This is a genomic window from Pseudomonas moorei, from assembly GCF_042846945.1.
Taxonomy (GTDB): Bacteria; Pseudomonadota; Gammaproteobacteria; order Pseudomonadales; family Pseudomonadaceae; genus Aquipseudomonas; species Aquipseudomonas moorei.
This window is the reverse complement of record NZ_AP035776.1, coordinates 2,688,579-2,744,295: the sequence shown is the minus strand read 5'-3', so window position 1 is coordinate 2,744,295 and position 55,717 is coordinate 2,688,579. Positions and strand designations below refer to the sequence as shown.

Below are 55,717 nucleotides of genomic sequence, written 5' to 3'. Positions count from 1 at the left end.
TGTTGTTGCTGGCCGTGATTGCCGGGGCGGTGGTGCCTTTTCAGAGTGCGATCAACGCTAACCTTGGACGAGGCCTGGGGCATCCGTTGTGGGCCACATTGGCCTCGTTGCTGGTGAGTATCCTGGTGCTGTTGCCGATCATGCTGGCGCTGCGCGTGCCGTTGCCTTCAATGGCGTTCATCAGCAGAGCGCCACTCTGGATGTGGGCGGGTGGCGCGTTCGGAGTCTGCTTCATTTCCCTGGCCCTGGTACTGCTGCCCAAGCTCGGGGCCTCTGGGTTCATGGCCTTGGCACTGGCCGGGCAAGTGGTCGCGTCATTGGTGCTGGATCACTTTGGGTGGTTCGGCTTGGTGCAGCGGCAGGTGAGCTTGCCACGGGTGTTGGGCGTTGTGATGCTGATTGCGGGTGTGGTGTTGATTCAGTTCAGTGGGGCTCATGACAAGGCACTGGCGACCGTGGGCTAAAGGGAGGCCACCCGGTCATACTGGCCTTGGGCGCGATGCTCGCGCCCGGCCGTCAAAACGTCTAGAACGCGCTGCGGAAGATCTCCTCGATCTGCCGCTGATCCGCTGCCCGGGGGTTGGTCACGCCGCATGCATCTTTCAGGGCGTTGCTGGCCAGGGTCGGGATATCGTTGAGGCGCACGCCAAGTTCACGCAAACCGGCGGGGATGTCCACATCGCGGGCAAGGCGGCGGATGGCGTCGATGGCTGCCTGGGCGCCCTCTTCCGGGCTGAATCCGCGAATGTCGGCGCCCATGGCATGGGCCACGTCGGTCAGGCGCACCGCGCAGACCTGGGCATTGAAGCTTTGCACGTGGGGCAACAGCACCGCGTTGCACACACCATGGGGCAAATCGTAGAAGCCACCCAACTGGTGGGCCATGGCATGCACGAAGCCCAGGGACGCATTGTTGAACGCCATGCCCGCCAGAAACTGCGCGTATGCCATATTCTCCCGCGCCCCGAGGTCTTCCCCGTCCTGGACCACCCAGCGCAGGTTATCGCTGATCAGGGTGATGGCCTTGAGGGCGCAGGCATCGGTGATCGGGGTGGCCGCGGTGGACACGTAGGCTTCGATGGCGTGGGTCAGGGCATCCATGCCGGTGGCGGCCGTCAGGCCCTTGGGCATGGCGGTCATCAGCTCCGGATCGTTGACCGACAGCAGCGGCGTGACGTTGCGATCGACAATGGCCATTTTCACGTGCCGCGACTCGTCAGTGATGATGCAGAACCGGGTCATCTCGCTGGCCGTGCCGGCCGTGGTGTTGATGGCAATCAACGGCAGTTGCGGTTTAGTGGATCGATCGACGCCTTCGTAGTCGCGAATTTGCCCGCCATTGGTCGCGCACAAGGCAATCCCCTTGGCGCAGTCGTGGGGCGAGCCACCGCCCAGGGACACCACGAAGTCACAGCGGGTCTCCTTGAGCAGACCCAGGCCATGCTCGACGTTGGCGACGCTGGGGTTGGGCTTGGCACCGTCGAAAATCACCGAGTCGATGTCCTGCAGCGCCAGCTTCCAGGCAACCATGCTTGCCACGCCGGCCTTGGCCAGCCCGGCGTCGGTGACGATGAACGCCTTGCGAAAACCGTATTGGCGGATGGCGTCCATGGCTTCGTCCAGGCAACCGATGCCCATGATGTTTACAGCGGGGATAAAAAACGTACTACTCATGCACGAGTCTCCTGGCGAAGTTCAGACCGGCAGCGCCGATCCACTGAATGCTCAGGATCGACCCGTCGCCAACGCCGCATGTTGATCTGGCTCAACGTCTGGTCGTGATAAAGTCGCCGCCCATCAGACCTTTTGCTTCGAGACGACAAACGCAATGACCGATTTACAGGATGTCGACGCCCAACTTGAAGACTGGAACGCCTTGCGCTCAAGCGCTGCGTTCGCCGGCTTGCTGGTGGGCAACGGCGCCAGCCGCGCCGTGTGGGACGATTTCGGCTACGACTCGCTGTTCGAGAACGCCCGCACCGTCGAAGAAAAGCCCCTGAGCCAATCGGAATTGAGTGTGTTCGATGCGCTACAAACGCGCAGTTTCGAACAAGTGCTCAGCGCGCTGAAAACCACCAGCCGGGTCAACAAGGCCCTGGCCGTCAGCTCCGCCGCCCCGCGCAATCGTTACTACGCGATCAAGGAAGCCTTGATCAACACGGTGCACGCGGTGCATATCCCGTGGCGTCTGGTCCAGGCTTCGACCCTGGCGTCGATCAATCAGGAACTGACCAGCTACCGCACGGTATTCACCACCAACTACGACCTGCTCAATTACTGGGCGATCCAGCACTCGCCACAGGCGATCACCGATCTGTTCCAGGGTGACGAGCCCGGCTTCGACCTCAGCGCCACCGCTACTGACAAAACCCGCTTGCTGTACCTGCACGGCGGTTTGCATCTGGTGCGCAATCAGGACGGCACGGCGCGCAAGCTGATGTCGACCGAGGGCACATTGCTGGGTAATTTCGCGATCAACAACACGATCAAGACCCTCGACGACGTGCCGCTGTTCGTCAACGAAGGCCCGAGCGCGGACAAGCTCAAGACCATTCGCAGCTCGGACTATTTGTCGTTCTGCTACGACCAGCTGCTGGAGCATGGCGAAGGCTTGTGCATTTTTGGTCATGCACTGGGCGAACAGGACAGTCATATCGTGCACGCCTTGCGTCAGGCGAAACCGCAGGTGGTGGCGATCTCGATCTATCCGCGCAGCAAGGCGTTTATCCAGCATCAGAAGCGCTATTACGCGAAGGTGTTCGAGGGGACGGGTGTTGAGTTGCGTTTTTTTGATTCCAAGACCCATGCACTGGGTAGCCCGAAACTGGCGGTGCCAGTCGAGGTTTAGTGCTGCTGGATCTGGCGTCTTCCCGAAACCGATGTGGGAGCAAGCTTGCTCCCACAAGTGCCTCATAGCACCGGCAATGTCTTGTCCTTGATCACTTTGGTCGGCCCGTTGGCCTTGACGCTGGCGATGCCTTTTTCCAGCGCAGTAGCGGAGGAAAAGGCCTCGCTGCTGCCGATAATTTCGTGATTAGCGGCCTTGAGGTTGAAATAAGGGTGGCCATCCCTGGTGGTTTTCTTCTCATAGCGCTCATCCAACGGGCTGTTGGCCTGCACTGCCGCGATGCCTTTATCGGCTGCGGCGCGCGTGGTGTAGTGCTCGCTGGTCAGAATGGTCTCGGCATTGGCCGCCTTCAGCACAAACCTGAATTGGCCGCTGATGCTTTTGCTCACTTCGTACCATCCGGACATGCTCTTTCTCCTGGGCGATTGAGAGGTTGCGCGCTTCAGAGTAAAGATCAGGCCAGGTCGTTTGTCGCCTGTACCGGCCCGCGAGGGGCCGGCAGGATCGATACACGCCTATCTATTTCACCGCCGTTCGCACCACCGACAACTCCGGAGCAGCCACCCGCCGCTGACTCAAATACCGCGTGCAACTCACCCGCAGGAACGAGGCGAAATTCACCACCTCGCCGCGGTAGTCCATCACCTCTTCATACAGCTTGGCGATCAACTGATTGGTGGTCATGCCGTCGACCTCGGCGATTTCGCTGAGGATGTCCCAGAACTGATTCTCCAGTCGCAGCGTGGTGACCACCCCGCAGATGCGCAGCGAGCGGGAGCGCGATTCGTAGAGGATCGGGTCAGCTTTGACGTAGAGCTCGCACATGGAGACGTTCCTCGTTACAGCGTGATTTTGGTGCCCAGCAAGCCGAGGAAACCCGCCAGCCACTTCGGATGGGCAGGCCAGGCCGGCGCAGTGGCCAGATTGCCTTGAACGTGGCCGTCCGTCACCGAGATATCGATATAGGTACCGCCAGCCAGGCGCACTTCTGGCGCGCAGGCCGGGTAAGCGCTGCACTCGCGGCCTTCGAGAATTCCTGCCGCCGCCAGCAACTGCGCACCGTGGCACACAGCGGCAATCGGTTTGCCGGCCTTGTCGAAATCCCGTACCAGCTCCAGGACTTTTTCGTTCAGCCGCAGGTACTCCGGCGCACGACCACCGGGCACCAGCAGTGCGTCGTAGTCCGCTGCCGCGACCTTGGCGAAGTCAAAGTTCAGGGCAAACAGGTGACCGGGTTTTTCGCTGTAGGTCTGGTCGCCTTCGAAGTCATGGATCGCGGTGCGCACGGTCTGGCCGGCGGTTTTGTCCGGGCACACCGCGTGTACCGTGTGACCCACCATCAGCAGCGCCTGGAACGGCACCATCACTTCATAGTCTTCGACGTAATCGCCGACCAGCATCAGAATTTTTTTAGCGGCCATGGGGAGGACTCCTCTGGAAAACGTAGGCAGGCAGGAGTATTCAAGGTAGTCCTTATCCGGCGGGTCGGGTAATAACCTGCTACTACCTGATGGACTGCGAAGGCGTCCTCAAACTGTACGGATAACTCTGCACCCAGCTGTAACAGCGCCAAACCCGGCATTTATGGCTAGATGAAGGCATCTCTCATCACCCTCGATTCTGGTTGCCATCATGTCCTCCCGCGAAAACACCGGCATGGCCCTGGGCCTGCTCGGCGTTGTGATCTTCAGCCTCACCCTGCCCTTCACGCGAATCGTCGTGCAGGAACTCCATCCACTGCTCAACGGCTTGGGCCGGGCCCTGTTCGCGGCGATTCCCGCGGCATTGCTGTTGCTCTGGCGTCGTGAAAAATGGCCGACTTGGAAGCAGGTCAAGGGCCTGACCCTGGTGATTGCCGGGGTGATCCTGGGTTTCCCGGTGCTGTCGGCCTGGGCCATGCAAACCTTGCCGGCGTCCCATGGCGCTTTGGTCAATGGCCTGCAGCCCCTGTGCGTGGCGCTGTACGCCGCATGGTTGTCCCATGAACGTCCGTCGAAAGCATTCTGGGCCTGCGCCGCACTGGGCAGTGCGCTGGTGCTCGGGTATGCGCTGATCAGCGGTGCCGGCAGCATTCAGGCCGGCGATTTGCTGATGCTCGGAGCAATTGCGGTGGGCGGCCTGGGTTATGCCGAAGGCGGTCGCCTGGCAAAGGAAATGGGCGGCTGGCAGGTGATCTGCTGGGCGCTGGTGCTGTCGACGCCCGTGCTGATCGGGCCGGTGGTGTATCTGGCGCTGCAACATCAAGGCGAGATTTCAGCGAAAACCTGGTGGGCCTTCGGCTATGTCTCACTGTTTTCGCAGTTCATCGGGTTCTTTGCCTGGTACGCCGGGCTGGCCATGGGCGGTATTGCGCGGGTCAGCCAGATCCAGTTGCTGCAGATCTTCTTCACCATCGCCTTCTCGGCGTTGTTCTTCGGCGAACACGTCGAGCCGATCACCTGGTTGTTTGCCGCCGGGGTGATCGTGACGGTGATGCTGGGACGCAAGACCGCCATCAAACCCGCGCGAATTGCCACCGCATAAATCCTGTGGGATCACAGGTAGCCGTCAGCCCGCAGCAGCGTTTCCAGGCAATGTTCGCTGATGTGATAGAAATCCTTCAGCTCCTGGATCTTCACCAACAACCGGGCCGGGTCCACCGGCTCGGCGCGTTTGACCGCCAGGATCATCTTGTTCTTGTTGGTATGGTCCAGTGAGATGAACTCGAACACCTTGGTCTCGTAACCACAGGCTTCGAGGAACAGTGCACGCAGACTGTCGGTCACCATCTCTGCCTGCTGGCCCAGGTGCAAGCCGTATTGCAGCATCGGCTTGAGCAATGCCGGGCTCTGGATTTGCAGGCGAATCTGTTTGTGGCAGCACGGCGAGCACATGATGATCGACGCGCCGGAACGGATGCCGGTGTGAATCGCGTAGTCGGTGGCGATGTCGCAGGCATGCAGCGCGATCATCACCTCCAGTTCGCTCGGCGCCACGCTACGCACGTCACCACATTTGAAGACCAGCCCCGGATGCTCAAGCCTGGCCGCTGCGGCATTGCAGAGGGTGACCATGTCCTCGCGCAACTCGACGCCCGTCACTTCGCCTTCGGCGTTCAAGGTATTGCGCAGGTAATCGTGAATGGCAAAGGTCAGGTAACCCTTGCCCGAACCGAAGTCCGCCACACGCACCGGCTTGTCCAGCGCCAAGGGAGACGAGGTCAGGGCATGGCTGAACACTTCGATGAACTTGTTGATCTGCTTCCACTTGCGCGACATCGCAGGGATCAGCTCATGCTGCTTGTTGGTCACGCCCAGGTCGGCGAGAAACGGCCGGCTCAAGTCAAGGAAGCGGTTTTTCTCACGGTTGTGCTCGGCGGACGGCACTTCACGCAATTGCTGGGGTTTGCTCCTGAACAGCGAAGACTTGCCCTTTTTGCTGTATTCGAGCTGGGCTTCATCGGTCAGCGACAGTAAATGTGCATTTTTGAACGACGCGGGGAGCATCTCGGCAATGCTCGCTACACCTTCGGCCAGCGGCAGGTTCTTGGTGATGTCGCGGGTTTTGTAGCGATAGACGAAGGACAGGCACGGCTGCGACTTGACGGTCACCGGCTTGATGATGACCCGCTGCAGCTCCGCTTCTTCGCCGACGTATTTGGCCAGCACCAGTTTGATGAAGGCATTGTGTTCGAGGCTCGATTGCAGCAGCTCGATGAACTGCGCGTGATGATCCGGCGCGAGGCTGGCGGGAGTGGCGGTGACAGACATGGAAAAACGGCCTCGGGCAATACGAATCGGGAGAATGCCGGGTATTTTAGGGGGGCCGAGGGTTTTGGGCACGGGGTTATTTTGTGGCAGGTCTTGGTCACGCCACCCAAGACCTGAATAAATGCCTTCGACGTATCACGGCTCAACCAGTCGCAACCTGCGGTTACTCGGCGAGTTGATCACGTATTTGACGATCAACCCGACCGGTACCGCCCAGGTAAGACCGTTGAGCGGGTCAGTCACCACCGCGACGGTTTCAGAGCTCGCGGCGATGTCCAGACGCCGACGATCATGGCTCGACTTGAGCTCCCCATAGGCATGGCTGACCAGTCTTTCCGCCACGTGCATGGGCACATCGACACTTTGCAAATGCTTGACGGCACGACAGAACAACACCTGGTCATCAAGCAATCCGTCGCTTTCATGACGAACCAGAAAAGCCTGGGCCATCGCCAGCAGATCCTCATTCAATTCCGGGTTTTCATCGACTTCGTTCATGTTCACGACTCCTGTTGCATGTCCGTCGAAGCATCGCTGACCGCAACAGGGCGGGCGGCACGGCGCAAGTCCGGCCCGGCGCAAGGTAAACGAACCGCCGGGTTGGGCATTCCACTGGGGGAAAGTTCATGGGTCATTTCGAACTCGGCGCGAACCGACCAGCCGCAAGCTTCCGACGTAAATTGCAAATAGGCGACCCGCAGAAAAATATGACGGCCCTCGCTGGTTCGAATGCGCATCCGGTTCAAGCAGTGCGGACACACCATTTTGTAAGTGCTCATGCCTGCTTCCCGATGGTCGTCTGGTGGTAATCGACATTGTCAAACGCAATACTGCTGGAAGCATTGCTCGCCAAGATCCGCCCTTGCGAATGGCGCCTGCCGGACAAAAGGAAGTGCAATGGGCAGAAGCGTCTTGGGTAAGAACCAAACCCGTAGGAAATCACCTTGCTACCATTAGGAAGTTTCGACATCGTATTCTGCTGATTCATAGTTGACGATTGATTACTCACAAGAAAAAACGTACTCATTACGCATAAGTTAGGCACTCAAAAAGCATATGTCAAAAGGAAGAGGCTCAAATTGCGTAGCAAAAAATCACAAGCTGTTCTGACGCGCTTAAAACAAATTACCGGTACAACAAGCGATGCTTCGCTATCCTCCGCGCTACAGATCAGCCCGCAAACCCTCAGTAGCTGGAAAGGTCGCGACAGCACACCATACTCATTATGCGTAGATATCGCACGAACGCGTGGCATCTCACTTGACTGGTTACTGCTCGGTGAAGGGCCGGTATTACGGCCTGCTCCTGCACCGTCAGCCGAGGAAAATCAGGACAATGCGACGCGAGAAAATACAATTCTCGCGTTGTGGCGTTTACTCAATGAAGAGGATCGCCGCGCCATTCAACATGCTCTGGAGGAGAAGCGACGCCTGCGCGATATGGAACTTCAACTTTCGGAAATGGCCGCCATCCTTGCGACACTTCAACAGCCCAAAGAAACATAAAGTCATATATAACCCGAAGTGCGGTTACTTCAAGGCGCGCCATAGCACAATGATATTTCCTTCATTTCGTACGATCAGTACGCATAACAGCACGCTCACGATTGAATGCCATGGGCTCACCGGTACAGAAGTTATAAGAACATCCATCCCGGCTACGCAAAACAGTCCACCACACAGGCTGGTCAACAGTCCGTCACGCCAACGGTGTCGCACTTCATCACGCTGATAACAGGCCAGCCTGAATGCACTCAACAAATGAGCAATACCGGTAATGAAGACAAGTACAACGGCGTCATCACTCATCATCCTCGCCCTCTCAAATGCCGAACGATTTCACCCAGGGCAGCACCGTCAATCCACTGCATGAACTTGATACTGATGGGAATGACGACCAGCGCACACAGAAATGCCGTCACGCCCGCCGTCAGGAAAGGGATCAACGGCAGCGCCACGGGCGTGAAGAGATAACCGACACCCGCAGACAGCATCCAGGAGCCGATGCGTTGCCAGGCCTTGAAGTTGGCACGCGTCGTGGTTACCAGCCACGCCCCGAGCGATGCGCCGAACAACACCTCGCCGTCGATCACGGGCAATGTCGCGATGCCCAAGCCCAACAAGAGTCCACCCACACTGTTGTAGGCCGAGTCAGTCAGGCTCATGGGCGCCTCGCGATTCAACCTCACTCACGCGGATCGCGCCGGACTCAATGGCTTTGAGCAGGGCGGCACTGCGAGACCTGACCGCAAACTTGCGGCGAATATTGGAGAAGTGGAAGTTGACCGTGGATTCCGAACAGTTCTGAATCCTGGCGATTTCCCACGAAGTTTTACCTTTGAAGCACCACATTAGGGTTTGCGTCTCTTTGGCCGTCAGCTGCACCGGCAGGGAATGTGCGCCGCCGCAGGCACCAGGCAAAGAGTCGAGTGTTTGATGCATAGACATAAGAACTCTCTCTCATCAGAACGCCTGTCGCAGGGCGTTCGCTATTGGAGAGAGATGTTGAAGACAAGCCGGAACCCGGACAATCAACGGGCATTGTCCCTGGGAGCGCTACAAAAGTTTCCGATCAAAAGGCCTAGCCCAGTATCACCAGGCGATTCGGCAACTCATTGCGCACATGGGTGACCGGTACATGCACCTTGAGCAGCTCGCCGCATGCTTCGATGCAGCTGACGAACCCCTGCAACGTCTGCCCCTGGCGTACCTGCCGGGTGAACGTCGCGACAATCGCGTCCCAGTTTTTGTTGTCCAGCCGACTGGAAATGCCTTCATCCACCAGGATTTCCACATAACGCTCGGCTTCACAGACGAAAATCAGCATGCCGGTGCGGCCCACCGTGTGATGCAGGTTTTGCTCCAGGAACTGCCGCCGCGCCAGGTTGGAAGCACGCCAGTGCCGCATCGCGCGCGGAATGAGATGGGTGGTGATTTTCGGCAGACGGAACACCAGGCACAGGACGATGAAACTGATCCATTGCACCAGCAGCAGGCTGTGCAGGGTCAACCACCCTGTCAGGTAATGCACGATACCCGGCACCACCAGCGCCAGCAGACTGGCCCAGAGCAGCGGGATGTACGCATAGTCGTCGGCGCGGGCCGCGAGCACGGTCACCAGCTCCGCGTCGGTGTCGCGTTCGACCCGGGCAATGGCTTCGGCCACTTTGCGTTGTTCGTGTTCAGTGAGTAATGCCATGTCTTGAAGATGCCTGTTCGCTATTGTTTTTATCACCAGCCGCCCGACGAACCACCGCCCCCGAAACTGCCCCCGCCGCCGCTGAAGCCACCGCCTCCACCGCCGCCAAAACCTCCACCGCCGAAACCGCCTCCCGAGCCGCCCGAACCACCGCGGCCGGCGGGCAGGATACCGAGCATCTGGCAGACAAAAACAGTCAGGATGAACAGCAGCACCAAAAACACGAAGACACCCGGATGCCGCGAGACGAAATCGTCACCCGGATCGCCTCTGGAGTCATAAACGGTCGATGGCTCGTCCAGGGCGTTGCCACCCAACACCACCAACATGGCGGCCACCCCGTCGCTGATGCCTTTGCTGAAGTTACCGGCCTTGAATGCCGGGGTGATGACCTGATTGATGATCACCGAACTCTGCGCATCGGTCAGGCGATCTTCCAGGCCGTAACCGACTTCAATGCGCAGTTTGCGCTCGTCACGGGCGACGATCAGCAGCGCGCCGTTGTTCTTGTCCTTCTGCCCGATGCCCCAATAACGCCCCAGTTGATAACCGAAGTCGGCGATGTCGGTGCCTTGCAAGTTCGCCAGAGTGACCACCACCAACTGCTCGCCAGTGGCCTTTTCGTGGGCCTGGAGTTGCTGGGTCAGTTGCTCGCGCACGGCCGGCTCGATCATCTGGGCGTTATCCACCACCCGCCCGGTCAGCTCGGGAAACTTCAATTGCGCCTGGGCCGCCAGGGTCAACGCCCAGAGCAACAGCACCAGGCCCATTTTCAAGATGCGCATGGGCAACCTCTTGGGCGATGACGCACCCGCCTTGTGATGCTGGCGGGTCCTTCAGTGTTCAGAACTTGACCTCGGGCGCCTTCTCCGAACCTGGCGTGGCCTCGAAGGTCTCGCGAATCGGCAGATTGCTGTACAGCACGCTGTGCCACAGGCGACCGGGGAACGTGCGGATTTCGGTGTTGTACTTCTGCACCGCGAGAATGAAGTCGCGCCGGGCGACGGCGATGCGGTTCTCGGTGCCTTCGAGTTGCGATTGCAGGGCCAGGAAGTTCTGGTTGGCCTTGAGGTCCGGATAGCGCTCGGACACCACCATCAACCGGCTCAGGGCGCCACTGAGTTGATCCTGGGCCTGTTGGTACTGCTTGAGCTTTTCCGGGTTGTCCAGGGTGGAGGCGTCGACCTGGATCGACGTGGCCTTGGCCCGGGCTTCGATCACGGCGGTCAGGGTCGCTTCCTCATGCTTGGCGTAGCCCTTGACGGTTTCCACCAGATTGGGGATCAGGTCGGCGCGGCGCTGATACTGGTTCTGCACCTGACCCCAGGCGGCCTTGGCCTGTTCATCCAGGGTCGGGATGTTGTTGATGCCGCAAGCGGTCAGCAATGTGGCCAGCACCAGCAGGGTGGTGACCTGCAGGCGAGAACGGTAGGTAGGACTGACATTCATCAGGATGATGCTCCCTTTGTACACTTCATGAAATAAACCACCGTGAAACCTCCTGAGCCGGCTCTTGGGGCATAATCGCCCGCGCCTCTGGATTGCAACGGGCCGATGGGCTAAAAAGACGCCCTGCGCAAAAACGCTTTCGGCATTCGATCGTCGTCTTCCGGCTGCCCGTTTTGAGTCTGCACCCGAACAACAATAGTCGCTCCCTAAATTTTGGCTGGCCGGCGTGTACATCGCCGTTTGGGCCCTTGAGAAAAACATTCATGAAGAAGCTGTGTTTGCTGGGCCTGCTCGTCAGCCTGGCCAGTCATAACGTATTGGCCGCCACGACGCCCGCACCTCTGGAGAACAAGGACGCCTTCATCAGCAAACTGATGAAGCAAATGACCCTCGATGAGAAAATCGGCCAGTTACGCCTGATCAGCATCGGCCCGGAAATGCCCCGGGAGCTGATCCGCAAGGAAATTGCAGCCGGTAACATCGGTGGTACGTTCAACTCGATCACCCGCCCGGAAAACCGTCCGATGCAGGACGCGGCGATGCGCAGCCGGCTGAAGATCCCGATGTTCTTCGCCTATGACGTGATCCACGGCCACCGCACCATTTTCCCGATCCCGCTGGCCCTGGCCTCGAGCTGGGACATGGACGCCATCGGCCTGTCCGGGCGCATCGCCGCCAAGGAAGCCGCAGCTGACAGCCTCGATATCACCTTCGCCCCGATGGTCGACATCTCCCGCGACCCGCGCTGGGGTCGTACGTCCGAAGGTTTCGGCGAAGACACTTATCTGGTTTCGCGAATTGCCGGCGTGATGGTCAAGGCGTTCCAGGGCACCGGCGCGAACGCCGCCGACAGCATCATGGCCAGCGTCAAGCACTTCGCCTTGTACGGCGCCGTCGAGGGCGGTCGCGACTACAACGTGGTCGACATGAGTCCGGTCAAGATGTACCAGGACTACCTGCCACCCTACCGCGCGGCGATCGATGCCGGCGCCGGCGGGGTGATGGTCGCGCTGAACTCGATCAACGGCGTACCGGCCACCGCCAACACCTGGCTGATGAACGACCTGCTGCGCAAGGACTGGGGCTTCAAGGGCCTGGCGGTCAGCGACCACGGCGCGATTTTCGAACTGATCAAGCACGGCGTGGCCGCTGACGGTCGCGAAGCGGCGAAGCTGGCGATCAAGGCCGGCATCCACATGAGCATGAACGACACCCTCTACGGCAAAGAGCTGCCGGGGCTGTTGAAGTCTGGCGAGATCAAGCAAAGCGATATCGACAACGCCGTGCGTGCCGTATTGGGCGCCAAGTACGACATGGGCCTGTTCAAGGACCCGTACCTGCGTATCGGCAAGGCCGAGGATGACCCGGCCGACACCTATGCCGACAGCCGCCTGCACCGCGCTGAAGCCCGCGATGTGGCACGCCGTAGCCTGGTGTTGTTGAAGAACCAGAATGAAACTCTGCCGCTGAAGAAAACCGCGAAAATCGCGCTGGTCGGTCCGCTGGTCAAGGCGCCGATCGACATGATGGGCAGCTGGGCCGCCGCCGGCAAACCTGCGCAATCGGTGACCCTGTTCGACGGCATGAACGCCGCCGTCGCCGACAAGGCAACGCTGATCTACGCCCGTGGCGCCAACATCACCGAGGACAAGAAAATCCTCGATTACCTGAACTTCCTCAACTTCGATGCACCGGAAGTGGTCAATGACCCGCGCCCGGCCAATGTGCTGATCGACGAAGCGGTCAAGGCCGCCAAGGATGCCGACGTGGTGGTGGCCGCCGTGGGTGAATCCCGTGGCATGTCCCATGAATCCTCCAGCCGCACCGACATCAATATCCCGGAAAACCAGCGCGAGCTGATCCGTGCCTTGAAAGCCACCGGCAAACCGCTGGTGCTGGTGTTGATGAACGGCCGTCCGCTGTCGATTCTCGAAGAGAAGGAACAGGCTGACGCGATCCTGGAAACCTGGTTCAGCGGCACCGAAGGCGGCAACGCCATCGCCGATGTACTGTTCGGCGACTACAACCCGTCGGGCAAACTGCCGATCACCTTCCCGCGTTCGGTGGGGCAGATCCCGACCTACTACAACCACCTGACCATTGGCCGGCCGTTCACGCCGGGCAAACCGGGCAACTACACCTCACAGTACTTCGATGACACCACAGGTCCCCTGTTCCCGTTCGGCTACGGTCTGAGCTACACCGACTTCAGCCTGAGCGACATGGCCCTGTCGTCGACCACGCTGAACAAGACCGGCAAGCTCGACGCCAGCGTCACGGTCAAGAACACCGGCAAGCGTGACGGCGAAACCGTGGTGCAGTTGTACATCCAGGACGTGGCCGGTTCGATGATCCGCCCGATCAAGGAACTGAAGAACTTCCAGAAAGTGATGCTCAAGGCCGGCGAACAGAAAGTCGTGCACTTCACCATCACCGAGGACGACCTGAAGTTCTTCAACACCCGGCTCAAGTACGCGGCGGAACCGGGCAAATTCAACGTGCAGATCGGCCTGGACTCCCAGGACGTGACGCAGCAGAGTTTTGAACTGCTGTAATTCTTAAAGCTGCATGAAGTACCTGTGGGAGCGAGCTTGCTTGCGATGAGGTCATAACATTCAACATCACTGTTGACTGTCGGGCCGCCATCGCGAGCAGGCTCGCTCCCACAGTGTTTTAGGGTGTAGCGCCTATCCCCGCCGATCCAGCAGATTCACCACCAGCCGATCCACCCATCCCCATACCCTCTGCTTGACTCGCCGCCACAGCGGTCGGCGTTTCCATGACTCCAGGCTGACTTCCTGGCTCAGGGCGAAGTCGTTTTCGAAGCTCGCCGTCACCGCCCGGGTCAATCCCGGGTCGAGCGCTTCCAGATTGGCCTCCAGATTGAAGCGCAAATTCCAGTGATCGAAATTGCACGAGCCGATGCTCACCCAGTCATCGATCAGGACCATTTTCAAATGCAGGAAGCACGGCTGGTACTCGAAAACCCTTACCCCGGACTTGAGCAGGCGCGGGTAGTAGCGATGCCCGGCATAGCGCACGGAAGGGTGATCGGTGCGCGGTCCGGTCAGCAGCAGTCGCACATCGACACCGCGGCCGGCCGCCCGACGCAATGACCGCCGGACCCTCCAGGTCGGCAGAAAGTAGGGGGTGGCGAGCCAGATTTGCTTTTGTCCGCTGTTCAAGGCACGAACCAGCGAATGCAGGATGTCCCGATGCTGTCGGGCGTCGGCATAGGCGACCCGGCCCATGCCCTCGCCCACGGGTGGCACACGGGGCAGGCGCGGCAGGCCGAAATGCGAGGCGGGTTTCCAGGCGCGGCGATGGCGGTTGGCGATCCATTGCCGATCGAACAGCAACTGCCAGTCCAGGACCAGCGGCCCGGTGATTTCCACCATCACCTCGTGCCAGTCGCTGACGTCCTTGCCCGGTGTCCAGAACTCATCGGTGACACCGGTGCCGCCGACCACCGCCAGGCTCTGGTCCACCAGCAACAGCTTGCGGTGATCGCGGTAGAAGTTACCGACCCAGCGCCGCCAGCTCAGGCGATTGTAGAAACGCAGCTCGACCCCGGCGGCCATCAAGCGCTGACGCAGGTGCAAGGTGAACGCCAGGCTGCCGTAATCATCGAACAGGCAACGCACCCGCACGCCGCGCTCGGCAGCCTGGACCAGCGCCTGAACCATGGCCTCGGCGCAGGCACCCGCCTCCACCAGGTACAACTCCAGTTCGACTTGCTCTTCGGCACGGGCAATCGCCACCAGCATGCGCGGGAAAAACTGCGGGCCATCGATCAGCAGTTCGAAGCGATTGCCTTCACGCCAGGGAAAGACGGGGCCGGCCATGTCAGCGCGCCGCGAAAATCAGCACGGCACCCACGGGCACCGACAGGCTGATCGCCGAAAGCCCGGCGAGCTTGCGCAACGCTTCCAGGCCGGGTGCCAGGTCGAAGTCTTCGGCATTGATCACCACCGGTTCGAGCGTCACCACCTGAAAGCGCCGGTCATCGAGACGTGTCGCCAGCAGCTCGGTGGTGTAGGTGTGTTGCTTGCCATGCAGATTGACGGTCAGCGGCAAGCGCAGCTCGAGTTGCGCACCGGGGGCCAGATCGTTGATCGGACGCAGATCGATCCGGGTGGTGATCAGCGCTTCGGGAAACCTGTCGATTTCGAACAGTTCCTTGCGCATGCGCTCGTCGCGCAACGGAATGCCGCTGTTGATCGATTCAAGCTCGACCTCCACCTCCGCCACCCCTTCGGGATCGACCTTGCCGTGCAACACCAGAAAGCGCTGCACTTCGGAAACATTGGCGTTTTTGGTGCTGACAAACGACAGCCGCGACGATTCGCCGTCCAGGTACCAATTGGCCCGGGCCGACAGCGAAGCGCCGGCCAATAGCAGGACGGTGAGCGTTTTGATGATGGAGCGCTTGAACATAGTGACTCGTGGGGCAAATAAACCTGTGCTGAACCTTAACCGGCCTGACACAGGTTGCAAACTTTGTGTTGCCTTGAGTCGTTAAACAGCCAAAGGTTCCACTCAGGCCATCGCCTGCTGCACATCGCCGATGGTCGCCGCCAGGCTGTTGAGGTGCAGGCTCAGCACCCGCTCCACCGGCGCCTGATCCATCGGCCAGTGCAACGCCATGCTGCCGACCAGGCGGCCGTCGCTATGGATCGGCAAGGCCACCGCGCGAATCAGGAACGGCAGGCGTACCGGGTATTCCCAATAACCTTCGGTGCGCTGGCCGAAGCCTTGATGCAAGGCCTGCTGCGTGGCGCTGAACAGGTTTTCATCGGTCAGCCGTTCACGATGGGCCAGACGCTCCACTTCAGCGCTGTGCAACTCGGCGAGGCAAGCCCGGCCCATGGCCGAATGAAACAGGCTGGCATGCTGGCCGACGATCTGGCAGTTGTTCGGATAGCGCTTGCGCAGCACCGTGGGAACCGCACTTTCCATGACTTCCACGCGTTCGCCGTCGAAACACGACAGGTCCGCCACCAGCCCGGTACGTTCGCTCAACTCCAGCAACAGCGGCGCGGCGTTTTCCACCAGGCGCCGCTTGAAGCGCTGCTGACTGTCGCCAAACAGGCGCTTGGCGCACAGGCGATAACGCCGGTCGCTCAGCCCGCGATAGACCCAGCCCTGCTCCTGCAGCGTCAGCAACATGCGCGAGACCGTGGCCTTGGGCAGGCGGGTCAGGTAGTGCAACTCCTCCAGACCCAGCGCCTGATGCTCGCCCAGCAACTCGACAATGGCCAGGGCGCGCTCGACGGAACGCACGCTGCCGGTTTCTGCCTTGCTGTCCATGTGTTCGACCTCCCTTTGCCCGGAATGGATGATCGTGTGCTCTTGTTACAAAGTACAGCAAGATGCGCGCCCGTCCGGCGCGCTCAGGCGTTTGACAGACAACCGGGCGGGCGACGCTTGACCCACTGGGTCAACTGCTCATGGGCATAAGCCAGTTGCAGCACCGCGCGGTCGGCCTGGGCCGGGCCAATGATTTGCAGGCCCATGGGCAAGCCTGCCGGGTTGAAGCCCACCGGTACGTTCATGCTCGGCAAGCCGGCCAGGGTCGGGCCGATGACCACTTCCATCCAGCGGTGATAGGTGTCCATGCTCTGCCCGCCAACGACCCGGGGCCAGTGGGTGTGTGCATCAAAAGGGAACACTTGGGCGGTGGGCAGCAACAGAAAATCGTAACGCTCGAACAATTCGTTCAAGGCGCGGTACCAGTCACTGCGGCCGACCGATGCCTGATACACATCCGCCGCCGTCAAACGCAGCCCACCCTCGATTTCCCATTGCGCTTCAGGCTTGAGTTGCTCGCGTTTCTTCGGGTCGGCATACAGCGCGCCGAGACTGCCCTGCACCAGCCAGTGCCGATGTACCAGCCAGGTCTGCCACAGGCGCTCCATGGAAAAATCCGGCTGGCAGGCTTCGACCTTGCAACCCAGCACCGCGAAATCCTGCAGCGCCGATTCGCACAGGCTCATCACGCCGGGGTCCATCGGCAAGTAGCCGTTGTAGTCACCCAGCCATCCCACACGAACTTCGCTGAAATCCTGCGCCAGGGACTGATGGAAAATCTCCGGGTCCTGCGTCAGCGACAACGGCACGCGCGGGTCGTACCCGGCCTGGGTGCCGAGCAAACGGGCGACATCGGTGACGGTACGGCCCATCGGCCCTTCGGTGGCCAGTTGCTGGACAAACACCTCCGGCTGCGGACCGTGGGGCACGCGCCCCTGGGACGGGCGAAAACCGAATACGTTGTTGAACGCCGCCGGGTTGCGCAGCGAGCCCATCATGTCGCTGCCATCGGCCACCGGCAGCATGCGCAACGCCAGTGCCACCGCCGCCCCGCCGCTGCTGCCACCGGCCACCCGGCTCGGGTCGTAAGCGTTGGTGGTGGTGCCGTACACCGTGTTGTATGTCTGCGAACCAAGGCCGAACTCCGGCACGTTGGTCTTGCCAATAATGATGGCGCCACTGTCGCGAACCCGCGCCACGCTGATGGCATCGTGTTGCAGGATTTGCTCGGCGAACAGCGGCGAGCCCATGGTGGTGCGTAACCCGGCGGTGGCCGCCAGGTCCTTGATCGCTTGCGGCATGCCGTGCATCCAGCCACGGGATTGCCCCTGCTCCAGTTGCCGATCGCAGGTGTCGGCCTCGGCCAGCAACTCTTCGGCCGGACGCAGCGACACCAGCGCATTGACCTGCGGATTGAAGCGCTCGATCTGCGCCAGATACGCCTGCATCACTTCACGGCAGGACACCTGTCGCCCGTGAATGGCGCGGGACAACGAATCGGCGTCCATTTCAACAATCGGATGGATGCTCAAGATTTCACCTCAAGGTTAAGTGCGACGGATCGCTTTGCACGCGGCGCCTCCTGCATGCAGTAAGTACCCAGCAGCGTCAGCAGGCAAGCGAACAATACGTAGAAGGATGGCGCCACCGGCGTGGCCAGAACCTTGCTCAGCCAGGTGACGATCAGTGGCGCGAAACCACCGAAGACCATGACCGCGACGTTGTACGCCACCGACACGCCGGTGGAACGCACTTCGATTGGAAACTGCTCGGCCAGTGCCGTCGGTGCCGGGCCGAAAAATCCGCCGATCGCGCTGCACAGCAACAGCTGCATCACCAGCAGCCGCTCCACCGACGGCGCCGCCGCCACCCACACATACAGCGGATACACCATCAGAAAAAACGCGAGGGTGAAGGCCATCAGCACCGGGCGGCGGCCAAGTCGATCCGACAATGCGCCGGACAGCGGAATCACCACGGTCATCACGGCGACTGCAATCATCTGCACCAGCAGCACCTGATCCAGCGGCAGGCCGAGGTTTTTGTGGGCAAAGGTCGGCATGTTCACCAGCACCACGTAGAACGACACCGTTGCGCCGCACGCCAGGCCCATCGACACCAGAATGGCGCGACGGTGTTCGCGGATCACGTGCAGCAACCCCGGGCTCTCGCCTTTGGCCTGCTTGCGCGCTTCGAGAAACTCTTCCGGTTCCTCCATGTGCTTGCGAATCCACAGGCCCACCGGGCCGATCAACAGGCCGATCATGAACGGAATCCGCCAGCCCCAGCTGTCCAGTGCTTCAGGGCTCAGCAGATGGGTGAACAAGGCCACCATGCCCGCGCCGGCAAACACCGCCAGGCATTGCCCGACCAACTGCCACGAGCCATACAAGCCCTTGCGATGTGCCGGTGCGCTTTCCACCAGGAACGCGGTGGCACTGGCGTACTCGCCGCCGGTGGCGAAACCCTGGAGCATCCGCGCGACCACGATCAACAACGGCGCGCCCATGCCGATGGCGGCGTAATCGGGCGCGAAAGCGATCAGCGCGATGGAGACCGTCATCAGCCGGATGATCATCTGCATCGCCGCCTTGCGGCCTTTGCGATCCGAATACATGCCCAACAAAATGCCGCCCACCGGGCGCATGAAAAAGCCGACGCCAAAGGTCGCCAGAGCCATCAGCAACGACGCGTACTCGTCCTCGGATGGGAAAAACTGCCGGGCGATGATGCTCGCCAGAAAGCCGTAAACGATGAAGTCATACCATTCCAGGGCATTGCCGATAACGGCGGCGATCACCTGCCGGGTCCGCGATACACCTGTGCTCGAAGTCTGCATGGGGCACTCTCCAAAAACCTGTTGGGTGATGGCGGGCACGACGGCGCGCGCCCGGTCCAGCGGCAGTAGAAAGAGAGGAAATCAGGCCGGCTTGAGCCAGCGCTCCGTCAGCGCGCCCCAATACGCCGCGCCGGTCAGCAGGATGTCGTCGTTAAAGTCATAGGCCGGGTTGTGCACCATCGGCCGCGATACGCCATTGCCGATGAACAGGTAGGCGCCGGGGCAGCGTTGCAGCATCCAGGCAAAGTCTTCACTGCCCATGAGCTTGGGCGTGTTGCCATCCACCGCATCAGCACCGACCAGCTCGACGCCCACTTGCCGGGCGAACTCGGTTTCGGCGGCATGGTTGACCAGTACCGGATACGCCGGACGGTGTTCGACCTTCGAATTGCAACCGAAACTCCTGGCCTGGGATTCAATGATCGCTTGCACCCGCTCCAGGGTTTGCTCGCGCACCTGGGCGTTCAGCGCGCGCAGGCTCAGGCGCAGGATTGCTTGCTGCGGAATGACGTTGGCCGCCTCCCCGGCCTGCAATGCCCCGACCGTGACCACCGCCGCCTGTTGCGCATCGATGTTGCGTGCCACCACGGTCTGCAACGCCATGACTACGCTGGCCGCCGCCACCAGCGGATCGACCGCCAGATGCGGCATCGAGCCGTGGCCGCCGACGCCTTCGATCGTCACTGTCAGTAAATCTTGCGAGGCCATCATCGGCCCTTCGCGAAAGCCCAGGTGCCCAGCCGGCAAGCCCGGCATGTTGTGCATGCCGAACAGCGCGTCGCAGGGAAAACGCTCGAGCAAGCCATCGGCGAGCATGGCTTCGGCGCCGCCCTGACCTTCTTCGGCGGGCTGGAAAATCAGGGTCAGGGTGCCGTCGAACTGACGGGTTGCCGCCAGGTATCGCGCCGCGCCCAACAACATCGTGGTGTGGCCGTCATGCCCGCAGGCGTGCATGCAGCCCTGATGCTGGCTGGAATAAGTCGCACCGGTGTTCTCGATGATCGGCAGCGCATCCATGTCCGCCCGAATGCCGAGTTTGCGCGGGCTGCTGCCGTTGCGCAGGACGCCGACCACGCCGGTCTTGCCGATCCCGGTGTGCACCTCGTACCCCCACTCCTTCAGGGATCGGGCCACCAGCGCCGACGTGCGGTTTTCCTCGAAGCCGAGTTCCGGGTGGGCGTGGATGTCCTGGCGGGTGGCGTGCAGATCGCTGGCCACGTCGCTGAGCCAGGCAAGAATGTGCTGATGTCGGGTCATGACGATTGTCCTCGGGCCGGGTGTATTCCCGTTCTTTTTGTTCGCTGTGATTTCGCGACACATCAAGGCAGGTCGCGCTCACCGCCAGATAACCGCGAGTCGCGCGCGAGGACAATCGAATGTGGTTCCACCAGATGGAACCTGTTGGTCAGGGGTTCAAGCGGCAACCCTGGCGCTCGCCGATCCACACGGCGCTGTTGCTGCGCCCCAAACCGCTGACGGTGACGCTTTTGCTGGCGGCGTCATCGGTAAAGCCGCTGATGGGCACCCACTGTTTCACGTAGCCACGGCAGTACTCGGCGCCATTGTTCATCACGTAGCGGCACGAGCAATATTCCTTGGCGGTGTAGGCGCTGATGATGTCCGGGAACGCCTCCAGTGCCACCCGCTCACGCCAGCCCCAGCCGCACAGGACGATCAGCAGAATCAACAGCAAGGTGCTGAACGGTCGGCGACGCACGAAGCTGCGACGGTTCATGGCTGCACCTTCCCGCCAAAGGCCTTGAGCGCGAGCTTGAGTAACTGGTTGTGTTGGTAACTGTCGTCGCGGTCATCGCCGTAGCGCACGATCACCAGGTTTTCGCTGGGGATCACATACAGCGCCTGCCCCCAGTGTCCGAGCGCGGCATAGGTGTCCGCGGGTGCGTCGGGCCAGGGCCGGGGCGCGCCCTCCACGGCGCGGTTGAGCCACCAGTGGCCGCCGGGCACGGCGTCATCCTGGTTGGCGTGATAACGGGCAAAGGGTTCGAGGTTGAAAGTGACCCAATCCTTGGGCAGCAATTGACGCTCGCCCCAGCGGCCGTCACGGGCCATCAACAGACCGATCCGCGCCAGATCCCGCGCGGTGAGGTAGGCGTAAGACGAGGCGACGAAGGTGCCCGCGGCATCGGTTTCCCAGGTGGCATGGTGAATGCCCAGGGGTTCAAACAGCGCGGTCCACGGATAGTCCGCATAGCGGGCCGGGCCGACGATGCCCTTCAACGCAGCGGATAACAGACCGCTATCACCGCTGGAGTAACGAAACACCTGACCCGGTGCGGCGTACGCATCCTGATCGACAGTAAACGCCGCCATGTCGCGGTGCCCCCGGGTGTAGAGCATCGCCACCACCGAGGATTTCAATGGTGCGTATTCGTAGTTTTCCTGCCAGTCAAGGCCCGAGGCCCAGTGCAGCAGGTCGGCCATGGTCATGCCTGGGTATTTTTTCAGTGGCGGATAGAACTTCGCCACCGGGTCCTGCAGATTGAACCGGCCTTCGCCGTAGGCCACGCCCAGCACCGTGGCCAGCAGGCTCTTGCTGATGGACCAGGTCAGGTGTGGCGTTGTGGCGGTGGTCGGGCCAGCGTAGCGCTCGAAGATCAACTGACCGTCGCGGATCACCAGCAAGGCATCGGTGCGGATGCCTCGGCGAGTGGTGTCGTTGCGCGGTGGGAAGGCGTACCCCTCAAACGCCCGAAGTGCCGGCCCGGTGATGCTCGGACCCGATGACCATTGCTCGCCAGGCCAGTTTTCAGCGTGGGCCGCGAGACTGAACAGCAGCACAACAAACAACGGCAGGCCTTTGGGCATGGCGGGTGCTCGTGGGGATTAACCTTCTGAGCCTAGTTGAGGTTGATGACAGTTTTGAAAATTGTATTGCCGGAAAGATAGCTATCGCGAGCCAGCTCGATCCCATAGGGCAATGCGCTTGAAAAAGTGGGAGCCAGCCTGCTCGCAAAGGGGCCAGTCAAATCGCCGCCAACGCCTTGGCCAATCGCTTGCCCCGTGCCCCCGCCGCCAGATCCATCACCGCTTGATCACGCTGCCACATCGCCGCCCACTGCGGCGGCCCTTCGGCCAGCGCTTGATTGATTTCGCCCTTGAGCCCTTCGAACTGCGCAAACAGCCCACCGAGCAATACATGCCCGCACGGGTTGTTCGGTGCCTGGCGGCTGACTTCCGCGCACCCGGCCAGCAGCGCCAGCAGGCGTAGTTGCAGGGCTTGCGGCCAATCGCTGTCCTGGCCGACGCCATACAGCCACGCCGTCATGGCGCTCAACACATAAATGTCTTCCAGGGTACGGAACGGTTTGACGTAGGCGACCCAACCGTCCCCGGCCAGCAACTCGCACAAAGCGTTGTCCAGAAACACCCGGCCATGGCTGATGTCCGGCATCAACGGGATCGGAGCCAGCTTTTCCACGCGCACGCCCGGCTCATCGGGATAGACCACCCCCAGGCTCAGGCACGGATCGTCGCCCGGCGCCTCGCTGCGCGCAGCGATCAACAGCCAGTCGGCGGCATCGCCAGCGGTGACAAAATCCTTGCGCCCGCTCAAGCGCAAGTCGTGCAGGCGGGTCTGCATGTCCGCCACCCGCAGGCTGCGTTGCTCAGTGGCGCACAACGCACCGAGGCTCAAAGGCGCGCTCGGCCACAACATGCGCAACGCCGCTTGATACCCCACCAGAAATGCCAGCCCCGGCGTCGCCATCATCCGCCCCCCCGCCACCGCCAAATCAAAGGGCGTGACCGTGCCCAAGTGGTGCAACAAGGTCGCGTAGCCCTCACCCAGATCCGAATTGGCGGGCAGGCGTTCTCGGCGAATCAACAGGTGTTGCCAGGGCATAAGGGGCTCCTTGTGGGCTGTCATATAAGCATCACCAAAGCTTAACGGCGATGACACCGGCGCTACATAGCCTGACTTTGCACAACACGGCTGCATAAAGAAAGTCGATCGGCTGCACCCAAAGACGAGTGAACAGCCCGCACGGAGATTCGCCATGACTCAGATCGCCCGCATCAGCGACACCGGCAACGAACGCCGCCTGCAAGCCGAACGCCTGGTGGGCGCCGAGGCCTTGCAGGAAGCCCAAGCCTTGCGCTTCAACGTGTTCAGCGGCGAATTCAACGCCAAACTCAAGGGCGCGGAACGGGGTCTGGACATGGACGACTACGATGTTCACTGCGCCCACATCGGCGTGCGTGACCTCAACACCGGGCGCCTGGTGGCCACCACTCGATTGCTCGATCACACCGCCGCCAGCAGCCTGGGCAGGTTTTACAGCGAAGAAGAATTCAGCCTGCACGGCCTGATCCATCTGCAAGGCCCGATCCTGGAAATCGGCCGCACCTGCGTCGACCCGGCCTACCGCAACGGCGGCACCATCGCCGTGCTCTGGGGCGAGCTGGCCGAAGTGCTGAACCAGGGTGGCTACAGCTACTTGATGGGTTGCGCGAGCATTCCGATGCAGGACGGCGGGGTCCAGGCCCACGCGATCATGCAGCGCCTGCGCGAACGCTACCTGTGCACCGAACACCTGCGGGCCGAGCCGAAGAAGCCGCTGCCGACCCTGGATATTCCATCGAACGTGATCGCCGAAATGCCGCCGCTGCTCAAGGCCTACATGCGTCTGGGCGCGAAAATCTGCGGCGAGCCGTGCTGGGACGAAGACTTCCAGGTCGCCGACGTGTTCATCCTGCTCAAGCGCGATGAGCTTTGCCCGCGTTACGCCAAACACTTCAAGGCGGCTGTGTGATGCGTCGGTTGCGCGTGTACGCGCGAATCGCGCGGGTGCTGCTGGTGGTCGCGCTTGGCCTGGGCATGGCCACCGTGTTCGGCGTATTCGAACGCCTGGGCATGGCCCATTCGATGGAGCGTCGCCAACGCTGGTCGCGCTTTTTCATGGCGCGCCTGAGCAACGCCCTGCCCTTCGACGTGACGGTCAAGGGTGAACTGCCGAAGACCTCGATGCTCTGGGTCAGCAACCATGTGTCCTGGACTGACATTCCGTTGCTGGGGATGCTCACGCCGATGTCGTTCCTGTCCAAGGCCGAAGTGCGCACCTGGCCGGTGGCGGGCTGGCTCGCGGCCAAGGCCGGCAGCCTGTTTATCCGTCGCGGCTCGGGCGACAGCCAGTTGATCCGCAAACAAATGACTCGCCACCTGGAGCAGGCGCACCCGCTGCTGATGTTCCCGGAAGGCACCACCACCGATGGCCGATCGCTGCGTACCTTTCATGGCCGTTTGTTGTCGGCGGCCATCGATTCTGAAGTCGCGCTGCAACCGGTGGCGATTCGTTATGTGCGCGACGGCGAGCCTTGCCTGCTGGCCCCGTTCATTGGCGACGATGATTTGCTCTCGCACCTGATGCGCCTGTTTGCCAATGACCGGGGCCAGGTGGAAATTCATCTGCTCAAGCCGATCGCTTGCGAAGGTCGCGAACGCGCCGCACTGGCGTTCGAGGCACAGCAGGCGGTGCAGAAGGTGTTGTTTGGGGCGATTCCGGAGAAACAACCGGCCCCGATGCGCCCCGCTATCGCGGCTTGAACAAAGATTCCCTGTGGGAGCGAGCCTGCTCGCGATTGCGGTGTATCAGACGACATCCACGTTGGATGACGAACCGCAATCGCGAGCAGGCTCGCTCCCACAATGGATTTATGGTGATGGATGGTTCTGCGCAAAATCCTGAAGCAGCGGATAGAACAACCGGAAGTCCTCGCTCAACGGCTCGTACAACACCCGCAATTCCTGCATCGCGGCAGCCAGTTCCTCGGGCCGGGTCAAGCGCCGGGCAATCCCGCGCAGCACCTGCTCCAACACCTCAAACTCCCGGTAAGACCCTAACCAGTCATTGGCCACCATGTGCGGTGCGATTTTCGCCAGCCGTTCGGGCAACTGCCGTTCACTGGACAACACCCGGTACACGTCGGAAGTGAAATGCGCCAACGGCTGATCGGCGTACTGCGCCCAGTCCCGCGCCAGGCAGTGGTCGAAAAAAACGTCGAGAACGATGCCGGCATAGCGCCTGCGTGTCAGGGAAAAGCGCGACAACGAAGCGTCCACCAACGGGTGACGATCGGTGAACACGTCGATGCTGCGATGCAGCTGGATGGCCGCTTCGATCTCCGGATCGAACTGCCCTTGCAGCCGTCCCTTGACGAAATCGCCATACAGACTGCCGAGCAGTTGACCGGGACGCTGGCCACCGAGGTGAAGATGTGCGAGATAGTTCATGGGCGCAGCTTAGCACTGCCCCTTGTATCTACACATCAACGTATCGTTATAACTCGATATACCGAAATGTGAGCTGGTCAGAGCCAAATCATATTTGTATATCGCGAAATACCGATTTAAAGTTCGCCCCATCGCGATATAGCGTTTTAATCATCACGAGCCCACACCCATGACCCTCAATCTCGACGAAATAATAAAAGCCCTGGCGCACCCGGTACGGCGAGAAATCCTGCACTGGCTCAAAGACCCGGACGTCGAATTTCCAGACCAGTCCCACAGCAACGAGCACGGCGTTTGCGCCGGGCAAATCGATCAACGTTGCGGCTTGTCGCAGTCCACGGTGTCCGCGCACCTGGCGACGCTGCAACGCGCCGGCCTGATCAGCAGCCGCAAAGTCGGCCAGTGGCATTTTTTCAAGCGCAACGAGGAAACCATCCAGGAGTTCCTCAAAACCTTCAGCAAAGAGCTCTGACCCTTAACGTCAGCCAGCCGAAAAGGAATTAAACCAATGCCCCTCTCGCTACTCATCCTGGCCTTGAGCGCCTTCGCCATCGGCACCACGGAGTTCGTCATCATGGGCTTGCTGCCCAACGTGGCGGCCGACCTTGGTGTATCGATTCCCGGCGCCGGCTGGCTGGTGACCGGTTACGCCCTGGGCGTGGCCATCGGTGCGCCGTTCATGGCGCTGGCCACTGCGAAACTGCCACGCAAAGCTGCGCTGGTAGCGTTGATGGGCATCTTCATTATCGGCAACCTGCTGTGTGCGGTGGCCAGTGACTACAACGTGCTGATGCTCGCCCGTGTGGTGACAGCCCTGTGCCACGGTGCCTTCTTCGGGATTGGCTCGGTGGTCGCGGCGGGCCTGGTGCCGGCGAACAAACGTGCATCGGCCGTGGCCTTGATGTTCACCGGCCTGACCCTGGCCAACGTCCTCGGCGTGCCACTGGGCACCGCGCTCGGCCAGGAAGCCGGCTGGCGCTCGACCTTCTGGGCAGTGACGGTGATCGGTGTGATCGCGCTGATCGGCCTGATCCGTTTCCTGCCGGCCAAGCGCGATGAAGAAAAACTCGACATGCGTGCCGAACTGCGCGCCCTCAAAGGCGCCGGCATCTGGTTGTCCCTGAGCATGACCGTACTGTTCGCCGCCTCGGTGTTCACCTTGTTTACCTACGTCGCACCGTTGCTGGGCGAAGTCACCGGCGTCTCGCCCCGTGGCGTGACCTGGAGCCTGATGCTCATCGGCCTGGGCCTGACCGTCGGCAACATCATCGGCGGCAAGCTGGCAGACAAAGGCCTGGCCGCGACGCTGATCGGCGTCTTCATCGCCATGGCCGTGGTCTCCACCGTGCTGACCTGGACCAGCGTGGCGCTGATCCCCACCGAAATCACCCTGTTCCTCTGGGCCACCGCCTGTTTCGCCGCCGTGCCGGCCCTGCAAGTCAACGTGGTGACCTACGGCCAGGCCGCGCCGAACCTGGTGTCCACCCTGAACATCGGCGCGTTCAACGTCGGCAACGCCCTCGGCGCCTGGGTGGGCGGCAGCGTGATTGCCCATGGTTTCGGCCTGACCAGCGTGCCACTCGCCGCCGCGGCACTGGCGGTACTCGCCCTGCTGGCAACCCTGATCACTTTCCGCCAGAGCGGCAATCCCGAACTGGCTCCTGCGACTAACTGATTGACCATTACCTCACGAGGGTTTTAACGAATGACGACTATTTTCGATCCGATCAAACTGGGCGACCTCGAGCTGTCCAACCGCATCATCATGGCCCCGTTGACCCGCTGCCGCGCCGACGAAGGCCGTGTGCCGAACGCGCTGATGGCCGAGTACTACGTACAACGCGCCTCCGCCGGTCTGATCCTCAGCGAAGCTACTTCGGTCACGCCGATGGGCGTCGGTTACCCGGACACCCCGGGCATCTGGTCCAACGACCAGGTACGCGGCTGGACCAACGTCACCAAGGCCATCCACGGCGCGGGCGGCAAGATCTTCCTGCAACTGTGGCACGTCGGCCGGGTCTCCCATGAGTCGTACCTGAACGGCGAAAAACCGGTCGCACCGAGCGCCATCCAGCCTAAGGGCCACGTCAGCCTGGTTCGCCCGTTGTCCGACTACCCGACCCCGCGCGCCCTGGAAACCGCTGAAATCGCCGACATCGTCGACGCCTACCGCGTCGGTGCCGAGAACGCCAAGGCCGCCGGTTTCGACGGCGTGGAAATCCACGGCGCCAACGGCTACCTGCTCGACCAGTTCCTGCAAAGCAGCACCAACCAGCGCACCGACATCTACGGCGGCTCCCTGGAAAACCGTGCACGCCTGTTGCTGGAAGTGACCGACGCCGCCATCGAAGTCTGGGGCGCAGGCCGTGTGGGTGTACACCTGTCGCCACGTGCCGACTCCCATGACATGGGCGACGACAACCTGGCCGAGACCTTCACCTACGTGGCCCGTGAACTGGGCAAGCGCGGCATCGCCTTTATCTGCTCGCGCGAGAAAGAAGGTGCCGACAGCTTGGGCCCACAAATCAAGGAAGCCTTCGGCGGCCCGTACATCATCAACGAACGCTTCACCAAGGACAGCGCCAACGCCTGGCTGGCCGCCGGCAAGGCGGACGCCGTCGCTTTCGGCGTACCGTTCATTGCCAACCCGGACCTGCCAGCACGCCTGAAGGCCGATGCGCCGCTGAACGAGGCTCATCCGGAAACCTTCTACGGCAAAGGCCCGGTGGGATACATCGACTACCCGACGCTGTAAGCCTCAGCGCCTGAAACGCAAAAGCCCCGACTTGTAAGAGTTGGGGCTTTTTGTTGCCCTTGACAGCGACCCGACCCGGATGCTCAAGGTGTCCTCAGTCCCAGGACAGCGGACACCTTGCCGCTGCCCCCCTCTTGCGCCAGTGCGCTTTTTGTTTGGTTTCGTTTAATTACAAAGACGCATTACCGGATGACGCCGTAGGACCTTGTAGGCAAACTCCGAATCTCGCGTTTGGGCACTTTGATGCCTTGTTGCGTTTTTCTTTGACGGGATAGTCTCCGGACGTCGCTGACCCATTCAGCGATCGGGCTTGGAAACCCGTCGAAATTGAACGCTACAGTTTGCCCGTCACGATCTTGAGTCATGGCGGCTGTGCGCGGGACGCCTTCGGGCGTGCCGGTTTCCTAATTTCCCGGTTTTCCAACCTGCGCACAGCTGCCACCCATTCGCTTGGAAACGAATGCGGCAGCCCTTCAAATTAGGAGCTTCACCATGGCTAAAACCAATCCAATCGATCCCAAAGAACTCAAAACCATCGGCTTCACCCCTTTCATCTACTGCTCAAACCAGGCGCTGTTTCATGTCAGCCGCGGCGTGCCCCTCGCCGACGCGTTAGCCCAGGCCTCCAATCTGCTTTTCCTGGTCAAGGAGCTCGCCGTCGACGCCGCCTACGCCAAAGACACCGACCGCCACGCCTGGGCCGCCCATTACCTGACAGCGATGAGCAAAGCGGTGATCGATGATGTGGCGAAAGTGCTGGATCGAGAGGCTGATCGTGAGCGCACGGTAACGCCATAGGAACGGCTCATGGGCGTAAAAAAGCCGCGTACGAACGCGGCTTCTTTCACTGCGAAATTGCGCTCCATTTGACTATCCGTTTGCATCCGACCTGACCAGTCACTTGCATTGGTTCTGACCCGCGATTGCATCGGATTTGACCAGCACGCGCTATAACCATGATCGGCAGAGAACGGCCAGAAGCGGTCGATCTTTGTATCAAGCAGGACCACTTCAGGAACCGATCCTTGCCTCAGCACAGGCCTGACCTCCACCCTTTCACGACCAGCGCCACTCTGGTTCCGATAGGTGCTCGGCAAAGAAATCCGACAGCGCCTTGATCTTTACCGACCTGGTGCGTGCCGATGGTGTAACGAAGTAAAGCCCACCCCGCGCCATGCTCCACTCAGGCAAAAGCACGACCAATCGACCATCGGCAAGGTATTCACTCGCGATGAATTCAGGGAGTTCGGCGATAGCCAACCCTTCAAGCAAGGCGGGCAGCAAAGCGTCCGAATTGGTTACTCTCAGTTGGCCGCTGGGTACCACATCTTCCTCGACCCCATTCTCATGGGTAAAGCGCCACACCTGGCTGCGAGCCCGATATGCATAACTGAGGCATGACCGGGCGGCCAACTCACGCGGATGCTTGGGCCAACCGTGCGCTTCCAGATAGCCCGGAGACGCGACCAGGTATTGTGTGACTGCACACAGTCGGCGAGCCACCAGAGACGAGTCGGGCAAAACCGCAATGCGCAGCGCCGCATCAAAGCCGTCGGCGATAAGGTCTACGGACGCATCTGAAAGGTGCAGATCGATAGACAGTTCAGGGTAGCGTCGCATCAATTCTGGCATCAGGGGCGCGACCCAGCGCAAACCGAACGACATCGGTATGGCCAGTCGAACCTGGCCACGGGGTTGAATCGCTAATTCCTGGGCCTCGCTCTCGACCTCTTCGGCCTGCCGATAGATCTCCCCTGCTTTCGCCGCCATGCTCGCACCAAACTCGGTAAGCGCCAGCTGCCGTGAGGTGCGATTGAACAATCGCCCGCCCAATCGCTCCTCCAGCCGGGCCACGGCCCGCGATACGGTGGGCACCGAAACACTCATGACACGCGCTGCGGCGGCGAACGAACCCTCTTCGGCCACTTTGGCAAACATGGCCAACCCTTCAAAATCCGGAAGTTTGCTCATTTCATTTCTGCAACGATAGGTTTCAGACAATTCTATTTTGAAATGAAACCGCCGTCGATATGCTTCTCCCACACCGCAACTTACTCAACCGAACAACGGGAGAAACACCATGACTGGCAAACTCAAAGGCAAAATTGCACTGGTTACCGGCGGCACCACCGGTATCGGCCTGGCTACTGCGAAACGCTTCGCTGAAGAAGGTGCCCACGTGTACATCACCGGTCGCCGCCAGGTTGAACTGGACGCCGCGGTAGCCGCAGTCGGCAACGCCACCGGCGTGCAGGTCGACTCCACCCGGCTTGACCAACTCGACGCGCTTTACAGCCAGATCGGCGCTGCCCACGGTCGTATCGACGTGCTCTTCGCCAACGCCGGTGGCGGTTCGATGCTGGCGCTCGGAGAAATCACCGAACAGCACTACGACGACACCTTCGACCGCAACGTCAAAGGGGTGCTGTTCACAGTACAAAAAGCCTTGCCGCTGCTAGCCAAAAACGCTTCGGTGATTCTCACCGGTTCAACCGCTGGCAGCTCCGGTACCGCCGCGTTCAGCGTTTACGCCGCCTCCAAGGCTGCCGTACGGTCGTTTGCTCGCAACTGGATACTCGACCTGAAAGATCGCCACGTGCGGGTCAACACCATCAGCCCCGGTGCGACGCGCACCCCTGGCCTGGTCAATCTGGCTGGCCCGGATGCCGCTCAGCAGCAGGGGTTGCTGGACTATCTGGCCTCGCAGATCCCCATGGGTCGTGTGGGTGAAGCGCAAGAAATTGCCAGCGCCGCTCTATTCCTGGCGTCGGATGATGCCAGTTTCGTCAACGGCATTGAGTTGTTCGTCGACGGCGGCCAGGCACAAGTCTGATGACTCTATCGGGCGGCTGCAAAAGCCGCCCCGTTAACCGACTTGAGGAAGGCCATTCAATGAACACGCTGAAACGGCTAGGGCTCGCAGTCGGCGTGTCACCCTCGGCGTCGCGGCACAGGCAGCGACCACCACGGCCGAGAGCGCTCCGACCATGAACTCATCCGCCCCGCTTCACGTTTCGGCCATCGACCATGTGAGCACGAAACGACATTTATCCATAGGATGGACCTATATAAAGGATTGCATATCGGTCTTGGACGCTATCAAACAAGCGGCGGAAGATTGCTTCACACCCAAGCACCGCCAAGTGAGCAATACCAACGAAGCAAACTTGATAGAAGAAACCTCCTCAACATCTAGGAGCCAGCATGTCCAGACAAACAACAATGGATGCAGAGACCGCCACTTCTCAGCCCGATGGGTTGCCCGAAAACGCCCGTCGCCTCGCGATATTTTCGTTGGCGATCGGTGTCGCCATGGCATCACTCGACACCGCAATAGCCAATGTTGCTTTACCTGCAATAGCGACTCAATTGCACACAACACCTGCATCATCGGTTTGGATCATCAACGTCTATCAGTTAGCGATGGTCGCAACGCTCCTCCCGTTCGCTGCATTGGGTGAAATCATCTCTTACCGGCGGGTTCTGATTTTCGGACTGTTCTTATTCACATTGGCATCACTTGCCTGTGCGCTGGCGTGGTCATTGCCTTCACTGGTCATAGCTCGGCTGTTACAAGGAATTGGCGCTAGCGCCGTTATGGGTGTGAATACAGCCATGCTTAAAGCCATTTACCCGACGCGTATGCTAGGACGTGGTTATGGGACCAACGCCTTGGTGGTTGCAGTCGCTTTTGCGATCGGACCGACCATGTCATCCCTTATTTTGTCAGTCGCCAGTTGGTCGTGGTTATTCGCAATCAACGTTCCACTCGGCCTGGTCGCACTTTTCCTGGGGCGCAAAGCATTGCCTGATACCCGCCGGGCGACCCACAAGTTTGATGGTCTGACTGCCCTCTACAACATAGTCGCGTTCAGCTTTTTGATTTTGTTGTTCGGCGATGCAGCCCACCAGGAAAAATTCACTACCCTTGCAATGGAATTGGCGGGCACGGCCTTGTTCTTCGCGCTGCTCATACATCGGCAGGCAGGTCATAAGGCGCCCATGCTGCCGATTGATCTGCTCCGTCGACCCATGTTTGCGCTTTCTGTCGTGACGTCCGTATGTACCTTCGCAGCACAAGGGCTGGCGTTCGTAGCCTTGCCGTTTTATTTCTTTGTGACGCTTGGCAAATCGCCGGTAGAGGCGGGTTTCTTATTGACGCCCTGGGCTGTCATGGTAGCGATAATGGCCCCAATTGCCGGTCGTTTGAGTGATCACTATTCTCCCGGCGCACTAGGTGGAGTCGGTCTTTCGATACTGGCCCTTGGGTTGGTAGCTCTAGTACTTATGCCTGATGATCCGTCGACTTTGAATATAGGCTGGCGCATGGGCATGTCAGGCATTGGGTTTGGTTTTTTCCAAGCACCTAACCTCAAAGGTTTTATGGGTAGCGCGCCACCGACACGTGCCGGCAGTGCAAGCGGCATGGTTGCTACGTCAAGGTTGGTTGGACAGGCAACTGGTGCAGCGCTGGTTGCTTATTGCTTCATGTTATCGAGCGAGCATGGAGCAACGTTCGCGCTATGGGGGGCAGTTGCATTCGCAACCATTGCAAGCATTGCAAGCTTTGCCCGAGTCGTTGCTGTCCGAACTTGAGCTGGCAAACGCCATGAACTGAATCGCACCACGTTTTGTAAATACTCTTAATGACCGCTCAGCCGATTGTCGGCCTTGACCATAGGCAATAATCGGCCAATACCAGTCATTCACAACTGGCCGGTACCGGCCAAAAAGTAAAAAATCCAGATATGTGAAAGCCACCCTCTAAGCCTTGAATCGCCCTCTCCACCCCAAAAATCCAGACGGCCCTCTTCTGCGTTGAGCAGCAGCTCCAGACCAAACATTTTCGTGACATCCCTCTTTGTTGCATTTAGTATCAAAATAGATGATGCCCTTTAGCCATCATGCAGGACTCAGCAGTGCACTTCGTGGAAAAGGACTTCGCTTGAACAAGATAACCAATTTTGCCTCGGCCATTCTTCGACCGGGCCCGCCAAAAGCTGCGCGCGAATTAAAAATATTGCGCCGGGACTTGTTCATTTACGTCCTTCCCTACTGCGCTATACCACCGACAAACGCTGGCGGCCTTTAACCGCGGTCGGCGCTTGACCTCGCCCCCAATACGCACTTCCCGAGCGCATTTTGTTTTGCCTGGATACTGAGTTTTTATCAGCATTTCGGTGTAACGGCGTTTTGTAGAACAGCATTGAAATGGACTTGAGATGACCAACGCATTTCGTTTCACGACGCTTGCCAGTGCATTGCTGCTGGCTTCCGGGTGCTCTACTGCCCAATTCGATCAACTGGGCAAAGACTACGGCACGGCGATCTTGTGCGGTGCCGGGCTGGTTGCCGGTGGTGCGGCGGGTTACGCCCTCAATGGCAAGAAAGGCGCACTGATTGGTGCTGCGGCGGGCACAGCAGTTGGCTGCTACGCAGGATCGGTCTGGCAAAGCCGGATGCAAGAGCTGGATCGAATTGCCAAAGAAGAAAACCTGAAGATCCATTCAGAACAACTTCAGACTGCGTCGGCCACACCCAATGCGGCGCCGGTGGATGCCGGTCTCGTGACGCAAATCGAAGACTCTGGAATGTTCGACACCGGCTCCGACCAACTCACTGTCAGCGGCCAGCGAAGCGTCGCCAAAGTGGCAGCCGCCTACGCCAATGTCGATCCTAAAATCGCGAACACCCGACGTTTACTGGTGGTAGGTCACACTGACGCCACCGGCAGTAGCGCAACCAATCAGAAACTGTCCGAACGTCGTGCGCGCACCGTCGGCAAAGTATTGATGGCCGCAGGCATTCCTTCGACTTCGATTTTCTACCAGGGCGCCGGCGCTTCGCGGCCATTGGCCGACAACAGTACCTTCGAAGGCCGTACTGAAAACCGCCGGGTAGAAATCGCAGAACTGACCTCCCAGGAAGTATTGGTGAGGCGTGCCAAAGCCGAGCAGTCCAACGCCAAATACCTGGCCCACGGCGCATCCACTGCCAAACCGGTGAGCAAGCCTGCAGCCCCTTCGGTCGCGGCAAGCTCGACATTACCATCGCCTTCCACCGTCACCCCAGTGGAAACCATCAGCACTAAAAACAGCAATGGTGCGAAACCGGCCGTGGACTTTGGCGGTGTGCCAACCGCCAGCATGCATTGGAATCTGGGCCAAAACATCACGCCAAAAACCGGCGGATTCAGCTTCGTTAGCGCGGCTAATGCCAGCGACATTCCCGTTGGCAGTTGCCAGGACGACATGCCGCGAGAAAGCGGTGACGTCATCAGCCTGGCTACCGATAAACCGCTCGATGGCGTGAAAACCCGCGACTACCTACCGGGCTACAACAACCGAGTCTGGGCCAACACCGTCAATGGCAACCTGGTCACCATCTCCCCGGTTTCCATCCTCCGCGAAGGCGCCGAAGTCGGTAAACAACCCTTCATTCAAGTGGTGAAAGGGTATGGCGATGGCAACCGTAAGCCGCTGCCGAAAATGAACGCCGTCGCCAACACCTACGAAGGCGAGAAAGAAGTGCTGTACCGCGTATTCATCAGCGAACCCAAAGCACCGGTAGCCTGCATGGACGTTGTATTCAGCAAAGGCAATGCAACCGCCGAACGCGGTGCGTTGTTCTACCCCGTCGGCGAGCAGAGCTACACCGTCGCATACGCCCCTGTCAGCACCCAATAGTAGATAAACGGAGATATCGAACGTGCAAGAATCCGCGATGGCAGCTTTCAAGGCTTTTATTGCCGCAAACGAGATGGCGATCATCAGCATCACCGCTCTTTTCGTCCTGCTGTGCCTGCTGAAATTTTACTGGGAGAAGGTCGGCTACTTCACCATGCGTATCTGGCACGGTGTACCGCTGATTGGCACGGTATCGCGCTCAGCCAGTAAAGAACCCACCATTCGCCCAGATGGCTGGACCAACTCCGAGTACGATCTGTGCAATGACTACTACGAAGCATACGGGCAGGTTGACAAGAGCCCGGAGTTCTTTCGCCAGTGTCAGGATTATCTGAAAAAAATAGGCGAGGCCGGTCGCAAACCGCGTCCAGCCTGGGTGTTTATCCTGGCCGCCGTCCTGTTGGTCGTTGAAGCCATCGGCTTTGGTTACGTACTGTCGGGCTGGTTGAGCCTCGACGCGTCGGCCAGTGACAAACGCTATCAGGCTATTGGCGTGGCAATCCTCCTGGCGGTCATTTCCTGCGGTTTTGCCGAGGCGGCCGGTCACGCTATCCACCACAACAGCCTAATCAAGAAGGCCCGAGCCTGGTGGCGTGGCGACGCATCCGATTCGCGCTCGAACCACCTTAAGCAAATCGATTCGATCAACATCGAAGACAGCTTCAGCGACAGCAACGACAAGGACTACAACCGCATCCTGTCGCGCATCGCCACCTCAGTCGACGTTACGCCCAAGTACCTGCTAATCGGCGCCTTCGTCGGCATTATCATGATTATGTCGGTCGCCGCATTCGTGGTTCGCGCCAAGACGCTCGACAGCATTCAGGATGAGATGGTCAACTCGCTGCGCGCTGAAAGCCTACATAGTGCCGGCTCTACCAAAGCCAGCCCATTTGAACTGCCGGATGAATCCAAAGCGGTCAACGACTCGGCTGACAACAAAACCATCGACGACAAGATGCAAGCGATCCGAGAAGCGTCGCTGACCACTTACCTGATCCTCTCGGTCATCTACGTCGCCATCCAGTGCATTACCTGCTGGCTCGCGAGCATTTTTGGTTTCGCCGGTGTCCACTCGCGCCGCGCCTACAACTACACACATAAATTCAACAGCGCGGACGAAATGGTTCGTTGGATGGAACGCGAGCGCACCAAAATCTCCGGCCATGCCGACCATAAGCTGAGCATGCTGCAGCAGAAGCTTTCCACCCGCATGACCAACAATGCCGAACACCTCAACGCGATGAAAGGCTCAGCTATTCAAAAGCGTGACTTCAACGCGTATGTGATGGTGCGTCGTACCGCGGAGAAAGCTCTGAAACACGGCCAAGAGCGTATCAACACGATGCCAGCGGTTGAAGTGGCACCGGTAATCCCAGCCGCTCAACCTGTCCAGGCGTTGGAAGCAGCCATTGCGGCAGTGTCCGAACCTGTGGCAGTGGCACCCGTGGCGGTGCTGGCAGATATTGACGCAAATGCCTTCCACGACCTCACGAGCGTTACTGATGAGCAATTGCCAACCTTGGCAAAAGCCCTGAAGCAAGACGAAGCCACTCTCAAAAGTGTCCGTGAACAACAGCAGCTGCTTAAGCAACTTGGCATCTTCAAGGTCGCAGGAGTCAGCGCATGAAAGCCCTGAAGGCATTGATGATCGCAGCCCTGGTGATGCCTCACATCGCCTTGGCCATCGAGCGCAACGACCTGCAGAGTTGCTACGAAACCGCCCAACTGCCTGAACTGAAGCCCACCTCTTCAGGCCGCGAACTGATCGTCGTGGTCGATGAGACCGTACCCGTTCCGGAAGATATCCAGAAGCAGGCCTGGGGTCAGATCACCCGTTTCGTGCAACCCGGTGACAGCATCAAGCTCTACAGCTTTTCGGCGTTTCTGCCGGGCGAATACCTACGTTTGATCTATGCCGGCAAGCTCGACAAAAATATCGGAGAGGAAGCCCGCGACGACGCCAGCGCACGCAAGCTGCGCACCCTGGACCAGTGCCTGGCCCGTCAGCCACAAGACTTCGAAACCGGCTTCGGCAAACTGTTCGTCAAGAGCCTGCGTGATGCCCGTCAGGACATTCCGAGAAGCGAAATCATGAACGCTTTGCGCAAAATCGGCGACGACATCAAAACTGCCGAAAAGACCCACGATCACGTGGTATTCCTAATCAGCGACATGCTGGAAAACAGCGACTACACCAGCTTCTACGCGAAAAATCAGATCAAGAATCTGGTGGTCGCCGACGAGCTGAAAAATGCCCGGACACACAACCTGTTCGCCGATCTTTCCGGCGCTCGCATCTATGTCACAGGTGCTGGCCTGATCACCGATGACATCAAACAAGGCTATCGCTCAGGTAAAACCATGGATGCGTTGAACGCGTTCTGGAATGGCTACTTCAGCCAATCCAACGCGTCGTTGGCGGGGTTTGGCACGCCTAGTTTAGGTGGGGACTTGAGGTGAGCGGGAGAGCCGCATGCGGGGGAATACCTGCGTGCGGCAACTACGCCACCTAAAAGTTACAAGCACTAATGAAAGGACTCCTCTTCTTATTAACCTGATCGCAGTCGCCTATCCGATCCGTGGAAGGCAATGAGAATGTTAGGGTTAGTACATGGGTTATGGCCCTAGATCACCGTTTTCACCTCATTTCATGGACTGCTTTGGGCGATTCTGTTGAAAAAGTCGATCCGCCCATATGGCTTGATCATTGACGGGTGAAAACGCCTTTTTCGCATGCTGCTAAGTGAATTCCGAGTCCGGAAACCTTCCCCCGAAAGTAAAGATTTCAATCTCGAACGCATACTTCACTGCTGCGTAAACCATGGCCGACTTTTTCAACAGAATCGGTCGATCTCTGCCGCTCACATCCACGCATCGTGCTGGTCAAATCCGATGCAAATGACTGGTCAGGTCGAATGCAAATGGGTGGGCAAGTCCGTGCGAATACCCATTAGCTGAAGGACAGTCTGAGGTAGGTGATCACCGTCAATTTTCGGTCATTGACCCACCGCCATCGCGAGCAGGCTCGCTACTACAAAGGGCGGGATTTTGCTTTGGATTTATGCCAAGTGCCCACATCGCCTACAGAATCGACACAAAATCCCTACAAAATACCGAGCTTGCTATCTGTCATCCCGGCGAGGGTGCGTATATAAAAGCTCCCCATTACGGCAAAGCGCGTGAATAACTGTTCATCTACCGCTTCAGCGGTTGACACACGCGGAACCGATTAAGCATTTTGTTTCACTTACGCAGGCTGGGGCTCAGGCGCAGCATGTCCAACCCTGTATCGACCCAGCGCTCGGCTTCGATGTGCAGTTCGAAGCTGTCGGGGGCCAATAGCCACTGATACAGGATGCCGTCGATATAGGCGTGCAAACTGATGGCCGCCCGGGCGGTGTCGAGGTTTTCCGGCAACTGCCCACGATTCACTGCATTGCTCAGCGCCAGGCCGATCCGCACATTGCAGTCGAGGATGGCTGACACGCGCTGCTGACGCAGGTCGCACATTTCGTCGGTGAATTCGCACTTATGAAACAGAATTTCGTTGATGCGCCGGGTTTTCGGGTCCAGTGCAATTTGATGGAACAAATGAATCAACAGTTTGCGCATGCAGCCCAGCGGATCAGGTTCGTCCTCGTTTTCGCTGGCTTTGGCCATTTCGTCCAGTGGCTCCTGCAAGGTATCGAGCATGGCCTGAACCAGGTCCGCCTTGTTGCTGAAATGCCAATAGATAGCCCCGCGCGTGACGCCGGCCAGGGTCGCGATGTCGGCCAGCGTCGTGCGCGCCACGCCCCTTTCAAAAAAGGCTTTTTCGGCCGCTTCGAGTATCTGGCTGCGCGTTTCTTGAGCTTCCTCTTTGGTACGACGGACCATGGCAGTACAACCTCAATCAGGATGCTTCAGCGATGTTTGAGTATCAGCTGAATAAAAGGGGGACGAGCCCTTTCGGGTGTCGTCCCCGGACCAACAATTCGGACCTTTAAGCGGCTTCTGTAACGGTGTGGGTACAGTGCCAAGGTGTTTACAAACAACCATGAATGTAAGTATATTCCTTAGCAAGCTACTTATCCACCCGGCACCCATTTTTTAACCTTCCATCTTTTCTTGTGCGTGTATTGCGCGCCTGACCCGAGGATTTTCATGCAATTCAAGCCAGCTGTTACCGCTCTGGTCGCCGCCGTCGCCCTGGCATCGCTGCTCAGCGGATGTAAAAAGGAAGAGGCAGCCCCGGCCGCACCACCGCCTCAGGTCGGCGTCGTTACCCTGCAACCGCAAACGTTTACGTTGACGTCCGAACTGCCGGGCCGCACCAGTGCGTTCCGCATCGCTGAAGTCCGTCCCCAGGTCAACGGCATCATTCTCAAGCGCCTGTTCAAGGAAGGCGCCGATGTCAAAGCCGGCCAGCAGCTTTATCAGATCGATCCGTCGGTCTACGAAGCGACGCTCAAAAGTGCCGAAGCCAACCTGCGTTCGACCAAATCGATCTCCGACCGCTACAAGCAACTGGTCGATGAGCAGGCCGTGAGCCGTCAGGAATACGACACCGCCGTGGCCAACCGCCTGCAATCGGAAGCCGCGCTGCAAAGCGCCCAGATCAATGTGCGCTACACCAAGGTCTACGCGCCGTTGACCGGCCGTATCGGTCGTTCTTCGGTGACCGAAGGCGCGCTGGTCAGCAACGGCCAGGTCGAAGCAATGGCCGTGATTCAGCAACTGGATCCGATCTATGTCGATGTGACCCAGTCCTCGGTCGAGCTGCTTGAACTGCGCCGCGAACTGGAAAGCGGTCGCCTGCAAAAGGCTGGCGACAACGCCGCCAAGGTCAAGCTGACCCTCGAGGACGGCAGCCAGTACAAACTGGACGGAAAGCTGGAATTCTCCGAGGTCTCAGTGGACCAGACCACCGGCTCCGTGACCCTGCGCGCCGTGTTCCCCAACCCTGACCATACGCTGCTGCCGGGCATGTTCGTGCATGCCCAGCTGCAGGCCGGCGTGAACAGCGCGGCGATTCTGGCTCCGCAGCAGGGCGTGACCCGTGACCTCAAAGGCAGCCCGACCGCGCTGGTCGTAGGTCCCGACAACAAGGTCGAACTGCGCCAGCTCAAGGCCAGCCGCACCGTCGGCAACCAGTGGCTGATCGAAGACGGCCTGAAGGCTGGCGATCGGTTGATCACCGAAGGACTGCAATTCGTCAAACCTGGCATCGAAGTCAAAGCCAGTGAAGCGACCAACGTTGGCGAAAAGAACCCGGCACCCGCTCAGGCAGCTAATAAAGCCGCTGGCGGTAAAGGGGAGTAAACCATGTCAAAATTCTTCATCGACCGTCCGATTTTCGCCTGGGTAATTGCCCTGGTGATCATGCTGGTCGGGGCACTCTCGATCCTCAAGCTGCCGATCAACCAGTACCCGAGCATTGCGCCTCCGGCGATTGCCATTTCCGTGACCTACCCGGGCGCTTCCGCGCAAACCGTGCAGGACACTGTGGTGCAAGTGATCGAGCAACAGCTCAACGGTATCGACAACCTGCGTTATGTGTCTTCGGAAAGTAACTCCGACGGCACCATGACCATCACCGCGACCTTCGAGCAAGGCACCAACTCCGATACCGCGCAGGTTCAGGTCCAGAACAAGCTGAACCTGGCCACCCCACTGCTGCCCCAAGAAGTGCAGCAGCAGGGTATCCGCGTGACCAAGGCGGTGAAGAACTTCCTGCTGGTGATCGGCGTGGTATCGCGCGACGGCAGCATGACCAAGGACGACCTGTCCAACTACATCGTATCGAACATGCAAGACCCGATCTCCCGGACCGCCGGTGTCGGTGACTTCCAGGTATTCGGTTCGCAATACGCGATGCGTATCTGGCTCGATCCGGCCAAGTTGAACAACTACAACCTGACTCCGGTGGACGTCAAAACCGCCGTCGCGGCGCAAAACGTGCAGATTTCGTCCGGCCAGCTCGGCGGCCTGCCCGCCTTGCCCAACACGCAGTTGAACGCAACGATCATCGGCAAGACCCGCCTGCAGACCGCCGAGCAATTCGACAAGATCCTGCTCAAGGTCAACAAGGACGGTTCTCAGGTTCGCCTCAAGGATGTCGCCGAAATCGGCCTGGGCGGTGAGAACTACAGCATCAACGCCCAGTTCAACGGTGCGCCGGCTTCCGGCCTGGCGGTGAAACTGGCCAACGGTGCCAACGCCCTCGATACGGCAAAAGCCCTGCGCAAGACCATCGACAACCTCAAGCCGTTCTTCCCGCAAGGGATGGAAGTGGTGTTCCCGTACGACACCACCCCGGTGGTGACCGAGTCGATCAAGGGTGTGGTTGAAACCCTGGTCGAAGCGATCGTGCTGGTGTTCCTGGTGATGTTCCTGTTCCTGCAAAACTTCCGCGCCACCGTCATCACCACGATGACTGTGCCGGTGGTATTGCTCGGTACGTTCGGTATCCTCGCGGCGGCCGGTTTCAGCATCAACACCCTGACCATGTTCGGTATGGTCCTGGCCATTGGCTTGCTGGTGGACGATGCCATCGTCGTGGTCGAAAACGTCGAACGGGTCATGAGCGAAGAAGGCCTGTCGCCCAAGGAAGCCACCAAGAAATCCATGGGGCAGATCCAGGGCGCCCTAGTCGGTATCGCCCTGGTATTGTCGGCGGTACTGCTGCCGATGGCGTTCTTCAGCGGCTCCACCGGTGTGATCTACAAGCAGTTCTCGATCACCATCGTCTCGGCCATGGCCCTGTCGGTAATGGTGGCCCTGATCTTCACCCCGGCGCTGTGCGCCACCATGCTCAAGGCGATTCCCAAAGGCGACCACGGCACGCCCAAACGCGGCTTCTTCGGCTGGTTCAACCGCAACTTCGACCGTGGCGTACGTAGTTACGAGCGCGGAGTGGGCAGTATGCTCGCGAACAAGGCCCCGTACCTGCTGGCTTACCTGCTGATCGTGGTCGGCATGATCTGGCTGTTCACCCGTATTCCAACGGCGTTCCTGCCCGAAGAAGACCAGGGCGTGTTGTTCGCCCAGGTGCAGACGCCTGCCGGCTCGACCGCCCAGCGCACCCAGGTGGTCGTGGACGAGATGCGTGAATTCCTGCTGCGCCCTGGCAAGGATGGTGGTGAAGGGGATGCGGTGAACTCGGTGTTTACCGTGACCGGTTTCAACTTCGCCGGTCGTGGCCAGAGTTCGGGTATGGCGTTCATCATGCTCAGGCCCTGGCATGAACGTAACGCCGACAACAACGTGTTCAAAGTCGCGGCCCGCGCCCAGCAGCACTTCTTCACCTTCCGCGACGCCATGGTGTTCGCCTTCGCGCCACCAGCCGTACTGGAACTGGGTAACGCCACCGGTTTTGACGTGTTCCTGCAAGACCGCGCCGGCATCGGTCACGAAAAGCTGATGGCGGCCCGTAACCAGTTCCTCGGCATGGCGGCGCAGAGCAAAGTGCTGTCGCAAGTCCGTCCGAACGGCCTGAACGATGAACCGCAGTACCAGCTGGAAATCGATGACGAGAAGGCCAGTGCCCTGGGCATTACCATCGCCGAAATCAACAACACCCTGTCCATCGCCCTGGGCAGTAGCTACGTCAACGACTTCATCGACCGCGGTCGGGTGAAGAAGGTGTACATACAAGGTCAGCCCGGCGCGCGCATGAGCCCGGAAGATCTGAAGAAGTGGTACGTGCGTAACACCACCGGCACCATGGTTCCGTTCTCGGCGTTCGCCAAGGGCGAGTGGATCTACGGCTCGCCGAAACTGGCCCGTTACAACGGCGTGGAAGCGATGGAAATCCTCGGTGCTCCGGCGCCAGGTTATTCCACCGGTGAAGCCATGGCCGAAGTCGAAGCCATTGCCCAGAAACTGCCGGCGGGTGTCGGTATTTCCTGGACTGGTCTGTCGTACGAGGAACGTTTGTCCGGTTCGCAAGCGCCTGCGCTGTACGCATTGTCGCTGCTGATGGTGTTTCTGTGCCTGGCAGCGCTGTATGAAAGCTGGTCGATCCCGATCGCGGTCATGTTGGTGGTGCCGCTGGGGATCATTGGTGCGCTGATGGCCACCAGCCTGCGTGGTCTGTCCAACGACGTGTACTTCCAGGTGGGCTTGTTGACGACCATCGGCCTGGCGGCGAAAAACGCCATTCTGATCGTCGAGTTCGCCAAGGAACTGCACGAGCAGGGACGCAGCCTGCGCGATGCCGCCATCGAAGCCTGCCGCATGCGTCTGCGACCGATCATCATGACCTCGCTCGCCTTCGTCCTCGGCGTGGTACCACTGGCTATTTCCACCGGTGCAGGCTCGGGTAGCCAGCATGCAATCGGTACCGGGGTAATCGGCGGTATGATCACTGCAACCGTACTGGCGATCTTCTGGGTCCCACTGTTCTTCGTCACCGTGTCGGCCATGGGTCAACGTAAAAACGTCGACCAGGAAGACGCCACTGAAACTCCTAAAGAGGCTGGCTAATGAGCAAGTCGCTACTCTCCCTGGCAGTCGCCGCCTTCGTACTCGGTGGCTGCTCGCTGATACCTGATTATCAGCAGCCGCAAGCACCGGTGGCGGATCAATACCCGCAGGGGCCGGCGTATTCGCCGGCCCAGGCACCCGCCCAGGCCACCGCGGAACAAGGCTGGAAGCAGTTTTTCCATGACCCTGCGCTGCAACAGTTGATCCAGGTCGCCCTGGAAAACAACCGTGACCTGCGTGTCGCGGCCCTGAACATCGACGCCTTCGCGGCTCAATACCGCATCCAGCGCGCTGACCTGTTCCCGGCCGTTTCGGCCAATGGCAGCGGCAGCCGCCAACGGGTTCCGGCCGATGCTTCGCAAACCGGTAAAGCGGGCATCAACAGCTCCTACTCGGCAACGGTCGGTATCAGCGCGTATGAGCTCGACCTGTTCGGTCGGGTGCGCAGCCTGAGCGAAGAAGCCTTGCAGAAATACTTCGCCACCGAAGAAGGCCGTCGCAGCACGCAGATCAGTCTGGTGGCCAGCGTGGCCAACGCCTACCTGACCTGGCAAGCCGACAAGGAACTGCTGAAAGTCACCCAGGACACCCTCGGCGCGTTCGAGGAGAGCTACAGGCTCACCGCCCGCAGCAACGAAGTGGGGGTCGCCTCGGCCCTGGACCTGGCGCAGTCGCGTACCTCGGTGGAAAACGCCCGCGCGCAATTGGCCAAGTACACCCGTCAGGTCGCCCAGGATGAAAACAGCCTGGTGCTGCTGCTCGGCACCGGCGTGCCGGCCAACCTGCCCGCCGCCAGACCGTTGTCTGACGAACTGTTGGCCGATGTACCGCCAGGCCTGCCGTCGGACTTGCTGCAACGTCGTCCGGACATCCTCCAGGCCGAATACAACCTCAAGGCTGCCAACGCCAACATCGGTGCCGCACGGGCCGCGTTCTTCCCGAGCATCAGCCTGACGGCCAACGCCGGCACCCTGAGCCCGGACCTGTCCGGTCTGTTCAAGGGCGGTTCGGGCACCTGGCTGTTCCAGCCGCAAATCAACCTGCCGATCTTTAACGCCGGCAGCCTGCGCGCGAGCCTGGACTACTCGAAGATCCAGAAAGACATCGGCGTGGCGAACTACGAGAAGTCCATTCAAACGGCCTTCCAGGAAGTCGCCGATGGCCTGGCCGCGCGTCAGACCTACGTCCAGCAGTTGCAGGCACAACAAGACTTTGTCAGTGCCAACCAGGACTACTACCGTCTGGCCGAGCGCCGCTACCGCATCGGTGTCGACAGCAACCTGACCTTCCTCGATGCCCAGCGTCAGCTGTTCAGCGCCCAACAGGCACTGGTCACCGATCGTCTGGCGCAACTGGTCAGCCAGGTCAATCTGTACAAGGCACTGGGGGGTGGCTGGAACGAGCAGACGGCGAAGAACGAGCCGTTGAAGGAAGAAGCGCCGAAGATGAAGTATTTCTGACTCCTTAATGCCAAAAAGCCCCATCATGGACTTATCACCCATAATGGGGCTTTTATATTTACCTCTCTAACACCGCCATTATGCACAGCGCCTCACCGCCTTGACTTAATTTCCGGCCACCACACTAAAAGCAAAACTAAGATTAATTCTCCGACTAAAAGAAGTATTAGGATTTTCTTGCAGAAAGGTAAAATAAAAACGTCCCTCGACCGACTTGCGCGACTCTTCAATAAACATGACAGTCAGCTCACCGCCCAAACTTCTTCTTTGAATCGATTCATTCCCAGTCGTAACACCCACTTTATCGAACCATAACTGGAAATCATTTTCCTCGAACGAAATTGGGTACGTTCTCCCTTGCTCCAGCCCCTCACCTACAAGATGGACTCTCGTCTCATGGCTGGTATCCAGGGCCGCCAGGTTAAAAGAACGCTCCGCCCCCCAAAAATAACAATATACATCCCTTAACTCTACTTCTTCTTCTTTTTCATTATTAACTTGATAATAACCTATCACTCTGCCCGCAGCCTTGGGGATCGCTCGATTCGCTACAGACAAATGATCATTATCTCTTACAACAGGATTAAATTTATTTTCGACTTCATTCATGACTGCCTCCAATTCATGCAACTTACACAATCTGGAATTTCAGACCTACTGATAGAGATTAATCCCGACCATCCAGCCACCACAACTATCAGATCTATCAGCTTGAAGCTTGATAAGCACATATATACATTGAAGATTTAAGTCAAACCAACACTGCCTTTCTAAAGTTGATATAGCAAGCCACTATGGGTAAACACAAGAACAGTCGTCCTATAAAATTCTTGCACCCCAGCAACCAGACCAGCCTTGCTGTCAACCTCACTGTTGCTATCGACGCTGGTAGCGATGGTTGCGAAATCGCGATGCAAACGCCCACCTTTTCTGTTCGATAATCGCCCAAAACCTGCCAATACCGATTGAACCATCTAGTACATTCCCCGCACCATCCGCTCCACAAGACCAATAACAACAGGTTCGACACCATGCCCCCGCGCCCTGCCCTGTCCGGCTGACCCCAAGGTTTCACCCCCCGAGTTAACCCGTTTTTTGTCTGCACCCATCGGGTAGCGGCATGCCCCCGTTCACCCCCAAGAATTAGAGAGACCCGAGCCCATGAAGCCTTCCACCGCGCAGTTTTTCGTTCCCAGTCTGATCGCCGTAGCCCTGGCGAGCGCAACCCTGCCCGCCCATGCCGAGGAGTCAGGCTTTGTCGAAGGCGCCAAGGTCAACCTGAACCTGCGCAACTTCTACATCAACCGCAACTTCACCAACCCGACCAAGGCTCAAGGCAAGGCTGAGGAGTGGACGCAGAGTTTCATCCTCGATGCCAAATCCGGATTCACCCAAGGCACCGTCGGCTTCGGCATGGATGTATTGGGGCTGTACTCGGTGAAACTCGACGGCGGCAAAGGTACCGGTGGCACGCAGTTGCTGCCGCTGGATCACGATGGCCGCCCGGCGGACAACTTCGGTCGCACCAACGTGGCGTTCAAGGCCAAGCTGTCGCAGACCGAAGCGAAGGTGGGCGACTGGATGCCGGTGCTGCCGATCCTTCGTTCGGACGACGGCCGCTCCCTGCCGCAAACCTTCCGCGGCGGCCAGATCACGTCGAAGGAAATCGACGGCCTGACGCTCTACGGCGGCCAATTCCGGCAGAACAGCCCGCGTGACGACAGCAGCATGAGCGACATGTCGATGACCGGCAAAGCGGCATTCACCTCTGACCGTTTCAACTTCCAGGGCGGCGAATACCTGTTCAACGAAAAACGCACCCAGATCGGTGTGTGGAACGCTGAACTCAAGGACATCTACAGCCAGCAATTCATCAACCTGGTGCACACCCAGCCATTGGGCGACTGGACCCTGGGCGCCAACCTCGGCTTCTTCTACGGCAAGGATGACGGCAGCGCCCGCGCCGGTGAGCTGGACAACAAAACCATGTACGGCCTGTTCTCGGCCAAGTACGGCGGCAGCACCTTCTACGTCGGCCTGCAGAAGCTCACCGGCGACAGTCCGTGGATGCGGGTCAACGGCACCAGCGGCGGCACCCTGGCCAACGACAGTTACAACTCCAGCTATGACAACGCCCGGGAAAAATCCTGGCAGGTGCGTCACGACTACAACTTCGTCGCCCTCGGCGTGCCGGGCCTGACCCTGATGAACCGCTACATCAGCGGCGACAACGTGCACACCGGCAACATCACTGATGGCAAGGAATGGGGTCGTGAAAGTGAACTGGGCTACACCGTGCAGAGCGGTGCGCTGAAAGACCTGAACCTGAAATGGCGCAATTCGACCATGCGCCGGGATTACAGCAACAACGAGTTCGATGAGAACCGCCTGATCATCAGCTATCCGATCAGCCTGCTTTAAAATCAAAAGATCGCAGCCTGCGGCAGCGCCTACAGGGGATCTATGGGTGGGAGCGAGCCTGCTCGCGATGGCAATTTTCCAGACACATCAATATGGGATGTACTGACGCCATCGCGGGCAAGCCCGCTCCCACAGGTTTTATGTATGCCGCATGTTTTGGGCATGACACAAAACTGTGTGGGAGCGGGCTTGCCCGCGATGGCGTCAGTTCAAGCAACAATAATCGCGGGATCACTCCCGCGATTCAATTCCCAACTCATCCCACACCGACTCGGCCAGGTGGAACGTCGCGTTGGCCGCCGGGATGCCGCAGTAAATTGCGCTCTGCATGATCACTTCCTTGATCTCACCCCGGCTCACGCCATTGTTGGCGGCGGCGCGCAGGTGCAGTTTGAGCTCGCCCTCACGGTTCATGCCGATCAGCATGGCGATGGTGATCAGGCTGCGGGTGTGGCGCGGCAGCCCTGGGCGGGTCCAGATGTCGCCCCAGGCGTGGCGGGTGATCATTTCCTGAAACTCCGAGTTGAACTCGGTCAATGCGTTCAGGCTGCGGTCGACATGGGCGTCGCCCAGTACGGCGCGACGGACTTTCATGCCCTCGTCGTAACGTTGCTTCTCGTCCACGACAGATCCCCTTAATGAGCCAACAAAAACGCCAGCACACGCTCACTGAACGCGGCGCCGGCCTGAACATTGGACAAGTGCGCCGCATAGAACTCGGCGTACTCGGCGCCCGACACATGCTCCTGAATGAAGTGCCCGCCGGACGGCGGCGTCACGGCATCTTCGGTGCCGGCAACCACCAGCAGTGGCACCTTGATCGAGGCCAATTGATCACGGAAATCGGCATCGCGCACTGCGGCGCAGTTGGCTGCATAGCCTTCAGGCGAAGTGGACGCCAGCATGTCGGTGATCTGCTTGGCCGCCGCCGGGTTGGCGGCAGAGAAGTCCGGGGTGAACCAGCGCGCAATCGACGCATCGCGCAATGCAACCATGGCCGCCGCACCGTCACTCAGAACGGTTTCGATGCGCGGATTCCATACCGACGGATCGCCGATTTTCGCTGCGGTGTTGCACACAACCAGCGAATTCAAGCGCTCGCCGGCATTGATCCCCAGCCACTGGCCGATCAAGCCACCCATGGACAGGCCGCAGAAATGCGCTCGCTCGATGTGCAAGGCATTCAGCAATGCCAGCACGTCGTGACCCAATTGCTCGATGCTGTAAGGCCCCGGCGTCACCAGCGACTGGCCGTGGCCACGGGTGTCGAAACGCAATACGCGGAAATGCTCGGTGAAGGCCGTCATTTGAGCGTCCCACATGTGCAGGTCGGTGCCCAGGGAATTGGACAGCACCAGCACCGGCGCATTGGCCGGGCCGTCGAGTTGGTAATGCAGTTCGCCCTCGGCGAGTTGTACGAAAGCCACAGCAATCTCCTTCAGGCAGTCAACGCAGAATGTTCAGCCACCGCTCGCTCGACCCAGGTACGGGCCTGACCGAGGTAATGGGCGGGGTCCAACAGATAATCGAGTTCAGCCGCCGACAGCTCGGCGGTCACTTGCGGCTCGTCGCCGAGCACCGCGCGCAGGTGCCGGTGTTCGGCCACCGCGCGTTTGCAGCATTGCTCCAATAGATGATGCGCCGTATCGCGCCCCACGCGTTGGGCGAGAACGATACTCACCGCTTCGGCAAGCACCAGGCCCTGGGTCAGGTCGAGGTTGCACGCCATGCGATCGGCGTCCACTTCCAGGCCCTGGGTCACCAACAGCGCTTGTTTGAGGCTGCCGGACACCAGGCAGCAAATCTCCGGCAGGGTTTCCCATTCGGCATGCCACAGCCCCAGGCTGCGCTCGTGTTCCTGTGGCATGGCGCTGAACAGCGTCGAGAGCAGGCCCGGCACGCGAGTCGCCGCGCCGATCAGCACCGCCGCGCCCACCGGGTTGCGTTTATGCGGCATGGTCGAGGAACCGCCCTTGCCCGGTGCCGAAGGCTCGAACACTTCGGCGGCTTCGGTTTGCATCAACAGGCTGATATCGCGCCCGAGTTTGCCGAGGCTGCCGGCGATCAGACCCAGCACCGAACCGAACTCCACCAGACGATCACGCTGGGTGTGCCAGGGTTGATCGGGCAAGGTCAGGTGCAGTTCTTCGGCCAAGGCCTGGGCAATCGGCATTGCCTGCTCACCGAGTGCCGCGAGGGTGCCCGAGGCGCCACCGAACTGCAGCACCAGCAAACGCGGCTTGAGTTCGAGCAAACGCTGGCGGCTGCGGGTGACTGCACCCAGCCAGCCGGCGATCTTCATGCCGAGGGTGACCGGCGTCGCGTGTTGCAACCAGGTGCGCCCGGCTAGCGGCGTGGCCACATAGCGTCGGGCTTGGATGGCGAGGGTCTGGCCCAGTTGCGCCAGATCGCTGTCGATCAGTTCCAGCGCCCGGCGCAGTTGCAGCACCAGGCCGCTGTCCATCACGTCCTGACTGGTGGCGCCCAGGTGCACATAGCGCTCGGCTTCGGCATCGTGCGCCGCGATCTGTTTGCCCAAGGCCTTGACCAACGGAATCGCCGAATTACCCGCCGTGGCAATGGCTTCGCCCAGAGCGGCAAAATCGTAATGCCCGGCCTGGCACGCCGCTTCGATCGGTGCCACCGCCGTCTGCGGAATCAGCCCGACCCGCGCCTCGGCCCGGGCCAGCGCCGCTTCGAAATCGAGCATGGCCTGAACCCGGCCCTGATCGCAGAACACTTCACGCATATCGCGGGCAGTGAAATAGGCATCGAACAATTGATTGCCCGGTCGCTCGTTCATAAACAGTCCCTGAAGGCGCGGGCCGCTCGGGCCCGCGAGTATGGTTCAAAGGTCGTGATGCAGGTACTTCGCTTGCTTGGGCAGGCGCAGGCTGAACAGGAGCGCGATCGCCATCATGACGGTCACGTACCAGTAGAAGGAGTTTTCCATGCCTCCCGCTTTAAGGCTCAAGGCCACATATTCCGCCGAACCGCCGAAGATCGCATTCGCCACCGCATACGCCAGGCCCACGCCCAGTGCCCGGACTTCCGGCGGGAACATCTCGGCTTTCACCAGACCGCTGATCGAGGTGTAGAAACTGACGATCGCCAGCGCCACGGTAATCAGCATGAAGGCGAGGAACGGACTGCTGATACTTTTCAGGCTAAGCAGAATCGGCACGGTGAACAGCGTACCGAGGGCGCCGAACCAGAGCATCGAGTTACGACGGCCGATCTTGTCGGCGAGCATGCCGAACAATGGCTGCATGCACATATAAAGGAACAGTGCGCCCGTCATGATGTAACTGGCGGTCTTGGCGGGCATGCCGGCAGTGTTCACCAGGTACTTCTGCATGTAGGTGGTGAAGGTGTAGAAAATCAGCGAGCCGCCGGCGGTGTAGCCGAGCACGGTGATGAACGCGGCTTTATGGTCGCGGAACAGAGCGCCGATGCTGCCGGCGTCCTTGTTTTCACGCATTTCCTTGCTGGTGGTTTCTTTGAGCGTACGACGCAGGAACAACGAAATCAGCGCTGCCACCGCACCGACCACGAACGGGATCCGCCAGCCGTAAGCACGTAATTCGTCCTCATTGAGGAACTGTTGCAGGATCACCACCAGGGAAACGGCCAGCAACTGCCCGCCAATCAACGTCACGTACTGGAAAGAAGCAAAGAAGCCACGCTGCCCCTTGAGCGCGACTTCGCTCATATAGGTGGCGGTGGTGCCGTATTCGCCACCCACTGAAAGGCCCTGGAGCAAACGGGCGAACAGCAACATGATCGGTGCCCAGACGCCGATGCTGTTGTAGGTCGGCAGACAAGCGATGAGCAATGAGCCGAAGCACATCATCAGAATCGAGATCAGCATCGAATTCTTGCGCCCGTGCTTGTCCGCGACACGGCCAAAAATCCATCCGCCAATCGGTCGCATCAGGAACCCGGCGGCAAACACGCCAGCGGTGTTGACCAACTGCACCGTTGGGTTATCGGACGGAAAAAAGGCAGGCGCGAAATAGATCGCACAGAAGGCGTATACGTAGAAATCGAACCATTCAACCAGGTTGCCGGACGAGGCGCCGACAATGGCGAAGATCCGCTTGTTGCGCTCTTCGCCGGTGTATAGCGGTTCTGAAACAGTAGTCGTTGTCATTGTTTTTCACTCAATGGGAACAGTGAGAGTCTAGACACACTTTGCAACAGCCCCGTTCCACAGATGCCCTAGCGACGTCGATCCCTTGTAGGTGCTGGCCTGCCAGCGAAAGACGCAAGAGCGACCGGGTTAATCAGTCAATACGCGTCAGACGATGATGTGTTCGGCGCCAATGGTCGGCCCGGTCATTTCCGACAACGAATGTGACAAGAACACCAGAGGATTGGACGGCGAGTACAGGTTGTTGGATGGGTACGTCGGGTGCAGGTAAGGCGGCTGAGTGCCTTCCTGCGGGCGACAGTAACCTGGCCTGTCAGTCATGAAGCATTCCTCTGTTGTTCTTGTCTTCGAAGCGTGTCAGACGCGTTCGATTGCCAACGCCAGCCCTTGGCCAACGCCGACGCACATGGTCGCCAGACCTTTCTTGCCACCGGTTTTTTCCAGCTGGTGCAAAGCAGTCAAGACCAGCCGCGCACCGCTCATGCCCAATGGATGACCCAAGGCAATGGCGCCACCGTTCGGGTTGACCTGCGGCGCGTCGTCCGCGATCCCCAACTCGCGCAGCACCGCCAACCCCTGGCTGGCGAAGGCTTCGTTGAGTTCGATGACGTCGAAATCACTCACCGCCACGCCCAGGCGCTCGGTCAGTTTGCGCACCGCTGGCACCGGGCCAATGCCCATCACCCGTGGTGCAACACCGGCGCTGGCCATGCCCAGCACTTTGGCGCGAGCGGTCAGGCCGTGTTTTTTCACCGCTTCAGCCGAGGCCAGGATCAGCGCCGCCGCACCGTCGTTCACGCCGGAAGCGTTGCCAGCGGTCACGGTTTTGTCGGGACCGTTGACCGGCTTGAGTTTGGTCAGGGCTTCGAGGGTGGTGTCGGCGCGAGGATGCTCGTCCTGGCTGACCACGGTATCACCCTTTTTGTGGGCAATGCGCACTTCGACGATTTCTTCGGCGAAAAAGCCGGCAGCCTGGGCGACGGCGGTGCGTTGCTGGCTGCGCAGGGCGAAGGCGTCCTGATCGGCGCGGGAGACTTTGTAATCGTCAGCCACGTTGTCGGCGGTCTGCGGCATCGCATCCACACCATACTGGGCTTTCATCAACGGGTTGATGAAACGCCAGCCGATGGTGGTGTCTTCGAGCTTCATGTTGCGCGAGAAAGCGGCATCGGCCTTGCCCATCACGAACGGTGCGCGGGACATCGATTCGACGCCACCGGCAATCGCCAGCTCCATTTCGCCACTGGCAATGGCACGGAACGCGGTGCCGATCGCATCCATACCCGAAGCGCAAAGGCGATTGAGGGTCACGCCCGGAATGGTTTCCGGGAGCCCCGCCAGCAGCAGCGCCATACGCGCCACGTTGCGGTTGTCTTCACCGGCCTGGTTGGCGCAGCCGAGGAACACCTCGTCCACCGCATTCCAGTCCACCGACGGGTTACGCGCCATCAGCGCCTTGATCGGCACGGCGGCCAGGTCGTCGGCGCGAACACCCGACAGACCACCGCCGAAACGGCCGATGGGGGTACGAATCGCGTCGCAGATATAAACGTCACGCATCACGCTTCTCCGGGGGCTTGGCCATGGGCCGCTGCAGTGCGGGCTTCGAGGTCACGCAATGCCGTCAGTTCGACCTCGGTCGGTTCGGCAGTGATATCGACGTGATCGGCAAAACGGATCGGCCAACCGGTGGCGGCAACCACTTGCTCACGGGTCACGCCCGAATGCAGCGCGGTCACCACGAACTCGTTGGTACCCGCCTCCGGCTCCATGATGCACAGGTCGGTAATGATGCCGACCGGACCGGCGCCTGGCAGACCCAGACGCTTGCGCGAATCGCCGCCCTCGCCGTGGCCGACCGAGGTGATGAAGTCGAGCTTGTCGACGAACGAACGGGACGACTGCTTGAGGATGATCAGTACGCTTTTGGCCGAACCAGCAATCTCCGGCGCGCCACCGGCACCCGGCAGACGCACTTTCGGCGCATGGTAATCACCGACCACGGTGGTGTTGATGTTGCCGAAACGGTCGACCTGCGCGGCACCGAGGAAACCGACGTCAATGCGCCCGCCCTGGAGCCAATAGCGGAAAATCTCACCGGTCGGCACCACGGTGTCAGCGGTTTCCGCCAGTTCACCGTCACCAATCGACAGTGGCAGTACGCTCGGTTTGGCACCGATCGGACCCGACTCGTAGATCAGCACGACATCCGGTGAGGACGTCAGGCGCGCCAGGTTGGCCGCTTTCGATGGCAGGCCGATACCGACGAAACACACCGAACCGTTCTTCAGACGGCGAGCGGCGGCGACGGTCATCATTTCATTGGTGGTGTAAGTCATTACTTAGCCTCCGAAGCGGCGGCCAGTTTGGCCTGGAACTCGCTGAAGTCAGCGCTGCCATGGATGTACTCGTTGATCCAGGCGGTAAAGGTTTCACGGTCGCGGGCAATCGGGTCCCAGGCCTGGTAGAAACGGTTATCGCGCTCGTTGTAGCCGTGCGCGTAGGACGGATGCGCGCCGCCGGGTACGTGGCAGACCGCACTCAAGGCCCAGGTCGGCAGGACACAGGCGTTCATCGGCGCGTTGAGGTCGTCGACGATTTCCTCAACGGTCACGATGCAGCGCTTGGCGGCCAGGGCGGCCTCTTTCTGCACGCCGAGGATGCCCCACAGCAATACGTTGCCTTTGCGGTCGGCTTTCTGCGCGTGGATCACGGTGATGTCCGGACGCACCGAAGGCACGGCGGCCAGCACTTCGCCAGTGAACGGGCAGGTGACGGATTTGATCAGCGGGTTGACCTTCGGCAAGTCGGAACCGGCGTAGGCGCGCAGTACCGCAAACGGCAGGCCGGAAGCCCCCGCGACGTAGGCATTGGCCAGGTCGGCGTGGCTGTGTTCTTCGATTTCCAGCGCATGCGGCCACTGTTTTTCGACGGCGTCGCGCAGTCGGTGCAGAGAACCGACACCCGGGTTGCCGCCCCAGGAGAAAATCAGCTTGCGGGCACAACCGGCACCGATCAACTGGTCGTAGATCAAGTCAGGGGTCATTCGCACCAGGGTCAGGTCTTTCTTGCCCTGGCGAATGATTTCGTGACCCGCCGCCGTCGGGATCAGGTGAGTGAAGCCTTCGAGCGCGACCGTATCGCCGTCGTTTACGAATTGCTTCACCGCGTCGTGCAGCGAAAGAATTTCAGCCATTGGGGCAGGCTCCCGTTTGTTATTAACCGACAGTGGAAGAAGGCGCCGATGCGCAGCGCCGGAATGACTGCAGATTAAGCCCCTGAAAAACGCCAAACAATCCGATAATCGACTGAGTGTTCGTTTATCGAACACATTGTTGTCTAACTACCGATCGTCGATCAGGTCGCATCCGCATGGCTGACCAAGCCCTTGATCACCACCGCCGTAGTGGCAAGGGCCGCCGGAATCACCAGCGCAGTCAGCACCTGTTCGAAGTTCCAGCCCAGGCCCAGCAACGTTGCGCCCATCCACGCACCAAGGATGGCGCCGAAGCGGCCAATGCCGAGCATCCACGACACCCCGGTGGCACGCCCCTGGGTCGGATAGAACCGCGCAGCCAGCGAAGGCATTGCCGATTGCGCACCGTTGACGCACATCCCGGCGATCAGCACCAGGGTCGCCAATATCGTGATGTTGCCCAGGCTCTGCCCCACCGCGTAGGCAAACACGCCGGCCAACAGGTAGAAAGTGCCGATGACCTTGTGCGGATTGAACCGGTCCATCGCCCAACCCACACCCACGGCGCTCAACACCCCGCCGAACTGGAACAGGGCTCCGATGAAGGCTGCCTGTTCCATGCTCGCGCCGCTGTCACGCATCAGGGTCGGCAACCAACTGGTCAGCAGGTACACAATCACCAGGCCCATGAAGTAGGTCAGCCACAACAACAAAGTGCCGACGCTGTAGGTGCCGGAAAAGATCACCGCGAACACGTTGCGCGCCTTCACGGTTTTCTGTTCCGGCACGCTGAAACTGGAAGCCTGGGCTACCACTGTCGGGTCAATCGGCGCCAGCGCCTTGCGCACTTTGTCGGTGCCACGGTTGCGCACGACGAGATAGCGCGCCGATTCCGGCAGCCACAGCAGCAACACGACACCGAGGATCAAGGGCA

General features: G+C 59.9%; 55 protein-coding genes and 1 pseudogene (2 of these 56 only partly in view). 20 read left to right on the top strand and 36 right to left on the bottom strand.

Features of this window, described 5'->3' with window-relative positions:
• Window positions 1-464 carry the 3' portion of a DMT family transporter gene (locus ACGJAX_RS12690; protein WP_390959205.1) on the top strand. 25 nt of this gene lie to the left of the window's left edge, so 464 of the gene's 489 nt are visible here — the last part of the coding sequence; its start codon lies beyond the left edge, outside the window; it ends in the stop codon at window positions 462-464.
• 61 nt (window positions 465-525) lie between these two features.
• Here the strand turns inward: ACGJAX_RS12690 and yiaY are convergent, their stop codons facing one another.
• The gene (yiaY, locus tag ACGJAX_RS12685) at window positions 526-1,674 is read right to left on the bottom strand and encodes an L-threonine dehydrogenase (RefSeq protein WP_390959203.1); all 1,149 of its coding nucleotides are present in this window, start codon (window positions 1,672-1,674) and stop codon (window positions 526-528) included.
• 154 nt (window positions 1,675-1,828) lie between these two features.
• Here yiaY and ACGJAX_RS12680 point away from each other — a divergent pair, with 154 nt between their 5' ends.
• Window positions 1,829-2,848 carry a DUF4917 family protein gene (locus tag ACGJAX_RS12680; RefSeq protein ID WP_248915723.1) on the top strand — a complete coding sequence of 340 codons (1,020 nt, stop codon included), beginning with the start codon at window positions 1,829-1,831 and terminating at the stop codon, window positions 2,846-2,848.
• Window positions 2,849-2,910: 62 nt separating this feature from the next.
• Here ACGJAX_RS12680 and ACGJAX_RS12675 read toward each other — a convergent pair whose 3' ends face one another.
• The 3 genes from ACGJAX_RS12675 to ACGJAX_RS12665 form a co-directional block, all read right to left on the bottom strand.
• A complete protein-coding gene (locus ACGJAX_RS12675) occupies window positions 2,911-3,255 on the bottom strand; it encodes a YegP family protein (protein WP_248915722.1) in 345 nt (114 codons plus the stop codon).
• A gap of 112 nt (window positions 3,256-3,367) precedes the next feature.
• Window positions 3,368-3,673: a ribbon-helix-helix domain-containing protein gene (locus tag ACGJAX_RS12670; protein WP_090317308.1), complete on the bottom strand. Its 306-nt coding sequence runs from the start codon at window positions 3,671-3,673 to the stop codon at window positions 3,368-3,370.
• A 14-nt stretch (window positions 3,674-3,687) separates the two neighbouring features.
• A complete protein-coding gene (locus tag ACGJAX_RS12665; RefSeq protein WP_390959200.1) occupies window positions 3,688-4,269 on the bottom strand; it encodes a DJ-1/PfpI/YhbO family deglycase/protease in 582 nt (193 codons plus the stop codon).
• Between the two features lie 211 nt (window positions 4,270-4,480).
• Here ACGJAX_RS12665 and ACGJAX_RS12660 point away from each other — a divergent pair, with 211 nt between their 5' ends.
• The gene (locus tag ACGJAX_RS12660; RefSeq protein ID WP_090317304.1) at window positions 4,481-5,371 is read left to right on the top strand and encodes a DMT family transporter; all 891 of its coding nucleotides are present in this window, start codon (window positions 4,481-4,483) and stop codon (window positions 5,369-5,371) included.
• Between the two features lie 11 nt (window positions 5,372-5,382).
• Here the strand turns inward: ACGJAX_RS12660 and ACGJAX_RS12655 are convergent, their stop codons facing one another.
• The 3 genes from ACGJAX_RS12655 to ACGJAX_RS12645 all read right to left on the bottom strand — a co-directional run bounded on the left by ACGJAX_RS12655 (window position 5,383) and on the right by ACGJAX_RS12645 (window position 7,376).
• Window positions 5,383-6,597: a methyltransferase gene (locus ACGJAX_RS12655; RefSeq protein ID WP_390959198.1), complete on the bottom strand. Its 1,215-nt coding sequence runs from the start codon at window positions 6,595-6,597 to the stop codon at window positions 5,383-5,385.
• Between the two features lie 135 nt (window positions 6,598-6,732).
• Window positions 6,733-7,095 (bottom strand): hypothetical protein, encoded by a 363-nt coding sequence (locus ACGJAX_RS12650; protein ID WP_247254772.1) that lies wholly within the window; start codon window positions 7,093-7,095, stop codon window positions 6,733-6,735.
• Window positions 7,096-7,097: 2 nt separating this feature from the next.
• Window positions 7,098-7,376: an ogr/Delta-like zinc finger family protein gene (locus ACGJAX_RS12645; RefSeq protein WP_390959196.1), complete on the bottom strand. Its 279-nt coding sequence runs from the start codon at window positions 7,374-7,376 to the stop codon at window positions 7,098-7,100.
• 300 nt (window positions 7,377-7,676) lie between these two features.
• Between ACGJAX_RS12645 and ACGJAX_RS12640 the strand changes: the two genes are divergently transcribed.
• On the top strand, window positions 7,677-8,102 hold the full coding sequence (locus ACGJAX_RS12640; protein ID WP_247254774.1) for a helix-turn-helix domain-containing protein: 426 nt from the start codon (window positions 7,677-7,679) through the stop codon (window positions 8,100-8,102).
• Between the two features lie 24 nt (window positions 8,103-8,126).
• On the opposite strand, the gene ACGJAX_RS12635 is transcribed toward ACGJAX_RS12640, so the two are convergent.
• From ACGJAX_RS12635 to ACGJAX_RS12610, 6 genes are all read right to left on the bottom strand, one after another.
• Window positions 8,127-8,405: a phage holin family protein gene (locus ACGJAX_RS12635; RefSeq protein ID WP_247254775.1), complete on the bottom strand. Its 279-nt coding sequence runs from the start codon at window positions 8,403-8,405 to the stop codon at window positions 8,127-8,129.
• Entirely contained in the window at window positions 8,405-8,761 is a 357-nt protein-coding gene (locus ACGJAX_RS12630; RefSeq protein WP_390959194.1) for a putative holin, read from the bottom strand. Before ACGJAX_RS12630 ends, ACGJAX_RS12635 begins: the two co-directional genes overlap by 1 nt.
• Window positions 8,748-9,044: a helix-turn-helix domain-containing protein gene (locus tag ACGJAX_RS12625; RefSeq protein ID WP_247254776.1), complete on the bottom strand. Its 297-nt coding sequence runs from the start codon at window positions 9,042-9,044 to the stop codon at window positions 8,748-8,750. The genes ACGJAX_RS12630 and ACGJAX_RS12625 overlap by 14 nt, the downstream gene beginning before the upstream one ends.
• A gap of 133 nt (window positions 9,045-9,177) precedes the next feature.
• Window positions 9,178-9,795, bottom strand: a complete 618-nt coding sequence (locus ACGJAX_RS12620) for a TPM domain-containing protein (protein WP_090317285.1) — start codon at window positions 9,793-9,795, stop codon at window positions 9,178-9,180.
• A gap of 32 nt (window positions 9,796-9,827) precedes the next feature.
• On the bottom strand, window positions 9,828-10,580 hold the full coding sequence (locus tag ACGJAX_RS12615; RefSeq protein ID WP_390959191.1) for a TPM domain-containing protein: 753 nt from the start codon (window positions 10,578-10,580) through the stop codon (window positions 9,828-9,830).
• Between the two features lie 58 nt (window positions 10,581-10,638).
• Complete coding sequence (locus ACGJAX_RS12610; RefSeq protein ID WP_390959190.1) at window positions 10,639-11,244, bottom strand: LemA family protein; 606 nt, start codon at window positions 11,242-11,244, stop codon at window positions 10,639-10,641.
• A gap of 263 nt (window positions 11,245-11,507) precedes the next feature.
• On the opposite strand from ACGJAX_RS12610, the gene bglX reads away from it, so the two are divergent.
• On the top strand, window positions 11,508-13,799 hold the full coding sequence (gene bglX / locus ACGJAX_RS12605) for a beta-glucosidase BglX (protein ID WP_247254778.1): 2,292 nt from the start codon (window positions 11,508-11,510) through the stop codon (window positions 13,797-13,799).
• A gap of 132 nt (window positions 13,800-13,931) precedes the next feature.
• Here bglX and ACGJAX_RS12600 read toward each other — a convergent pair whose 3' ends face one another.
• The 9 genes from ACGJAX_RS12600 to ACGJAX_RS12560 form a co-directional block, all read right to left on the bottom strand.
• The gene (locus ACGJAX_RS12600; protein ID WP_247254779.1) at window positions 13,932-15,089 is read right to left on the bottom strand and encodes a phosphatidylserine/phosphatidylglycerophosphate/cardiolipin synthase family protein; all 1,158 of its coding nucleotides are present in this window, start codon (window positions 15,087-15,089) and stop codon (window positions 13,932-13,934) included.
• A 1-nt stretch (window position 15,090) separates the two neighbouring features.
• Window positions 15,091-15,681, bottom strand: coding sequence for a YceI family protein (locus tag ACGJAX_RS12595; protein WP_090317274.1), 591 nt, complete (start codon window positions 15,679-15,681; stop codon window positions 15,091-15,093).
• A gap of 102 nt (window positions 15,682-15,783) precedes the next feature.
• Complete coding sequence (locus tag ACGJAX_RS12590) at window positions 15,784-16,554, bottom strand: helix-turn-helix domain-containing protein (protein WP_390959187.1); 771 nt, start codon at window positions 16,552-16,554, stop codon at window positions 15,784-15,786.
• Between the two features lie 83 nt (window positions 16,555-16,637).
• Window positions 16,638-18,062 carry an amidase gene (locus ACGJAX_RS12585; protein ID WP_390959859.1) on the bottom strand — a complete coding sequence of 475 codons (1,425 nt, stop codon included), beginning with the start codon at window positions 18,060-18,062 and terminating at the stop codon, window positions 16,638-16,640.
• Between the two features lie 20 nt (window positions 18,063-18,082).
• Window positions 18,083-19,393, bottom strand: coding sequence for a citrate-proton symporter (locus ACGJAX_RS12580; protein WP_248915713.1), 1,311 nt, complete (start codon window positions 19,391-19,393; stop codon window positions 18,083-18,085).
• A gap of 81 nt (window positions 19,394-19,474) precedes the next feature.
• Complete coding sequence (locus tag ACGJAX_RS12575) at window positions 19,475-20,650, bottom strand: amidohydrolase (RefSeq protein ID WP_390959185.1); 1,176 nt, start codon at window positions 20,648-20,650, stop codon at window positions 19,475-19,477.
• A gap of 148 nt (window positions 20,651-20,798) precedes the next feature.
• Window positions 20,799-21,128 (bottom strand): amidase, encoded by a 330-nt coding sequence (locus tag ACGJAX_RS12570; protein WP_390959183.1) that lies wholly within the window; start codon window positions 21,126-21,128, stop codon window positions 20,799-20,801.
• Entirely contained in the window at window positions 21,125-22,219 is a 1,095-nt protein-coding gene (locus ACGJAX_RS12565) for a serine hydrolase (protein ID WP_390959182.1), read from the bottom strand. The genes ACGJAX_RS12570 and ACGJAX_RS12565 overlap by 4 nt, the downstream gene beginning before the upstream one ends.
• A gap of 157 nt (window positions 22,220-22,376) precedes the next feature.
• A complete protein-coding gene (locus tag ACGJAX_RS12560; protein WP_390959180.1) occupies window positions 22,377-23,255 on the bottom strand; it encodes an acyl-CoA dehydrogenase in 879 nt (292 codons plus the stop codon).
• Window positions 23,256-23,409: 154 nt separating this feature from the next.
• Here ACGJAX_RS12560 and olsB point away from each other — a divergent pair, with 154 nt between their 5' ends.
• Together olsB and ACGJAX_RS12550 are read left to right on the top strand one after the other, a co-directional pair.
• The gene (gene olsB, locus ACGJAX_RS12555) at window positions 23,410-24,165 is read left to right on the top strand and encodes an L-ornithine N(alpha)-acyltransferase (protein WP_090317256.1); all 756 of its coding nucleotides are present in this window, start codon (window positions 23,410-23,412) and stop codon (window positions 24,163-24,165) included.
• Window positions 24,165-24,956, top strand: coding sequence for a 1-acyl-sn-glycerol-3-phosphate acyltransferase (locus ACGJAX_RS12550; RefSeq protein WP_390959178.1), 792 nt, complete (start codon window positions 24,165-24,167; stop codon window positions 24,954-24,956). The genes olsB and ACGJAX_RS12550 overlap by 1 nt, the downstream gene beginning before the upstream one ends.
• 108 nt (window positions 24,957-25,064) lie before the next feature.
• Here ACGJAX_RS12550 and ACGJAX_RS12545 read toward each other — a convergent pair whose 3' ends face one another.
• Window positions 25,065-25,643, bottom strand: coding sequence for an ACP phosphodiesterase (locus tag ACGJAX_RS12545; RefSeq protein ID WP_390959177.1), 579 nt, complete (start codon window positions 25,641-25,643; stop codon window positions 25,065-25,067).
• Between the two features lie 169 nt (window positions 25,644-25,812).
• On the opposite strand from ACGJAX_RS12545, the gene ACGJAX_RS12540 reads away from it, so the two are divergent.
• The 4 genes from ACGJAX_RS12540 to ACGJAX_RS12525 all read left to right on the top strand — a co-directional run bounded on the left by ACGJAX_RS12540 (window position 25,813) and on the right by ACGJAX_RS12525 (window position 29,196).
• The gene (locus ACGJAX_RS12540) at window positions 25,813-26,115 is read left to right on the top strand and encodes a helix-turn-helix transcriptional regulator (RefSeq protein WP_090317247.1); all 303 of its coding nucleotides are present in this window, start codon (window positions 25,813-25,815) and stop codon (window positions 26,113-26,115) included.
• A gap of 36 nt (window positions 26,116-26,151) precedes the next feature.
• Window positions 26,152-27,318 carry an MFS transporter gene (locus ACGJAX_RS12535; protein ID WP_090317244.1) on the top strand — a complete coding sequence of 389 codons (1,167 nt, stop codon included), beginning with the start codon at window positions 26,152-26,154 and terminating at the stop codon, window positions 27,316-27,318.
• Window positions 27,319-27,348: 30 nt separating this feature from the next.
• Entirely contained in the window at window positions 27,349-28,398 is a 1,050-nt protein-coding gene (locus ACGJAX_RS12530) for an alkene reductase (RefSeq protein ID WP_090317241.1), read from the top strand.
• A gap of 492 nt (window positions 28,399-28,890) precedes the next feature.
• Window positions 28,891-29,196 carry a DUF3077 domain-containing protein gene (locus ACGJAX_RS12525; RefSeq protein WP_390959174.1) on the top strand — a complete coding sequence of 102 codons (306 nt, stop codon included), beginning with the start codon at window positions 28,891-28,893 and terminating at the stop codon, window positions 29,194-29,196.
• Between the two features lie 258 nt (window positions 29,197-29,454).
• Here the strand turns inward: ACGJAX_RS12525 and ACGJAX_RS12520 are convergent, their stop codons facing one another.
• Entirely contained in the window at window positions 29,455-30,369 is a 915-nt protein-coding gene (locus tag ACGJAX_RS12520) for a LysR substrate-binding domain-containing protein (protein WP_390959172.1), read from the bottom strand.
• 109 nt (window positions 30,370-30,478) lie between these two features.
• On the opposite strand from ACGJAX_RS12520, the gene ACGJAX_RS12515 reads away from it, so the two are divergent.
• Both ACGJAX_RS12515 and ACGJAX_RS12510 read left to right on the top strand, forming a co-directional pair.
• On the top strand, window positions 30,479-31,231 hold the full coding sequence (locus ACGJAX_RS12515; protein ID WP_390959170.1) for an SDR family oxidoreductase: 753 nt from the start codon (window positions 30,479-30,481) through the stop codon (window positions 31,229-31,231).
• Window positions 31,232-31,602: 371 nt separating this feature from the next.
• Complete coding sequence (locus ACGJAX_RS12510) at window positions 31,603-32,994, top strand: MFS transporter (protein ID WP_390959169.1); 1,392 nt, start codon at window positions 31,603-31,605, stop codon at window positions 32,992-32,994.
• Between the two features lie 110 nt (window positions 32,995-33,104).
• On the opposite strand, the gene ACGJAX_RS12505 is transcribed toward ACGJAX_RS12510, so the two are convergent.
• Window positions 33,105-33,242, bottom strand: a complete 138-nt coding sequence (locus ACGJAX_RS12505) for a hypothetical protein (protein WP_390959168.1) — start codon at window positions 33,240-33,242, stop codon at window positions 33,105-33,107.
• Window positions 33,243-33,620: 378 nt separating this feature from the next.
• On the opposite strand from ACGJAX_RS12505, the gene ACGJAX_RS12500 reads away from it, so the two are divergent.
• From ACGJAX_RS12500 to ACGJAX_RS12490, 3 genes are read left to right on the top strand one after another with little or no spacing between them, the layout of a single operon-like run.
• Window positions 33,621-35,084, top strand: a complete 1,464-nt coding sequence (locus tag ACGJAX_RS12500; protein ID WP_390959167.1) for an OmpA family protein — start codon at window positions 33,621-33,623, stop codon at window positions 35,082-35,084.
• Between the two features lie 22 nt (window positions 35,085-35,106).
• The gene (locus ACGJAX_RS12495; RefSeq protein WP_390959165.1) at window positions 35,107-36,714 is read left to right on the top strand and encodes a hypothetical protein; all 1,608 of its coding nucleotides are present in this window, start codon (window positions 35,107-35,109) and stop codon (window positions 36,712-36,714) included.
• Window positions 36,711-37,547, top strand: a complete 837-nt coding sequence (locus ACGJAX_RS12490) for a hypothetical protein (RefSeq protein WP_390959163.1) — start codon at window positions 36,711-36,713, stop codon at window positions 37,545-37,547. Before ACGJAX_RS12495 ends, ACGJAX_RS12490 begins: the two co-directional genes overlap by 4 nt.
• Window positions 37,548-38,330: 783 nt before the next feature.
• On the opposite strand, the gene emhR is transcribed toward ACGJAX_RS12490, so the two are convergent.
• Window positions 38,331-38,963 (bottom strand): efflux system transcriptional repressor EmhR, encoded by a 633-nt coding sequence (gene emhR, locus ACGJAX_RS12485; protein ID WP_390959161.1) that lies wholly within the window; start codon window positions 38,961-38,963, stop codon window positions 38,331-38,333.
• A gap of 267 nt (window positions 38,964-39,230) precedes the next feature.
• Here emhR and emhA point away from each other — a divergent pair, with 267 nt between their 5' ends.
• Genes emhA through emhC form a run of 3 tightly spaced genes read left to right on the top strand, consistent with a single transcriptional unit; the run spans window position 39,231 to window position 45,013 of the window.
• Entirely contained in the window at window positions 39,231-40,388 is a 1,158-nt protein-coding gene (gene emhA / locus ACGJAX_RS12480; protein WP_390959159.1) for an efflux RND transporter periplasmic adaptor subunit EmhA, read from the top strand.
• 3 nt (window positions 40,389-40,391) lie between these two features.
• On the top strand, window positions 40,392-43,553 hold the full coding sequence (gene emhB, locus ACGJAX_RS12475; RefSeq protein ID WP_390959157.1) for an efflux RND transporter permease subunit EmhB: 3,162 nt from the start codon (window positions 40,392-40,394) through the stop codon (window positions 43,551-43,553).
• The gene (emhC, locus tag ACGJAX_RS12470; RefSeq protein WP_390959155.1) at window positions 43,553-45,013 is read left to right on the top strand and encodes an efflux RND transporter outer membrane subunit EmhC; all 1,461 of its coding nucleotides are present in this window, start codon (window positions 43,553-43,555) and stop codon (window positions 45,011-45,013) included. Before emhB ends, emhC begins: the two co-directional genes overlap by 1 nt.
• Before the next feature lie 105 nt (window positions 45,014-45,118).
• Here the strand turns inward: emhC and ACGJAX_RS12465 are convergent, their stop codons facing one another.
• The gene (locus ACGJAX_RS12465; RefSeq protein ID WP_390959153.1) at window positions 45,119-45,622 is read right to left on the bottom strand and encodes a hypothetical protein; all 504 of its coding nucleotides are present in this window, start codon (window positions 45,620-45,622) and stop codon (window positions 45,119-45,121) included.
• 552 nt (window positions 45,623-46,174) lie between these two features.
• Here ACGJAX_RS12465 and ACGJAX_RS12460 point away from each other — a divergent pair.
• On the top strand, window positions 46,175-47,434 hold the full coding sequence (locus ACGJAX_RS12460; protein WP_390959151.1) for an OprD family outer membrane porin: 1,260 nt from the start codon (window positions 46,175-46,177) through the stop codon (window positions 47,432-47,434).
• A gap of 231 nt (window positions 47,435-47,665) precedes the next feature.
• Here ACGJAX_RS12460 and pcaC read toward each other — a convergent pair whose 3' ends face one another.
• From pcaC to ACGJAX_RS12415, 9 genes and pseudogenes are all read right to left on the bottom strand, one after another.
• Window positions 47,666-48,058, bottom strand: coding sequence for a 4-carboxymuconolactone decarboxylase (gene pcaC / locus ACGJAX_RS12455; protein ID WP_247254814.1), 393 nt, complete (start codon window positions 48,056-48,058; stop codon window positions 47,666-47,668).
• Between the two features lie 11 nt (window positions 48,059-48,069).
• Entirely contained in the window at window positions 48,070-48,861 is a 792-nt protein-coding gene (pcaD, locus tag ACGJAX_RS12450; RefSeq protein ID WP_390959149.1) for a 3-oxoadipate enol-lactonase, read from the bottom strand.
• Window positions 48,862-48,872: 11 nt separating this feature from the next.
• A complete protein-coding gene (locus ACGJAX_RS12445) occupies window positions 48,873-50,237 on the bottom strand; it encodes a 3-carboxy-cis,cis-muconate cycloisomerase (RefSeq protein ID WP_390959147.1) in 1,365 nt (454 codons plus the stop codon).
• Window positions 50,238-50,282: 45 nt separating this feature from the next.
• The gene (locus ACGJAX_RS12440; protein ID WP_390959145.1) at window positions 50,283-51,587 is read right to left on the bottom strand and encodes an MFS family transporter; all 1,305 of its coding nucleotides are present in this window, start codon (window positions 51,585-51,587) and stop codon (window positions 50,283-50,285) included.
• 156 nt (window positions 51,588-51,743) lie between these two features.
• A pseudogene (locus ACGJAX_RS12435) lies at window positions 51,744-51,908 on the bottom strand (protocatechuate 3,4-dioxygenase subunit beta); the annotation flags it as partial.
• 36 nt (window positions 51,909-51,944) lie between these two features.
• Window positions 51,945-53,150, bottom strand: a complete 1,206-nt coding sequence (gene pcaF, locus ACGJAX_RS12430) for a 3-oxoadipyl-CoA thiolase (protein ID WP_390959143.1) — start codon at window positions 53,148-53,150, stop codon at window positions 51,945-51,947.
• Window positions 53,147-53,926 (bottom strand): CoA-transferase subunit beta, encoded by a 780-nt coding sequence (locus tag ACGJAX_RS12425; protein ID WP_247254819.1) that lies wholly within the window; start codon window positions 53,924-53,926, stop codon window positions 53,147-53,149. The genes pcaF and ACGJAX_RS12425 overlap by 4 nt, the downstream gene beginning before the upstream one ends.
• Window positions 53,926-54,783, bottom strand: coding sequence for a CoA transferase subunit A (locus tag ACGJAX_RS12420; protein ID WP_247254820.1), 858 nt, complete (start codon window positions 54,781-54,783; stop codon window positions 53,926-53,928). The genes ACGJAX_RS12425 and ACGJAX_RS12420 overlap by 1 nt, the downstream gene beginning before the upstream one ends.
• Before the next feature lie 161 nt (window positions 54,784-54,944).
• On the bottom strand, window positions 54,945-55,717 hold the 3' portion of the coding sequence (locus ACGJAX_RS12415) for an aromatic acid/H+ symport family MFS transporter (protein WP_390959140.1). The gene runs 574 nt beyond the window's last position; only the last 773 of its 1,347 coding nucleotides appear in the window; its start codon lies off the right edge, out of view; its stop codon occupies window positions 54,945-54,947.

Excerpts from the sequence above, each read along its gene's own strand:
- ACGJAX_RS12515 (WP_390959170.1), top strand. The coding sequence starts at position 30,479 with ATGACTGGCAAACTCAAAGGCAAAATTGCACTGGTTACCGGCGGCACC.
- ACGJAX_RS12625 (WP_247254776.1), bottom strand. The coding sequence starts at position 9,044 with ATGTCTATGCATCAAACACTCGACTCTTTGCCTGGTGCCTGCGGCGGC.
- ACGJAX_RS12655 (WP_390959198.1), bottom strand. The coding sequence starts at position 6,597 with ATGTCTGTCACCGCCACTCCCGCCAGCCTCGCGCCGGATCATCACGCG.
- ACGJAX_RS12490 (WP_390959163.1), top strand. The coding sequence starts at position 36,711 with ATGAAAGCCCTGAAGGCATTGATGATCGCAGCCCTGGTGATGCCTCAC.
- ACGJAX_RS12670 (WP_090317308.1), bottom strand. The coding sequence starts at position 3,673 with ATGTGCGAGCTCTACGTCAAAGCTGACCCGATCCTCTACGAATCGCGC.
- ACGJAX_RS12615 (WP_390959191.1), bottom strand. The coding sequence starts at position 10,580 with ATGCGCATCTTGAAAATGGGCCTGGTGCTGTTGCTCTGGGCGTTGACC.
- ACGJAX_RS12545 (WP_390959177.1), bottom strand. The coding sequence starts at position 25,643 with ATGAACTATCTCGCACATCTTCACCTCGGTGGCCAGCGTCCCGGTCAA.
- ACGJAX_RS12520 (WP_390959172.1), bottom strand. The coding sequence starts at position 30,369 with ATGAGCAAACTTCCGGATTTTGAAGGGTTGGCCATGTTTGCCAAAGTG.
- ACGJAX_RS12505 (WP_390959168.1), bottom strand. The coding sequence starts at position 33,242 with ATGTTTGGTCTGGAGCTGCTGCTCAACGCAGAAGAGGGCCGTCTGGAT.
- ACGJAX_RS12630 (WP_390959194.1), bottom strand. The coding sequence starts at position 8,761 with ATGAGCCTGACTGACTCGGCCTACAACAGTGTGGGTGGACTCTTGTTG.
- ACGJAX_RS12600 (WP_247254779.1), bottom strand. The coding sequence starts at position 15,089 with ATGGCCGGCCCCGTCTTTCCCTGGCGTGAAGGCAATCGCTTCGAACTG.
- ACGJAX_RS12420 (WP_247254820.1), bottom strand. The coding sequence starts at position 54,783 with ATGGCTGAAATTCTTTCGCTGCACGACGCGGTGAAGCAATTCGTAAAC.
- ACGJAX_RS12635 (WP_247254775.1), bottom strand. The coding sequence starts at position 8,405 with ATGAGTGATGACGCCGTTGTACTTGTCTTCATTACCGGTATTGCTCAT.
- ACGJAX_RS12440 (WP_390959145.1), bottom strand. The coding sequence starts at position 51,587 with ATGACAACGACTACTGTTTCAGAACCGCTATACACCGGCGAAGAGCGC.
- ACGJAX_RS12570 (WP_390959183.1), bottom strand. The coding sequence starts at position 21,128 with ATGAACCGTCGCAGCTTCGTGCGTCGCCGACCGTTCAGCACCTTGCTG.
- emhA (WP_390959159.1), top strand. The coding sequence starts at position 39,231 with ATGCAATTCAAGCCAGCTGTTACCGCTCTGGTCGCCGCCGTCGCCCTG.
- ACGJAX_RS12560 (WP_390959180.1), bottom strand. The coding sequence starts at position 23,255 with ATGCCCTGGCAACACCTGTTGATTCGCCGAGAACGCCTGCCCGCCAAT.
- ACGJAX_RS12620 (WP_090317285.1), bottom strand. The coding sequence starts at position 9,795 with ATGGCATTACTCACTGAACACGAACAACGCAAAGTGGCCGAAGCCATT.
- ACGJAX_RS12540 (WP_090317247.1), top strand. The coding sequence starts at position 25,813 with ATGACCCTCAATCTCGACGAAATAATAAAAGCCCTGGCGCACCCGGTA.
- bglX (WP_247254778.1), top strand. The coding sequence starts at position 11,508 with ATGAAGAAGCTGTGTTTGCTGGGCCTGCTCGTCAGCCTGGCCAGTCAT.
- yiaY (WP_390959203.1), bottom strand. The coding sequence starts at position 1,674 with ATGAGTAGTACGTTTTTTATCCCCGCTGTAAACATCATGGGCATCGGT.
- ACGJAX_RS12535 (WP_090317244.1), top strand. The coding sequence starts at position 26,152 with ATGCCCCTCTCGCTACTCATCCTGGCCTTGAGCGCCTTCGCCATCGGC.
- ACGJAX_RS12660 (WP_090317304.1), top strand. The coding sequence starts at position 4,481 with ATGTCCTCCCGCGAAAACACCGGCATGGCCCTGGGCCTGCTCGGCGTT.
- ACGJAX_RS12585 (WP_390959859.1), bottom strand. The coding sequence starts at position 18,062 with ATGGACGCCGATTCGTTGTCCCGCGCCATTCACGGGCGACAGGTGTCC.
- ACGJAX_RS12445 (WP_390959147.1), bottom strand. The coding sequence starts at position 50,237 with ATGAACGAGCGACCGGGCAATCAATTGTTCGATGCCTATTTCACTGCC.
- ACGJAX_RS12575 (WP_390959185.1), bottom strand. The coding sequence starts at position 20,650 with ATGACCCGACATCAGCACATTCTTGCCTGGCTCAGCGACGTGGCCAGC.
- ACGJAX_RS12675 (WP_248915722.1), bottom strand. The coding sequence starts at position 3,255 with ATGTCCGGATGGTACGAAGTGAGCAAAAGCATCAGCGGCCAATTCAGG.
- ACGJAX_RS12510 (WP_390959169.1), top strand. The coding sequence starts at position 31,603 with ATGTCCAGACAAACAACAATGGATGCAGAGACCGCCACTTCTCAGCCC.
- emhC (WP_390959155.1), top strand. The coding sequence starts at position 43,553 with ATGAGCAAGTCGCTACTCTCCCTGGCAGTCGCCGCCTTCGTACTCGGT.
- ACGJAX_RS12665 (WP_390959200.1), bottom strand. The coding sequence starts at position 4,269 with ATGGCCGCTAAAAAAATTCTGATGCTGGTCGGCGATTACGTCGAAGAC.
- ACGJAX_RS12590 (WP_390959187.1), bottom strand. The coding sequence starts at position 16,554 with ATGGACAGCAAGGCAGAAACCGGCAGCGTGCGTTCCGTCGAGCGCGCC.
- ACGJAX_RS12565 (WP_390959182.1), bottom strand. The coding sequence starts at position 22,219 with ATGCCCAAAGGCCTGCCGTTGTTTGTTGTGCTGCTGTTCAGTCTCGCG.
- ACGJAX_RS12550 (WP_390959178.1), top strand. The coding sequence starts at position 24,165 with ATGCGTCGGTTGCGCGTGTACGCGCGAATCGCGCGGGTGCTGCTGGTG.
- ACGJAX_RS12580 (WP_248915713.1), bottom strand. The coding sequence starts at position 19,393 with ATGCAGACTTCGAGCACAGGTGTATCGCGGACCCGGCAGGTGATCGCC.
- ACGJAX_RS12465 (WP_390959153.1), bottom strand. The coding sequence starts at position 45,622 with ATGAATGAAGTCGAAAATAAATTTAATCCTGTTGTAAGAGATAATGAT.
- emhR (WP_390959161.1), bottom strand. The coding sequence starts at position 38,963 with ATGGTCCGTCGTACCAAAGAGGAAGCTCAAGAAACGCGCAGCCAGATA.
- ACGJAX_RS12650 (WP_247254772.1), bottom strand. The coding sequence starts at position 7,095 with ATGAACGAAGTCGATGAAAACCCGGAATTGAATGAGGATCTGCTGGCG.
- ACGJAX_RS12530 (WP_090317241.1), top strand. The coding sequence starts at position 27,349 with ATGACGACTATTTTCGATCCGATCAAACTGGGCGACCTCGAGCTGTCC.
- ACGJAX_RS12460 (WP_390959151.1), top strand. The coding sequence starts at position 46,175 with ATGAAGCCTTCCACCGCGCAGTTTTTCGTTCCCAGTCTGATCGCCGTA.
- ACGJAX_RS12645 (WP_390959196.1), bottom strand. The coding sequence starts at position 7,376 with ATGAGCACTTACAAAATGGTGTGTCCGCACTGCTTGAACCGGATGCGC.
- ACGJAX_RS12425 (WP_247254819.1), bottom strand. The coding sequence starts at position 53,926 with ATGACTTACACCACCAATGAAATGATGACCGTCGCCGCCGCTCGCCGT.
- ACGJAX_RS12680 (WP_248915723.1), top strand. The coding sequence starts at position 1,829 with ATGACCGATTTACAGGATGTCGACGCCCAACTTGAAGACTGGAACGCC.
- ACGJAX_RS12500 (WP_390959167.1), top strand. The coding sequence starts at position 33,621 with ATGACCAACGCATTTCGTTTCACGACGCTTGCCAGTGCATTGCTGCTG.
- emhB (WP_390959157.1), top strand. The coding sequence starts at position 40,392 with ATGTCAAAATTCTTCATCGACCGTCCGATTTTCGCCTGGGTAATTGCC.
- ACGJAX_RS12610 (WP_390959190.1), bottom strand. The coding sequence starts at position 11,244 with ATGAATGTCAGTCCTACCTACCGTTCTCGCCTGCAGGTCACCACCCTG.
- ACGJAX_RS12595 (WP_090317274.1), bottom strand. The coding sequence starts at position 15,681 with ATGTTCAAGCGCTCCATCATCAAAACGCTCACCGTCCTGCTATTGGCC.
- ACGJAX_RS12525 (WP_390959174.1), top strand. The coding sequence starts at position 28,891 with ATGGCTAAAACCAATCCAATCGATCCCAAAGAACTCAAAACCATCGGC.
- olsB (WP_090317256.1), top strand. The coding sequence starts at position 23,410 with ATGACTCAGATCGCCCGCATCAGCGACACCGGCAACGAACGCCGCCTG.